The 54964-nt window shown below is 65.5% G+C and carries 55 protein-coding genes and 4 tRNA genes (1 of these 59 running past the window's edge); 28 read left to right on the forward strand and 31 right to left on the reverse strand.

Annotated elements, in window-relative coordinates; translation table 11 throughout:
• Nucleotides 1–26: 26 nt before the first annotated feature.
• The gene (locus tag WKW79_RS13570; RefSeq protein WP_340335695.1) at nucleotides 27–1364 is read right to left on the reverse strand and encodes a DUF1254 domain-containing protein; all 1338 of its coding nucleotides are present in this window, start codon (nucleotides 1362–1364) and stop codon (nucleotides 27–29) included.
• 121 nt (nucleotides 1365–1485) lie between these two features.
• On the opposite strand from WKW79_RS13570, the gene WKW79_RS13575 reads away from it, so the two are divergent.
• From WKW79_RS13575 to WKW79_RS13605, 7 genes are all read left to right on the forward strand, one after another.
• Nucleotides 1486–2283: a Crp/Fnr family transcriptional regulator gene (locus tag WKW79_RS13575; protein ID WP_340335696.1), complete on the forward strand. Its 798-nt coding sequence runs from the start codon at nucleotides 1486–1488 to the stop codon at nucleotides 2281–2283.
• A gap of 38 nt (nucleotides 2284–2321) precedes the next feature.
• On the forward strand, nucleotides 2322–3014 hold the full coding sequence (locus WKW79_RS13580; RefSeq protein WP_340335697.1) for a Crp/Fnr family transcriptional regulator: 693 nt from the start codon (nucleotides 2322–2324) through the stop codon (nucleotides 3012–3014).
• A gap of 191 nt (nucleotides 3015–3205) precedes the next feature.
• Nucleotides 3206–4084: a bile acid:sodium symporter family protein gene (locus tag WKW79_RS13585; RefSeq protein WP_340335698.1), complete on the forward strand. Its 879-nt coding sequence runs from the start codon at nucleotides 3206–3208 to the stop codon at nucleotides 4082–4084.
• A gap of 33 nt (nucleotides 4085–4117) precedes the next feature.
• Nucleotides 4118–5227: an enolase C-terminal domain-like protein gene (locus WKW79_RS13590; RefSeq protein ID WP_340335699.1), complete on the forward strand. Its 1110-nt coding sequence runs from the start codon at nucleotides 4118–4120 to the stop codon at nucleotides 5225–5227.
• A gap of 31 nt (nucleotides 5228–5258) precedes the next feature.
• On the forward strand, nucleotides 5259–6806 hold the full coding sequence (locus WKW79_RS13595; RefSeq protein WP_340336047.1) for an acetolactate synthase large subunit: 1548 nt from the start codon (nucleotides 5259–5261) through the stop codon (nucleotides 6804–6806).
• Between the two features lie 274 nt (nucleotides 6807–7080).
• On the forward strand, nucleotides 7081–8760 hold the full coding sequence (locus WKW79_RS13600; protein ID WP_340335700.1) for a GMC family oxidoreductase: 1680 nt from the start codon (nucleotides 7081–7083) through the stop codon (nucleotides 8758–8760).
• Between the two features lie 86 nt (nucleotides 8761–8846).
• A complete protein-coding gene (locus WKW79_RS13605) occupies nucleotides 8847–9614 on the forward strand; it encodes a class II aldolase/adducin family protein (protein WP_340335701.1) in 768 nt (255 codons plus the stop codon).
• A 176-nt stretch (nucleotides 9615–9790) separates the two neighbouring features.
• On the opposite strand, the gene WKW79_RS13610 is transcribed toward WKW79_RS13605, so the two are convergent.
• The 3 genes from WKW79_RS13610 to WKW79_RS13620 form a co-directional block, all read right to left on the reverse strand.
• Nucleotides 9791–10639 carry a hypothetical protein gene (locus WKW79_RS13610; RefSeq protein ID WP_340335702.1) on the reverse strand — a complete coding sequence of 283 codons (849 nt, stop codon included), beginning with the start codon at nucleotides 10637–10639 and terminating at the stop codon, nucleotides 9791–9793.
• Entirely contained in the window at nucleotides 10612–12099 is a 1488-nt protein-coding gene (locus tag WKW79_RS13615; protein WP_340335703.1) for an arylsulfatase, read from the reverse strand. Before WKW79_RS13615 ends, WKW79_RS13610 begins: the two co-directional genes overlap by 28 nt.
• Nucleotides 12100–12469: 370 nt before the next feature.
• Nucleotides 12470–12802, reverse strand: coding sequence for a PALP domain-containing protein (locus WKW79_RS13620; RefSeq protein ID WP_340336048.1), 333 nt, complete (start codon nucleotides 12800–12802; stop codon nucleotides 12470–12472).
• A gap of 108 nt (nucleotides 12803–12910) precedes the next feature.
• On the opposite strand from WKW79_RS13620, the gene WKW79_RS13625 reads away from it, so the two are divergent.
• Together WKW79_RS13625 and WKW79_RS13630 are read left to right on the forward strand one after the other, a co-directional pair.
• On the forward strand, nucleotides 12911–13657 hold the full coding sequence (locus WKW79_RS13625; protein WP_340335704.1) for an FTR1 family protein: 747 nt from the start codon (nucleotides 12911–12913) through the stop codon (nucleotides 13655–13657).
• A gap of 72 nt (nucleotides 13658–13729) precedes the next feature.
• Nucleotides 13730–14737 carry an ABC transporter substrate-binding protein gene (locus WKW79_RS13630; protein WP_340335705.1) on the forward strand — a complete coding sequence of 336 codons (1008 nt, stop codon included), beginning with the start codon at nucleotides 13730–13732 and terminating at the stop codon, nucleotides 14735–14737.
• Between the two features lie 26 nt (nucleotides 14738–14763).
• Here WKW79_RS13630 and WKW79_RS13635 read toward each other — a convergent pair whose 3' ends face one another.
• The 5 genes from WKW79_RS13635 to WKW79_RS13655 all read right to left on the reverse strand — a co-directional run bounded on the left by WKW79_RS13635 (nucleotide 14764) and on the right by WKW79_RS13655 (nucleotide 19459).
• Nucleotides 14764–15291 (reverse strand): DUF4136 domain-containing protein, encoded by a 528-nt coding sequence (locus WKW79_RS13635; protein ID WP_340335706.1) that lies wholly within the window; start codon nucleotides 15289–15291, stop codon nucleotides 14764–14766.
• 77 nt (nucleotides 15292–15368) lie between these two features.
• Nucleotides 15369–15932, reverse strand: a complete 564-nt coding sequence (locus WKW79_RS13640; protein WP_340335707.1) for a cytochrome b/b6 domain-containing protein — start codon at nucleotides 15930–15932, stop codon at nucleotides 15369–15371.
• A 13-nt stretch (nucleotides 15933–15945) separates the two neighbouring features.
• Entirely contained in the window at nucleotides 15946–16242 is a 297-nt protein-coding gene (locus tag WKW79_RS13645) for a PepSY domain-containing protein (protein ID WP_340335708.1), read from the reverse strand.
• A gap of 34 nt (nucleotides 16243–16276) precedes the next feature.
• Complete coding sequence (locus WKW79_RS13650; protein WP_340335709.1) at nucleotides 16277–16963, reverse strand: Fe2+-dependent dioxygenase; 687 nt, start codon at nucleotides 16961–16963, stop codon at nucleotides 16277–16279.
• Nucleotides 16964–16993: 30 nt separating this feature from the next.
• A complete protein-coding gene (locus WKW79_RS13655) occupies nucleotides 16994–19459 on the reverse strand; it encodes a TonB-dependent receptor (protein WP_340335710.1) in 2466 nt (821 codons plus the stop codon).
• 236 nt (nucleotides 19460–19695) lie between these two features.
• On the opposite strand from WKW79_RS13655, the gene WKW79_RS13660 reads away from it, so the two are divergent.
• Nucleotides 19696–20118 carry a hypothetical protein gene (locus tag WKW79_RS13660; RefSeq protein WP_340335711.1) on the forward strand — a complete coding sequence of 141 codons (423 nt, stop codon included), beginning with the start codon at nucleotides 19696–19698 and terminating at the stop codon, nucleotides 20116–20118.
• A gap of 276 nt (nucleotides 20119–20394) precedes the next feature.
• Nucleotides 20395–20646 (forward strand): hypothetical protein, encoded by a 252-nt coding sequence (locus tag WKW79_RS13665; protein ID WP_340335712.1) that lies wholly within the window; start codon nucleotides 20395–20397, stop codon nucleotides 20644–20646.
• A 363-nt stretch (nucleotides 20647–21009) separates the two neighbouring features.
• Here WKW79_RS13665 and WKW79_RS13670 read toward each other — a convergent pair whose 3' ends face one another.
• The 14 genes from WKW79_RS13670 to WKW79_RS13735 form a co-directional block, all read right to left on the reverse strand.
• Nucleotides 21010–21417: a hypothetical protein gene (locus WKW79_RS13670; RefSeq protein WP_340335713.1), complete on the reverse strand. Its 408-nt coding sequence runs from the start codon at nucleotides 21415–21417 to the stop codon at nucleotides 21010–21012.
• A 59-nt stretch (nucleotides 21418–21476) separates the two neighbouring features.
• The gene (locus WKW79_RS13675; RefSeq protein ID WP_340335714.1) at nucleotides 21477–22142 is read right to left on the reverse strand and encodes a hypothetical protein; all 666 of its coding nucleotides are present in this window, start codon (nucleotides 22140–22142) and stop codon (nucleotides 21477–21479) included.
• A 228-nt stretch (nucleotides 22143–22370) separates the two neighbouring features.
• On the reverse strand, nucleotides 22371–24995 hold the full coding sequence (locus WKW79_RS13680; RefSeq protein WP_340335715.1) for a DUF3987 domain-containing protein: 2625 nt from the start codon (nucleotides 24993–24995) through the stop codon (nucleotides 22371–22373).
• Nucleotides 24992–25438 carry a ProQ/FINO family protein gene (locus tag WKW79_RS13685; RefSeq protein WP_340335716.1) on the reverse strand — a complete coding sequence of 149 codons (447 nt, stop codon included), beginning with the start codon at nucleotides 25436–25438 and terminating at the stop codon, nucleotides 24992–24994. The genes WKW79_RS13680 and WKW79_RS13685 overlap by 4 nt, the downstream gene beginning before the upstream one ends.
• The gene (locus WKW79_RS13690; protein ID WP_340335717.1) at nucleotides 25435–25644 is read right to left on the reverse strand and encodes a hypothetical protein; all 210 of its coding nucleotides are present in this window, start codon (nucleotides 25642–25644) and stop codon (nucleotides 25435–25437) included. The genes WKW79_RS13685 and WKW79_RS13690 overlap by 4 nt, the downstream gene beginning before the upstream one ends.
• Nucleotides 25641–25904, reverse strand: coding sequence for a hypothetical protein (locus WKW79_RS13695; protein ID WP_340335718.1), 264 nt, complete (start codon nucleotides 25902–25904; stop codon nucleotides 25641–25643). Before WKW79_RS13695 ends, WKW79_RS13690 begins: the two co-directional genes overlap by 4 nt.
• A gap of 197 nt (nucleotides 25905–26101) precedes the next feature.
• Nucleotides 26102–27295 (reverse strand): tyrosine-type recombinase/integrase, encoded by a 1194-nt coding sequence (locus WKW79_RS13700; protein ID WP_340335719.1) that lies wholly within the window; start codon nucleotides 27293–27295, stop codon nucleotides 26102–26104.
• A 165-nt stretch (nucleotides 27296–27460) separates the two neighbouring features.
• Nucleotides 27461–27548 (reverse strand) — tRNA-Ser (locus WKW79_RS13705).
• Nucleotides 27549–27601: 53 nt separating this feature from the next.
• Complete coding sequence (locus tag WKW79_RS13710) at nucleotides 27602–28348, reverse strand: TetR/AcrR family transcriptional regulator (protein ID WP_340335720.1); 747 nt, start codon at nucleotides 28346–28348, stop codon at nucleotides 27602–27604.
• Nucleotides 28345–29595, reverse strand: a complete 1251-nt coding sequence (gene hemW / locus WKW79_RS13715; protein WP_340335721.1) for a radical SAM family heme chaperone HemW — start codon at nucleotides 29593–29595, stop codon at nucleotides 28345–28347. Before hemW ends, WKW79_RS13710 begins: the two co-directional genes overlap by 4 nt.
• Nucleotides 29592–30194, reverse strand: a complete 603-nt coding sequence (gene rdgB / locus WKW79_RS13720; RefSeq protein ID WP_340335722.1) for an RdgB/HAM1 family non-canonical purine NTP pyrophosphatase — start codon at nucleotides 30192–30194, stop codon at nucleotides 29592–29594. The genes hemW and rdgB overlap by 4 nt, the downstream gene beginning before the upstream one ends.
• Before the next feature lie 17 nt (nucleotides 30195–30211).
• Nucleotides 30212–30940, reverse strand: a complete 729-nt coding sequence (gene rph, locus WKW79_RS13725) for a ribonuclease PH (RefSeq protein WP_340335723.1) — start codon at nucleotides 30938–30940, stop codon at nucleotides 30212–30214.
• 168 nt (nucleotides 30941–31108) lie between these two features.
• A complete protein-coding gene (locus tag WKW79_RS13730; RefSeq protein WP_340335724.1) occupies nucleotides 31109–32014 on the reverse strand; it encodes a PP2C family protein-serine/threonine phosphatase in 906 nt (301 codons plus the stop codon).
• Nucleotides 32015–32087: 73 nt separating this feature from the next.
• Nucleotides 32088–33095: a serine/threonine protein kinase gene (locus tag WKW79_RS13735; RefSeq protein ID WP_340335725.1), complete on the reverse strand. Its 1008-nt coding sequence runs from the start codon at nucleotides 33093–33095 to the stop codon at nucleotides 32088–32090.
• An 89-nt stretch (nucleotides 33096–33184) separates the two neighbouring features.
• Here WKW79_RS13735 and WKW79_RS13740 point away from each other — a divergent pair, with 89 nt between their 5' ends.
• The 4 genes from WKW79_RS13740 (at nucleotide 33185) to WKW79_RS13755 (ending at nucleotide 37334) form a co-directional block, all read left to right on the forward strand.
• A complete protein-coding gene (locus WKW79_RS13740; protein WP_340335726.1) occupies nucleotides 33185–34099 on the forward strand; it encodes a YicC/YloC family endoribonuclease in 915 nt (304 codons plus the stop codon).
• 5 nt (nucleotides 34100–34104) lie between these two features.
• A complete protein-coding gene (gmk, locus tag WKW79_RS13745; protein WP_340335727.1) occupies nucleotides 34105–34725 on the forward strand; it encodes a guanylate kinase in 621 nt (206 codons plus the stop codon).
• Nucleotides 34726–34747: 22 nt separating this feature from the next.
• On the forward strand, nucleotides 34748–34951 hold the full coding sequence (gene rpoZ, locus WKW79_RS13750) for a DNA-directed RNA polymerase subunit omega (RefSeq protein WP_213955086.1): 204 nt from the start codon (nucleotides 34748–34750) through the stop codon (nucleotides 34949–34951).
• 94 nt (nucleotides 34952–35045) lie between these two features.
• On the forward strand, nucleotides 35046–37334 hold the full coding sequence (locus WKW79_RS13755) for a RelA/SpoT family protein (RefSeq protein ID WP_340335728.1): 2289 nt from the start codon (nucleotides 35046–35048) through the stop codon (nucleotides 37332–37334).
• Here the strand turns inward: WKW79_RS13755 and greB are convergent.
• From greB to hrcA, 4 genes are all read right to left on the reverse strand, one after another.
• Nucleotides 37298–37879: a transcription elongation factor GreB gene (gene greB, locus WKW79_RS13760; protein ID WP_340335729.1), complete on the reverse strand. Its 582-nt coding sequence runs from the start codon at nucleotides 37877–37879 to the stop codon at nucleotides 37298–37300. The two genes, WKW79_RS13755 and greB, sit on opposite strands and share 37 nt — an antisense overlap.
• A 362-nt stretch (nucleotides 37880–38241) precedes the next feature.
• Nucleotides 38242–38318 (reverse strand) — tRNA-Arg (locus WKW79_RS13765).
• 97 nt (nucleotides 38319–38415) lie between these two features.
• Nucleotides 38416–38492, reverse strand: a tRNA-Ile gene (locus WKW79_RS13770).
• A 53-nt stretch (nucleotides 38493–38545) separates the two neighbouring features.
• On the reverse strand, nucleotides 38546–39550 hold the full coding sequence (hrcA, locus tag WKW79_RS13775) for a heat-inducible transcriptional repressor HrcA (protein ID WP_340335730.1): 1005 nt from the start codon (nucleotides 39548–39550) through the stop codon (nucleotides 38546–38548).
• A gap of 28 nt (nucleotides 39551–39578) precedes the next feature.
• Here hrcA and WKW79_RS13780 point away from each other — a divergent pair, with 28 nt between their 5' ends.
• From WKW79_RS13780 to rapZ, 3 genes are read left to right on the forward strand one after another with little or no spacing between them, the layout of a single operon-like run.
• Nucleotides 39579–40475, forward strand: coding sequence for an NAD kinase (locus WKW79_RS13780; protein ID WP_340335731.1), 897 nt, complete (start codon nucleotides 39579–39581; stop codon nucleotides 40473–40475).
• A gap of 27 nt (nucleotides 40476–40502) precedes the next feature.
• Nucleotides 40503–42167, forward strand: coding sequence for a DNA repair protein RecN (gene recN, locus WKW79_RS13785; RefSeq protein WP_340335732.1), 1665 nt, complete (start codon nucleotides 40503–40505; stop codon nucleotides 42165–42167).
• Nucleotides 42168–42207: 40 nt separating this feature from the next.
• Nucleotides 42208–43083, forward strand: coding sequence for an RNase adapter RapZ (gene rapZ, locus WKW79_RS13790; RefSeq protein ID WP_340335733.1), 876 nt, complete (start codon nucleotides 42208–42210; stop codon nucleotides 43081–43083).
• Nucleotides 43084–43176: 93 nt separating this feature from the next.
• On the opposite strand, the gene mutY is transcribed toward rapZ, so the two are convergent.
• The 3 genes from mutY to mutM all read right to left on the reverse strand — a co-directional run bounded on the left by mutY (nucleotide 43177) and on the right by mutM (nucleotide 47124).
• Complete coding sequence (gene mutY, locus WKW79_RS13795) at nucleotides 43177–44238, reverse strand: A/G-specific adenine glycosylase (RefSeq protein ID WP_340335734.1); 1062 nt, start codon at nucleotides 44236–44238, stop codon at nucleotides 43177–43179.
• A gap of 16 nt (nucleotides 44239–44254) precedes the next feature.
• On the reverse strand, nucleotides 44255–46219 hold the full coding sequence (locus tag WKW79_RS13800) for a dynamin family protein (protein WP_340335735.1): 1965 nt from the start codon (nucleotides 46217–46219) through the stop codon (nucleotides 44255–44257).
• An 89-nt stretch (nucleotides 46220–46308) separates the two neighbouring features.
• Entirely contained in the window at nucleotides 46309–47124 is an 816-nt protein-coding gene (gene mutM / locus WKW79_RS13805; RefSeq protein ID WP_340335736.1) for a bifunctional DNA-formamidopyrimidine glycosylase/DNA-(apurinic or apyrimidinic site) lyase, read from the reverse strand.
• An 83-nt stretch (nucleotides 47125–47207) separates the two neighbouring features.
• Between mutM and WKW79_RS13810 the strand changes: the two genes are divergently transcribed.
• The 8 genes from WKW79_RS13810 (at nucleotide 47208) to WKW79_RS13845 (ending at nucleotide 53552) form a co-directional block, all read left to right on the forward strand.
• Nucleotides 47208–49052, forward strand: coding sequence for a tetratricopeptide repeat protein (locus tag WKW79_RS13810; protein ID WP_340335737.1), 1845 nt, complete (start codon nucleotides 47208–47210; stop codon nucleotides 49050–49052).
• Nucleotides 49049–49552 (forward strand): outer membrane lipoprotein LolB, encoded by a 504-nt coding sequence (locus WKW79_RS13815; RefSeq protein ID WP_340335738.1) that lies wholly within the window; start codon nucleotides 49049–49051, stop codon nucleotides 49550–49552. Before WKW79_RS13810 ends, WKW79_RS13815 begins: the two co-directional genes overlap by 4 nt.
• The gene (gene ispE / locus WKW79_RS13820; protein WP_340335739.1) at nucleotides 49549–50418 is read left to right on the forward strand and encodes a 4-(cytidine 5'-diphospho)-2-C-methyl-D-erythritol kinase; all 870 of its coding nucleotides are present in this window, start codon (nucleotides 49549–49551) and stop codon (nucleotides 50416–50418) included. Before WKW79_RS13815 ends, ispE begins: the two co-directional genes overlap by 4 nt.
• A 43-nt stretch (nucleotides 50419–50461) precedes the next feature.
• Nucleotides 50462–50538: transfer RNA gene (locus WKW79_RS13825), tRNA-Gln, on the forward strand.
• A 94-nt stretch (nucleotides 50539–50632) separates the two neighbouring features.
• A complete protein-coding gene (locus WKW79_RS13830; protein WP_340335740.1) occupies nucleotides 50633–51607 on the forward strand; it encodes a ribose-phosphate pyrophosphokinase in 975 nt (324 codons plus the stop codon).
• 80 nt (nucleotides 51608–51687) lie between these two features.
• Nucleotides 51688–52350 carry a 50S ribosomal protein L25/general stress protein Ctc gene (locus tag WKW79_RS13835; protein WP_340335741.1) on the forward strand — a complete coding sequence of 221 codons (663 nt, stop codon included), beginning with the start codon at nucleotides 51688–51690 and terminating at the stop codon, nucleotides 52348–52350.
• 82 nt (nucleotides 52351–52432) lie between these two features.
• Nucleotides 52433–53083 (forward strand): aminoacyl-tRNA hydrolase, encoded by a 651-nt coding sequence (gene pth, locus WKW79_RS13840; protein ID WP_340335742.1) that lies wholly within the window; start codon nucleotides 52433–52435, stop codon nucleotides 53081–53083.
• Nucleotides 53084–53267: 184 nt separating this feature from the next.
• Nucleotides 53268–53552, forward strand: a complete 285-nt coding sequence (locus tag WKW79_RS13845) for a hypothetical protein (protein ID WP_340335743.1) — start codon at nucleotides 53268–53270, stop codon at nucleotides 53550–53552.
• Here the strand turns inward: WKW79_RS13845 and WKW79_RS13850 are convergent.
• Nucleotides 53524–53808 carry a YfhL family 4Fe-4S dicluster ferredoxin gene (locus WKW79_RS13850; RefSeq protein ID WP_340335744.1) on the reverse strand — a complete coding sequence of 95 codons (285 nt, stop codon included), beginning with the start codon at nucleotides 53806–53808 and terminating at the stop codon, nucleotides 53524–53526. The genes WKW79_RS13845 and WKW79_RS13850 overlap by 29 nt on opposite strands.
• A 74-nt stretch (nucleotides 53809–53882) precedes the next feature.
• Here WKW79_RS13850 and WKW79_RS13855 point away from each other — a divergent pair, with 74 nt between their 5' ends.
• Together WKW79_RS13855 and WKW79_RS13860 are read left to right on the forward strand one after the other, a co-directional pair.
• The gene (locus WKW79_RS13855; RefSeq protein ID WP_340335745.1) at nucleotides 53883–54833 is read left to right on the forward strand and encodes an ABC transporter permease; all 951 of its coding nucleotides are present in this window, start codon (nucleotides 53883–53885) and stop codon (nucleotides 54831–54833) included.
• Nucleotides 54834–54915: 82 nt separating this feature from the next.
• Nucleotides 54916–54964: the start of an ABC transporter permease gene (locus tag WKW79_RS13860; protein WP_340335746.1), read on the forward strand. The gene runs 827 nt beyond the window's last position; 49 of the gene's 876 nt are visible here — the first part of the coding sequence; the start codon lies at nucleotides 54916–54918; its stop codon lies beyond the right edge, outside the window.

Here is a 54964-nt window from a genome sequence, read left to right on the forward strand (position 1 = left end):
CTCCGATCTCTTGTGACGCGATGCGATCAGGTCAGTCGCTGGAGCGCGGGCGGCGCATAGCTCTGATCCAGCATGTCCGGCCCCGGCAGGTAGGTGCGCAGGAACAGGTTGAAGCCGGTGCGCGGCGTGGGCAGCCAGTTGGCATGGCCTTCGTCGGTGGGTGCCTCGTTCTGCATCAGGATTTCCAGCGAGCCGTCGGGGCCGTACTTCAGGCCTTCGGTGTTGCTGGCGATGGAGTAGCGGCCAATCGGGTTGTCCACCAGGCAGAAGCGGTCGTCGTACAGCGTGATCGACCAGAAGGCCTTGGCCTTCGGAATCTGGTCGCGCTCGAAGCGCAGCATGTAGCGGTTCTCGCCGTTGAGTTCCTGACCGCTTGCATCCGTGAAGGTGCGCAGCTTGGTCGATTGCTCGATCCAGTGCTCGACGATGCCCGAGAAGGCCTGCGGCGAGGCGCGGCCCACGTAGTCGCCCACATTGGCCATGCGGCCCCAGTTCTTGTCGCCCCAGAACCAGGTGTTGACCACGGGCGTGTCGCCACCGGCCTTGGCCACCTTGGCCAGCAGCGCCGGGCCATCCACGAGTGCGCGGGCCAGGCCGCGCTTGGTGGCGTCGTCGAGGTCGTTGAGCGGCATGCGGGCGAAGGGGCCGAGGCCGATGCGGCCGAACAGGCGCATCAGCACCTCGTGGCTGGCCGGCGGCGGGTTCTCGCACATGGCGGCGTGCATGGTGTGGAAGTCCGCGAGCGGTTGCTGCGGCGCCGTGGGCACGAGCACTTCGCGACGCTCTTCGGCCTTCGTGCCGGCCAGCCAGTTGGACAGCGGCGTCAGCTTGCACTTCGCCTGGATCTCGCGTGCAGCGGCCAGGTCGTCGCCGCCGGGGGTGGACACACGGGCCACGGTGAACACGCCGGGCGTGGTCGAGCGCATGATGGTGTCGATGCCCGCGGGCTTCTCGCCTTGCCAGCCGGGTGGCACGATGAGGCAGGTCTGCGCCTTGCCGTCGTTGACGTTGCCGCCCACATAGCCCAGCAGGTCGGAATAGAACTCTGCCAACTGGATCGTCACATAACGATCGCCGCAGGCCGGTGCCTCGAGCACCACGGGCTCGCGCGACAGGTCGACCCAGGCGATGGAATAGAGGCCGTCGCGGTAGGGCGAGCCGCCGTACTGCAGCGTGTGGTCCGCCAGCACGGGGATGTGGAAGAAGGTGTTGAGCGGCATGTCCACCGAGCCCTGGGGACGCATCACCATGCCGAAGCGCAGCTTGGCATAGTGCATGGCGGGGAAGCCATAGGCATAGGCTTGCATGCCGAGGATGTAGGCGTGGTCTTCGCGCCAGTCGGTGGCGCTGTCGAGCGTGTTCATTGGTTTTGTCTCCTGTTTGGATGGCCTGCGGCGGGGGGTGCCGAACGGCGTTTTGCGTGTCTGAAAAATTGTAGAAATCCCCCTGCCAATGCAGACACATTGCCGATACAGTTCTGTCGGCATGACGACAGTTCGCAAGGGTCTTGACGCTTATTGGCCGCTCGCGCGGTCACTGCTGATGCGCGAGCCGGGTTTCGACCGATGCAGCGTGGAATCCATCGATGCCTTGATGGAAAGCGCGAGGCTGGCCAGCGTCGCGCGGGGCGAAACCGTACATCTCTACGGTGAGCCGCTCCAAGACCTTGTCATGGTCGTCGATGGGGTATTGGAAGCCGGCCGCCGCATCGGCACGGGGCGGCGCCACCTGGTCGCATTCACCTACCCGGGAATGGTCCTCGGCTTCCTTCCCTGCGTGGACGGCGGCCCCATTCCGCACGACACCGTGGCCCATGTGGCCAGCGTCATCCTGCTGATGCCTGTCGACGCGGTGCGCAAGCGCAGGCAAATCGACGCATCGGTTCGCCAAGCCTTCGAGATCCAGTTCGCCGACCGGATCCGGCGCCTGTACGACGGGCTCGCGGAAAGCAACATGCTGCCCTTGCGCCAGCGCTTGGCCAAGCTGTTGCACACCCTCGTCGGCAGCCATGGCCGCAAGACCGGCGTCGAATGGCATATCGAACTGGACGTGCCGCAATCCGACCTGGCGGATCTGCTCGGCGCCGCGCGCCAGAGCGTCAACGAGGAGCTTCGGGAACTGGAACGCGAAGGGGTGGTGCGAATGGCCCGCTCGCGCATCACGGTGATCGATCTGGTCGCCCTGCGCGCCCGCGGGCCGCGAGGTGAGGTGGTGACGGTCGAGCGCGCTGCGGGGGCAGAAGCGACAACGGGTCCGGGGACGCAAGCGCCGGCCAATCCCTGAGCTTGCGAGGCCGCGTTTTCACGAGCACGGTCTGGTACATGAACGTCTTTGCGGAAAACCCATGGTTCCAGAGCCTGCCCCCGGCCGAAGCCACCGCACTGCTGGCCGCGGCCACGACGAGGCAACTGGCCCCCGGCGAATTCCTCTACCACCAGGGCGACATGATCGAGCCCTCCCAGGCGGCCTTCTTCGGCGTGGCCGGCGGCATGCTGAAGCTGTGCATCCTCCATCCCGATGGCAATGAGGCGATCCTCACGATCACCGAGCCAGGCAACTGGGTCGGCGAGGTGGCGCTGCTCGACGGCATGCGACGGGCGCACACGGCGGTCGCGCCGGTGGAGACACGGCTGCTGGCGGTGACCGCCGGCAAGTTCAATGAACTGATGCAGCGCGCGCCCTTCGCCCATGCCGTCGCGAAGCTGGTGGCGGCCCGGCTGCGGATGACCTACGGCCTGATGAGCGACTCGGCCCTGCAAAGCACGCAGGAACGCGTGGCGCGCCGCCTGCTCGTGCTGGCGCGCGGCGACATGACGGAAAGCGCCGACGAGCGAAGCAACATCACCACCTCGCAGGACACGCTGGCCATGATGCTCAGCATCAGCCGGCCTACGCTCAACCGGGAATTGCAGGCATTGGTGAAGCTCGGCGCCATTGCGCTGCGCTACGGGCACATCGAGATACGCGACCTGTCGCTGTTGCAGCACAAGGCAGAGGGTCGCAACGTCAAGTGACTGTGCCCAGGATCAGGCCCAGTCATAAGTAGTTACCCTGATTCGTCAATTTTGGACAGTCCGGCCGGCGCCGGCCTCCTAAAGTCCTGTTCACGCGCGCCGTCGCCCCTGGCTTCCTGCCTGGCTGCCGACGGTCGTCGCACCCCACCCCACCCGAACAAGACGAGCCCCCGCGGCTCGAGGAAAGAGACATGCAAGCTTCCGCGCTCACCACCATCGGCCTGCCACTGGCATTGGCCATCATCATGCTGGGCCTCGGCCTGCACCTTCGCATCGAGGACTTCAAGCGGATCCTCGTGCAACCCAAGGCGATCCTGATCGGCCTCATGTGCCAGGCCGTGCTGCTGCCCGCCCTGTGCTATTTCCTTTGCAAGGCGCTGGGCCTGCCCGCCGAACTGGCCGTAGGCATGATGCTGCTGGCCGCTTCGCCCGGCGGCATCACGGCCAACCTGTATTCGCACCTCTTCAAGGGTGACGTAGCGCTGAACATCTCGCTCACCGCCATCAACAGCGTGCTGTCCATCGTCAGCATCCCGGTCATCGTGAACTTCGCGCTGGAAAGCTTCATGGGCAGCCAGGCCTACATCCCGCTGCAATTCCAGAAGACGCTCGAAGTCATCGTGATGGTGCTGACGCCGGTCGCGATCGGCATGTTCATCCATGCGAAGTTCCCGCGCTTCTCCGCGAAGATGGACAAGCCGGTGAAGATCGCCTCGTCGGTGATCCTCACGCTGCTGATCGTGCTGGTCGTGATCAGCCAGTGGAAGGTGCTCATGGACAACATCCAGGTCGTCGGCACCGCCACGCTGATCTTCAACGTCGCCAGCATGCTGGTCGGCTATTTCGCCGGCAAGATCACCCGCCTGACCGAAGGCCAGAACCGCGCCATCGCCTTCGAGATCGGCCTGCACAACAGCACCCTGGCCATCTACCTCGCGCTGGTCGTGCTCAAGGACGGCGCCATGTCCATCGCACCCGCCATCTACGGCCTGGTCATGTTCTTCACCGCCGCTGCCTTCGGCTGGTGGGTGAGCCGTGGACCGGCACCCGTGCCCGCGCTCGCGAAGTAACACCCAACAACAAGACCCAAGGAGAGAACCCACATGACGGCAACCAGGCCCGCGACCCTGACCTTCAATCGCATCGAGGCACGCCCGGTCGTGATCAAGCTCAAGCGCCCTATCCAGGCGCGCATCGGCAGCGTCACCGACTTCCCGGTGATCCTCATCGACTTGCACACCAACGAGGGCATCGTCGGCAAGAGCTACCTCGAGCCCTACGTGGTCAGCTCGATGAAGTACCTGATCGCCATGCTGAACGACCTCAGCGTGGCGCTCAAGGGCCGTCAGGTGGCACCGACAGAGGTCTACAACGTCGCGCGCAAGTCGCTGCATCTGGTGGGCTATCAGGGTCTGTCGACCATTGCCGTCGCAGGGCTGGACATGGCGGCGTGGGATGCGCTGGCCAAGGCCGCGGACATGCCGCTGTGCACCTTCCTCGGCGGCTCGGTGGGCCCGGTCAATGCCTACAACAGCAACGGACTGTGGCTCGTGCCACCGGAGTCGGCCGAGCAAGAGGCAATCGAGTTGCGCGACGAAGGCAACTTCACCGCCCTCAAGATGCGCATGGGCCGCGAACACCTGCGCGACGACCTGCGCACGCTGGAAGCGGTGCGCAAGGGCGTGGGCGAGGACATGCGCCTGATGGTCGACTTCAACCAGTCGCTGCACATCGCCGATGCAATGCTGCGCCTGCGCGTGGTCGACGACCTGGGCTTCGAATGGATCGAGGAGCCGCTGCTCTACGACAACTTCGACGGCTATGCCAAGCTGGCCAGCGACCTGCGCACGCCGCTGCAGATGGGTGAGAACTTCTACGGCCCGCTGGACCTGCACCGCGCGCTCCAGATGAAAGCCTGCGACCTGGTGATGCCGGATTTCATGCGCATCGGCGGCGTGACCGGCTGGATGCGCGCCGCAGGCATCGCGGGCACGGCCGGTGTTCCGATGTCCACGCACTTCTACCCCGAGGTCGGCGCGCATGTCATGCGCGTGACCGAATCCGCACACTGGCTGGAATGGATCGACTGGGTGAACCCGGTGTTGCAGAAGCCGTACGAGGTCAAGAACGGCCAGGTGGTGATTCCGGACGCGCCGGGCCTGGGCATGGAATGGGACGAGGACTTCGTCCGCAGCGCATCGATCGAACTGTAAGAACACGAGGGACAAGAACATGACGACAGAAATGAATGGCGCACAGTCGCTGGTCCAGACACTGGTCAACTGCGGCGTCGAGGTCTGCTTTGCCAACCCCGGCACCTCGGAGATGCACTTCGTCGCCGCGCTCGATTCCATCGAAGGCATCCGGCCGGTGCTGTGCCTGTTCGAAGGCGTGGTCACCGGTGCAGCCGATGGCTATGGCCGCATCGCCGGCAAGCCCGCCGCGACGCTGCTGCACCTTGGCCCGGGCCTGGCCAACGGCCTGGCCAACCTGCACAACGCGCGCCGTGCCAGCACGCCCATCGTCAACGTGGTCGGCGACCATGCGACGTATCACCTGCAATACGACGCCCTGCTCACTTCGGACATCGTCGGCTTCGCGCGCCCGGTGTCCTCGTTAATCCACGAATCGAAGCGCGCCCAGTCGGTGGCCACCGATGCGGCACGCGCCGTGCAGGCCGCACGCGCCGCGCCCGGCGGCATTGCCACGCTGATCCTGCCGGCCGACACCGCCTGGAACACGGCCGAACGCGCCGCTTCGCCGTTGCCCGACATCGCGCCGGCCCCGGTCAGCACCCAGGCCGTCGACGACGTGGCCAAGCTGCTCTCCAATGGCAAGAAGACCGCCTTCATCCTGCGTGGTGCGGCGTTGCACGGCGCCGGCCTGGAAGCGGCCGGACGCATCCAGGCCAAGACCGGCGCACGCCTGTTCTGCGACACCTTCGCGCCGATGGTCGAGATGGGCGCCGGCCGTGTGCCGGTCGAACGCATCCCCTATTTCGCCGAGCAGATCGTCGCCTTCCTCACGGGCATCGAACAGATCATCCTGGTCGGCAGCAAGCCGCCGGTGTCCTTCTTCGCCTATCCGGGCAAGCCGAGCTGGTGCGCGCCCGAGAGCTGCCAGTTCAGCACGCTGGCCCATCCGCACGAGGATGGCGCGGGCGCCCTGGCTGCGGTGGCGGACAGCCTCGGCGCGCCCGCGAGTTCGTCGATCCGCGTGCCGCTGCAACTGCCCGCGATGCCCACCAGCGGCGCATTGAACGCCGAGAACGTCGCGCAGATCATTGCCGCCTTGACGCCGGACCATGCCATCTACGCGGACGAATCGGCCACTTCCTGCTTCCCGCTGCTGGCCAACCTGGGCCGCGCGCGTCCGCACGTCCACCTGCCGCTGACCGGCGGCTCCATCGGCCAGGGGCTGCCCCTGGCGGTCGGCGCGGCCATGGCGGCGCCGGATCGCAAGGTGATCTGCCCGCACGGCGATGGCGGCGCGGCGTACACCCTGCAGGCCCTGTGGACCATGGCACGCGAGAGCCTCGACATCACGACGGTGATCTATGCCAACCGCTCCTACGCGATCCTCAACATCGAGCTGCAGCGCGTCGGCGCGGTGAACGTCGGGCCCAAGGCGTTGTCCATGCTGGACCTGCACAACCCGGAAATGAACTGGACAAAGATCGCGCAAGGCCTCGGCGTCGAAGCCAGCCGGGCCACCACTTGCGAGGAGTTCGCCGACCAGTACGCCTCTGCGATGAAGCAACGCGGGCCGCGACTGATCGAAGTGATGATCTGATCAAAGGGGCGGTGGCGCCCTCCATGGGGAAGGTCGAGCGCCAGCACGCTGGCGGATCGACCGCGCCCCGGCGAGGCTCCGTGAACAAGTATTTCCCGCTGCTCATGGTTTACCCCGTTTTGTCGCCAAAAGACAAAATGTCGTCGCATGCAGCCAACCAGAACTTGGCTCTGACCCGCATCATTGCGGAATAGGTTCGGGACTCGTCCGGCCCCCATGCGGGGCGCTGGATGGCCTGGGCAAGTCAGCAAGAAACCAAGGTGAGGAGACAAGCATGGACACAAGAGAATTCGACTACGTGATCGTGGGGGCCGGTTCGGCGGGTTGCGTATTGGCCGGGCGACTGTCAGAGGATCCAAACGTCACCGTCTGCCTGCTGGAAGCAGGCCCCAAGGACACCAGCGTGCTGATCCACGCACCCATGGGCCTGGCCGCCGGCATCCCGCTGGGCAAGAACATCTACAAGTTCGAAACCGTGCCGCAGCCGGGCCTCAATGGTCGCAAGGGCTTCCAGCCTCGCGGCAAGACGCTGGGCGGCAGCAGTTCGGTCAACGCCATGGTCTACTGCCGCGGCCATCGCTGGGACTACGACCACTGGGCGTCGCTCGGCAACCCGGGCTGGGACTATGCGAGCGTGCTGCCCTACTTCAAGCGCGCGGAGAACAGCGAATGCATCGGAGGCAATGAATACCGCGGCGTCGGCGGCCCGCTCAACGTTGCCTATCTGCGCAGCCCCAGCCCCCTCAACGATGCCTTCCTCGCAGCCTGCGAGCAAACAGGCGTGCCGCGCAATCCAGACTACAACGGCGCAGAGCAGGAAGGCTGCTGGCCCTCGCAAGTCACGCAGAAGAACGGCGAGCGCTGCAGCGCTGCCAAGGCCTACGTCACGCCCAACCTGGGACGCCCCAACCTCACCGTCATCACCGATGCGATGGTCAGCCGCATCGGATTCGAGGGCAAGCGCGCCGTCAGCGTGCAGTTCCTGCAAGGCAAGGGCAACCAGGCCGTGGCCGCCGCCGTGCGCGTACGCCGGGAAGTGCTGCTGAGTTCGGGCGCCTATGGTTCGCCGCAAGTGCTGATGCTGTCTGGCGTCGGTCCCGCGGCCGAACTGCGCAAGCACGGCATCCCGGTCGTGCATGACCTGCCGGGGGTGGGCCAGAACCTGCAGGACCACATCACGGCCAACCTGGTGTGGCGCACGCATGACGCCAATGCCACCTTCGGCGTCTCCGCGCGCGGCGGCATGAACATCATCAAGGGCATCATGGAATGGCGCAAGAAGCGCACGGGGCTCATCACGAGCAACGTGGCCGAGTCGGGTGCCTTCTACCGAACCCGTGATGACCAGGAGGTTCCCGCCTTCGAACTGGAGTTGGTGGTCGGCATCGTCGATGACCACAACCGCAAGACGCACCTGGGCCACGGCTACAGCCTGCACGTGACGCTGGCGCGCCCCAAGAGCCGCGGACAGGTCTCGCTGGCCAGCACCGACCCTGCCGTGCCGATGCAAATCGACCCCAAGTACTTCAGCCATCCGGAAGACATGCCGCTGATGGTCGAAGGCACGCGCAAGGCGTTGAACATCATGGATGCGCCGGCGCTCGCGCCCTACCGCGGCGCGATGCTGTTCCCGATCGACAAGAACAGCGACGCCGACATCGAACGCGAGCTGCGCCGTTCGGCCGACACCGAGTACCACCCCGCCGGCACCTGCCGCATGGGCCCGGCCTCCGACCCGATGTCGGTCGTCGATTCGGAATTGCGCGTGCATGGCCTGACCGGCATCCGCGTGGTCGATGCCTCCATCATGCCGACGCTGATCGGCGGCAACACGAATGCGCCGACCATCATGATCGGCGAGCGCGCCTCCGACTTCATTCGCAATCCGCCGGCGCCCTCCGCAGTCCGTCCCACCACGACAACTCAAGAACCCGCGCTGGAAGCGCAAGCTTGAGTGCGGCCGCGGCAGTCCCTGCACGGGGCGCCGCGGCAAAGGCGCAAACTGCAGAGTCCCGATCACTCAACCCACGACACAGCACAATGCACACACTGGAAATCCCATCGATGAAGGACAAGGTCAGCGCCGAGGAATGGCAACTTCGCTGCGACCTCGCCGCGGCCTACCGCCTGGTTGCGCTCTACGGCTGGAGCGACCTGGTCTTCACCCACATCAGCGCGCGTGTGTCGGGCCCGGACCATCACTTCCTGATCAACCCCTACGGGATGATGTTCGACGAGATCACGGCCTCCAGCCTGATCAAGGTGGACCAGGCCTGCAACAAGCTGTCGGACTCGGCGTTCCCAGTCAACCCGGCCGGCTTCACGATCCACAGCTGCATCCACCAGGTGCGCGAAGATGCGGGCTGCGTGCTGCACACCCACAGCCGCGCCGGCGTGGGCGTGAGCGCGCAAAAGAAAGGCATCCTGCCGATCAGCCAGCAGTCCACCTTCGTACTGGCCTCGCTGGCCTACCACGACTATGAAGGCGTGGCGCTGCGCGACGACGAACAGCCGCGCCTGCAGGCCGACCTCGGCACCAATAACTTCCTGATGCTGCGCAACCACGGCCTGCTGACCGTCGGCAAGACCGTGCAGGATGCCTTCCTCAACATGTACATCTTCGAGGCCGTCTGCCGCATCCAGATCGATGCGCTGGCCGGCGGCGGCGAACTGACCTACGTGGATCCGCGCATCCTCGAAGGCATCGCGCAAGTGATGAAGACCGTGACAGGCGGCCAGGGCGCGAACATCGCATGGCCCGCGCTGCTGCGCAAGCTCGAGCGGCTCGATCCCAGCTATCGGACTTGACCCACCCCCGAATGCGCCTTCGGCGCTCCCCCTCAAGGGGGCGCACCCAGCGGCCCGGCAAAGCCGGTTCCGCGGGCGCCCACGAACAGGCGCTGCTCGCCTCCTTTCATGCGTCGCGGGTCACGCGATTGCGTGGTAGACCAAGGCAGGCTGCCGCGTGATCGCGCGGCGGTCCTTCAGTTCGCCAACGCCAGGGCCTTAGCACCGTCGCGCTTGGCCCGTTGGACCTCACTCACCTTTGCAGCCGGCACCGGCAGCAAGTCGATCACGACCTTTTCAAGCTTGCCGGAATAGGCATACGGCATCTTGTCGTTGTAGTCCATCATCACCGGCGTGCCCGTGTCCTCGCCCACGTCCATCGTCTCGTCGAAGGAGAAGCGGTTGCGCACCGTCTGCTTGATCTTGCCTTCGCCGACCTTCTTGTCGTTGATGTAGAGCGTGCCGGTTCCGCCCTTGCCGACACCGCCGCCGTCGTAGGCGAATTCGAAGCGGATCGTGGCCTTGCCGTTCGGCAGCTTCTCGCTCGACTTGATCGAGGTGAACTCTTCCTTCATCCAGTTGTAGACGAACTCCGGCGTGCCGTCGACCACGCGCAGTGCGTAGCCTGAGAACAGGCCGCCTTGCGTGAGAAGGATGCCGCTGGTGGGGCCGTTGGTGTCGACGCTGGCCGTGATCTTGTACGAGCGGTTCTTCAGGTCCGGCGCGCTGCCTTCGGGCAGGCGCACCATGCCCGGATAGAAGGTCACCTGGTTGATGCCGTCGAGCGCGCCGGTGGGCCGACCTGTGAGCGCAGTGCTGAAGCGCTCCACCGCACGATCGTCCAGCGGCAGCACGTTGTACTTCTTCGCCTCGACCATGAAGGCGGCCTGCATCTCCTTGAGCTTCTGCGGGTTCTTCGCCGCGAGGTCGTCATGCTCGGTGAAGTCGTTGGCCAGGTCGTAGAGCTCCCAGGTGTCCTTGTCGAAGTTGCCCTTGGATTCGGCGTCCTGCCACGGAATCATGCCGTGCGTGGTGGGGCGACCCAACCGTCCTTGTAGATGGCGCGGGCGCCGGCCATTTCGAAATACTGGGCACGCCTCTGGCTGGGCGCCTTGGCGTTGGCGGCGTTGAAGGTGTACATCATGCTGATGCCCGACATTGGCTTCTGCTTCACGCCGTTGACCACTTGCGGCTGCGGGATGTGGGCTGCTTCCAGGATGGTCGGCACGAGGTCCGCCACATGATGGAACTGCGTGCGCATGCCGCCCACGTCCTTGATGCCCTTGGGCCACGAGATGGCCAGCGCATTGCGCGTGCCGCCGAAGTGCGACGCCTCGCGCTTGGCGAACTTGAAGGGTGAATTGGTGGCCAGCGCCCAGCCCACGGGGTAGTGGTTGTAGGTGGTCGGCCCGCCGATGGCGTCGAGATCCTTGAGGGCCTCGGGCACCGCGTCGGGGCGGTAGCTGTTGAGGTCGGCCGCGATCTCGTTCAGCGTGCCGGAGAAGCCGCCTTCGGCGCTGGCGCCGTTGTCACCGACCGCATAGATGACCAGCGTGTTGTCGGTGATGCCAAGGTCATCCAAGGTCGTGAGCAGGCGCCCGACTTCCGCATCGGCATAGGCGAGGAAGCCCGCGTAGACCTCCATCATCCGCGCATAGACCTTCTTCTGGTCGGCGGTGAGCTTGTCCCATTCGCCCACTTCGCCAGGGATCGGGTTGTACTTGGCATTGGCCGGGATGATGCCCTGCTGCTTCATGCGGTTGAAGGTCTCTTCACTGACCTTGTTCCAGCCCTGGTCGAACTGGCCCTTGAACTTGTCGGCCCACTCCTTGGGTGCATGGTGCGGCGCGTGCGTGGCGCCCGGCGCGAAGTACGCGAAGAAGGGCTTCTTCGGCGCCATGGTCTTCTGGTTGCGAATCCAGGTGATGGCCTTGTCCGTCATGTCCGTCATGAAGTGATAGTTCTTGACGCCGGCGGGCTTCTCGATGGCCTTGGTGTTCTCGATGATGGCGGGGTTCCACTGGTTGGTGTCGCCGCCGTTGAAGCCGTAGAAGTATTCGAAGCCCATGCCGATGGGCCACTGCGTGAAGGGGCCGGTGGCGCTGATCTCGGAGTCGGGCGTGTTGTGGTTCTTGCCGAACCACGAGGTGTTGTAGCCATTGCCCTTGAGGATCTCGCCGATGGTGGCGGCGCTGTCCGGCATGATCGCGTCGTATCCGGGGAAACCGGTCGACATCTCGGCCACCACGCCGAAGCCGGCTTCATGGTGATTGCGGCCGGTGAGCAATGCCGCGCGCGTGGGCGAGCACAGCGAGGTGGTGTGCCACTGGTTGTAGCGCAGGCCGGCCTTGGCCACGCGGTCCAGCGTGGGCGTGGGGATCGGGCCGCCGAAGGTGGAGCTTGCACCGAAGCCCACATCGTCCAGCAGGATCAGCAGCACGTTGGGCGCACCCGCCGGTGCCTGGCGGTTCTTCGGAAAGAAAGGCGTCGAATCGGCGAAGCTCATGCCGATCTTTGTCTTGTGTTCGCCGGGCCGTCGATCAGGAAGAACGACGCCGGGCTTGGCAGAGGCATCTTGCGAGGACTTCGAAGGGGTCTGCGCATCGGCCCCGAGGGCGCATGCACCGAACATCGCAGCCCCCAATGTGAGCCTTCCCAGGACCCGGGCCAGACGCACCGATGGTCGTACGTTCAGTTGCTCATTCATGGCATCTCCCCGAAGATGTTGAAGACGAAAGGCACCCCGTGCTGGGCAGGCGTGGATGCTAGTTCAATCGTCCTGGCATTGCCAGCCATCTACGACCTTCGGGCATGGCCAAATAAAAGTGCCGCGATAGGCAACTATGCGCATTGAAACGCGATGAGGGTTTCCCGACTCAGCGCGGCGGCGTGTCGGCCTTGCCGCTGCGCACGCCGGACAGTTGCCCGCGCACCGCCTTCCAGAAGTTCTGCGTGCCGTCGACGAGGCGCCAGGCATTGCTGCGATGCGCCAGCACGCCCACTTCCGGCAGCGCCTCGCGCAGGTGCTTGAGCCCGAGTATCTTCAGGTACTTGCGCACGGTGGCGGGGCTGTGCACCAGCAGGATCACGCGCCAGCCGTACTGCCGGCCGATCAGCAGCATGCCGATGGCGCTTTCGAGCTCGACCAGTTCGCCGCGGAACTCGTCGGTGGCACGGTCCACCAGCGACAGGATCTGGTCGTCGGTCATCGGCACGGCGAGATGTCCTCTGGCCGCGGGAGGCAGTTCAGTCGAAGGCAGAATCGGGCGGCCCCTGGCCACGCATCGGTCCCGCCGCCAACACAGTCATTCGTCATCATGTTCCAGGCATTTGTCATCGTCGGCCGGGAGGGGTGCGAACTCCTCCTGGTCATTCTTGCCTTGCAGGCATGGGCCCGCAGAGAAGCGCGGCCCGAGCTTATCCGATGGGTGCTCTGGGGCGTGGTCGCCGGGTTTGCCGCAGCCGCGTCGGCGATAGTGGCATTGCCGCCGTCGGGCATGGACGAATGGTTCGACATCGCGCTGACTTTCGTCTTCGGACTCTCGCTGGCGCTGGTGTCCAGCGGCACCATGGCCTCCGTTGCCGGCGTCGGCAAGCATGCGACGCACTTTGTCAGCCACTGGCTGGCGCATCGTGCCTCCGGCGTCGCGGTGCTCGCCATCACGGCGTTCAGCACCTTGCGCGAGGTGCTGGAAGCCGTCCTGCTGCTGCGCTTCGTGGCGGCGCGGCAGACCACCGAGGAACTGGCCTGGGGCGTGGCGCTGGGCTTGCTCGCCTGTGCCTTGCTGGCCGTGGCCTGGAGGGCCTTGCGGGAGCGGCGCGGTGCGCACTGGGCCTTCCGGCTTTCGGCCGTGGTGCTGTTCGTGCTCGGCATGCAGATGCTGATCGATTCAGTGGCCGAGGTGCTGTTGCGCGGCGTCGGCGGCGAGCGGCCGGCACGCTGGGCCTATGCGCTCACGCCCTACCTGGAGAACGGCGATCGGTACTGGGTGCTGTGCGTCGTGCTCGCGACCATTCCGCTGATGCTGTGGACTCGCGACTGGTGGCGGCGTACCGGGGATTAGGCCTATCCTCTCGAGTCCGGGCGCCGCAAGGCCGTCACGCGGCCCTCTGCTCCGCTGAGAAGGGACATCGCCATGATTTCCTCCGGCTCGCGAATACAAGGCTCGAAGTGGGCCAGGCGAACCTTCGTCGCGGCGATCGGCTGCGCATGCGTCACGCTGCCCTCCAGCGCCTGGCCGCAGGCCCGGATCTACCGCGTCGGCTACCTGCACCCGAACGACGCACACGACGCCGCCTACACCTCGTTCATGAAAGCCTTGAAGGAGCGCGGCTACGTGGTCGGCAAGAACGTGCTCGTGGAAGAGCGTTTCGCGAACGACAAGCCAGACCGGCTTCCCGGCCTGGCCGAGGAACTGGTCGCCGCCCGTGTGGACGTCATCGTCGCCGTCGGGCCCGGGGCCATCCGCGCCGCACGCGGCGCAACGCGCACGGTGCCGATCGTCATGGCCTTCAGCGGCGAGGACCCGGTCAAGAGCGGCTTTGCCGAGTCGCTCTCCCGTCCCGGCGGCAACACCACGGGCCTGACCGCGATGTCGCTCGACATCGCGCCGAAGAAGCTCGAGTTTCTGCGCGACATGGTGCCGGGCCTCGCGCGCACGGCGGTCCTGCGCTCTCGCACGATCGCGGAGCACACGGCCCAGGTGAAGGCGATCGAAGACGCGGCGCAGCGCTTCGGGATTCGCTTGCAGGTCGAACTGGCAGGCGATGCCGGCCAGTACCCCGAAACATTCGCGCGCATCGCGAGCGCGGGCAACCAGGCCGTGCTGGTGCTCTCCGGCCCCGAGTTCACGCACAACCGGCAAATCCTCGTGTCGCTGGCAGCCCAGTACCGCTTGCCGTCGATGTTTTCCTTCGCCGACATCGTGGAAGCCGGCGGCCTCGCGTCCTACGGTCCGGGCCACACCGATCTCTCGTCGCGTGCCGTCGACTACGTGGACAGGATCCTGCACGGCGCCAATCCGGCCGACATGCCGATCCAGCAACCGACCACCTTCGAGCTGGTGATCAACAGGAAGACCGCGAAGGAGCTCGGCCTCACGATTCCGCCGGCGCTGCTGGTGCAGGCGACGGTGATCGGGTGAGTCGCGGTGACGCGCCGTAGCGCGTCCTACTTGGCCGGCGCCGAGCCCGGCGGAAAGTCCGCAAACATCTTGTCGAGCGAGGTCTGCAAGAGCGCGGGCATCTTGTCGCTGTTGTCGGGCAGCGTGCCGGTCGCGTTGCCGCGCCAGATGGCCCGCTTGGTCTTCGCGTCGAACATGTCGACCACCAGCGTCCCGACTTCATAGGTGTAGGAGCTGGTCGTGGCCATGCCCGGCCCGAAGCCGCCCCAGCCCATGCCGTAGCCTGCCCCGCTGTAGTAGGTCGTGTAGTCGCGCCGCTCCTGCGTCGTCACGTTCGCGCCGACCCGCACGTCGCCATCGGTAGCGAGTGTCCAGCCCTTGGAACGCAGCTTGGCGTCGATGCCATCGACGATGCGTTGCTGATTGAGCGGGTCCCCGCCGGTGGGCTTGCCAATCCAGGTGTAGGTGCGATAGCTCGCGAATTTCGCGGCTGGATCGAAATCCGTCTTGACGGTGGGCGTGCTGCAAGCCGCCAACAGGCTTGCGAGCGCCAGGATGCTGAACCGTTGAACCATTGGAACTCCTTGATGCATCAAAGGACGAAATGGCTGGCGACACCTTCGCGATGGAAGGTCTGGCTGGCTGACGAATTCTAGGGTCGCATCGCCCTTTCGCGGCGCGCCACGCTGCTGCGCTTGCGCCCCGTCACCATCGACGCGGCGAGGTTCTCGCGATGGCGCCAACTCATCCACACGACCGCCGTCACATGGATGCAAGCGAGCCCCAGCACGGCCCAGGCCGCGCCGCGGTGAAGCAGATCGAGCCAGGCCATGCCCCAGAACGCATCCAGCGTGTAGAGCCAGCCGCTGATGCACGCGACCAGCGTGCAGGCCAGCAGCGCCAGCACCATCCAGCCGCCGAGCGGGTTGTGGCCGAGATAGCGATGCTCGCGGCCACGCAGCAGCTCTCCGGCGTAGCGCAGGACGGCCGATGGCGCGCGAACGAAGCTGGCAAAGCGCGCATTGCCGCCGCCGACGATGCCGAGCAGCACGCGCACGGACACGGCCGCGAGCGCCACATAGCCTGCGGCATCGTGCAGCGACTGGCGCTCCTCGCCAATGCACCACGCACCCACGATGCCGCCCACCAGCCCCCAATGCAGCACACGCTGCAACACGCTCCAGGTGCGGACCCATTCGCCTTCGGGGTGGCTCATCGGGGCCGCGCGCTCAGGACGGCTGCGCGATCTCGCCGACCTTCTCGAAGGTCTTCGGGTCGAAGAACATCTCGACGCGCTTGCCGCTCGGGTCGAAGCCATAGACCTCGTAGCAGCCGTTGAAGTTCTTGATCTGCCGCACCTTCCAGCCTTCGCTGGTGAGCTTGCGCTGCAGTTCCATCTGCGGCTTCATTTCCTCCTTGGGCACCGGCGCGCAGCGCACGGCGTTGTGGTCCACGATCTGGGCGGAAGCGGCCGTGGCGAAAGAGGCAACGGCGATCGACAACAGGGACGAGCGAAAAAGGTTCATGGTCGGAATCGGATGGTGACTGCGATGCGGCGAATCAGGTGTCGAGCCACATGCGCAGGAGGTTGTGATACGTGCTGGTGAGCCCGATCACACCCGGATCGGTCTCGCCATAGCGGCTGCGCAGGTGGCGCAGGTGGTTGTCCATGTCGTAGAGCAGGCGGCGCTGCTCGTCGCTGCGCACCATGCTCTGGATCCAGAAGTAGCTCGCGAGCCGATGGCCCCGCGTCACCGGCAGCACGCGGTGCACGCTGGTGCCGGGGTACAGCACCATGTCGCCGCAGGCCAGCTTCACACGCTGTTCGCCGAAGGTGTCTTCGACGACCAGTTCACCGCCGTCGTAGTCGGCCGGGTCGGCCAGGAACACGGTGCACGAGATGTCGGTGCGCACGCGACCCGCGCCGTTGCGCAGGAAGCGCACCGCGCTGTCGACATGGTTGCCGAAGCTGTTCGACGCACCGCCGTAGCGGTTGAACAAGGGCGGCGAGATGTGCTTGGGCAAGGCGGCCGAGAAGAACACCTGGTGCCGCTCGAGCCCGCGCAGCAGCAGGCCCTGCAACTCGCGCGTCTCGTCGCAGTCCTCGCGCAGCTGTTCGTTGTTCTTGGCCTGGGCGGACTGCTCGCCCGCGGTCAGGCGGCCGTCCTCCCAGGGCGCGCGGGCCAGGATGGCGGCGGCCTGCCTGGCCTCGTCGGGCGTCAGTACTTCCTTGATGTGCAGCAGCATGGCCCGACGATACCTTCAGTCAACCCAAACTCAGAAGCGAGCGCCCAGGGTCAGCAACACCGACCGCTGCGCACCTGAGATCACGAAGCCCGGATAGAGCTGGTCGCCGTACAGGCGGTTGGTGAAGTTGTTGACGTTGAGCTGGGCATAGACGTCCGGCGTGAACTTGTACTCGGCCATCGCGTCGCCGACCATGTAGCCCGGCGTGCTCGCGGTACGGCTGGCCGCACCGGTCACGCCTTGCAGCGGACGGTTTTCCGAGGCGCCGTGCATGCCAAGGCCGAAGCGCAGCTTGGCCGTGGCCTGGTAGCTGACCCACACCGCGCCGCTGTGCCGCGGCGTCAGGCCGACGTCGGAGCCCACGGTGCCCGGGACGACGGTGCTGCCGACCTTGTCGATCTTCGCCTCGGGGATGAATGCGTACGAGGCATACACCTCCCACTGCGGCGTGATGCGGCCGACCACTTCGAGTTCGAAGCCCTGCGAATGCCGCTTGCCCGACAGCAGGTAGGAGCTGCCGGCGAAGTCGGAGTCGGTAGTGCGCTCGTTGGTCTTCTCGGTGTAGAACAGCGCGCCGCGCGTCGACAGCTTGCCGTCGAGCCAGTCCAGCTTGGCACCGATCTCGATGTTGCGGCTCTTCTCCGGCGGCGTGTTGGCCTGCTGCGGCGTCACGTACTGGTACGTGTCGGCCGAGGAGTTGAACGAGGTGCTGTACGAGACGTGGTACGACTGCGTCGGCGTCGGCTGGAACAGCACGCCGGCGCGATAGCTCCAGGCGCCTTGCGACAGCTCGGTCGTCGTCGTCACCGGGAACGGGCTGCCCGGGCGATAGAGCTGCACGCCACCGGTGCAATTGTTGGTCGGGGTGGTGATGGTGGCGCCGGTGTTGCGGTTCACGCAAGACGGGTTGGTGTACGTGTACTGGTTGAAGTCGCCGGACAGCTTGTCGTAGCGGATGCCGCCGAGGATCTTCCACATCGGCGCCACCTGCACCAGGTCCTGCAGGTACACGCCCCACTGGTTGGCCTTGTAGCCGCTGGAGTCGCGGTAGATCGGGGTCAGGCCGCTGCCCGTCAGTCCCGCGCCGTTGTCCGGCGTGCCCACCAGCGTGTTCGGCCGCGTGCCCAGCACCAGGCCGCGCCCGCTGTTGTTGAAGATGTAGCCGTTGTTCTGGTAGCGGCTGGTGTCTTCCCAGGAGGCATCGATGCCGCCGATCAGGCTGTGCTTCGTGCTGCCCCAGTCGAACTCCTTGCTGTAGTCGCTCTGCAGATAGGTGCCCTTGTACTCGTCCTTGCGTGGCGTCAGCGCGTTGCGCGTCAGGATCGTGGCGTTGGAGAGGTTGGCATACGTCGTCGGCTGGCCGAAGGTGGTGCCGAAGCCGGCCGAGGTCGACTCCTGCTGGCGGTCGAAGGTGCCGGTGCGGATCTGCGTGCGCACCGAGCTGCCATCGTCGAAGAAGTGGTTCCACGCCGCGTTCGCATACTCGGCCTTGCCCTTCAACACGTCGGCCGTGGTGCCGTAGAAGTTGCCCGGCGGAACCTTCGCGATCGAGCTCAGCGCGCCGATGGTCGGCACGCCGGCGGCGGTGTAGCCGGTGATGCCGTACTTGTTGTTGGGCAGCCAGCGGATGCTCGACAGCGGGATGTTGTCGACGTCGAGGTAGAACGCGCCGACGGTGAACTCGTCACGCGTGCCGAGGCCCCAGCTGTACGAGGGCGCGATGCCCTTCTTGTCGACATTGGCTCCGCCGTTGTCGGCCTTGTTCCACATCGCGTTGATGCGCAGCGCAGAGTCTTCGCCGATGCGCTTGTTGAAGTCGGCGGTGGCGCGGTAGTAGCCCTCGGTGCCGACGGTGCCGACGACGTCGGTCTGGTCGGCCAGCAGCGGCTTCTTGGTCACCTGGTTGATGACGCCGCCTGTCGACCCACGGCCGAAGATCATCGAGGCCGAGCCGCGCATGACTTCGATGCGGTCGAGGTTGAAGGTATCGCGGTCGTACTGCGAAGGGTCGCGCATGCCGTCGATCAGCAAATCACCCGTGGTCGCCACCGGGAAGCCGCGCAGGCGGATGTCCTGGTCGGTGCCGTTCTCCGTGGCCGCGAAGGTGATGCCTGCGGAGTAGTGCAGCGCGTCCTTCAGCGTGTCCATCTTGACGTCGTCGATCAGCTTCTCGGTGATGACGTTGATCGACTGCGGAATGTCGCGGATGTCCTGCGTGCCCTTGCCGATGTTGGTCTTCTTGGTCTGGACGTCGTTCTTGTTGTCGGCATCGACCTCGCCGACCACATTGATGGCGGGCAGCACGCCGGGCTTCGCGTCGGGCGCGTCGGCGGGCGCAGGTGCCTGCGCCCAGCTGCTGACGGATGCGGCCAGCATCAGCGCGCCCAGCGGGAATGCGGAGGCCTCGCGGACGACCGCGCGAGCGGTGGACGCGGCGGGCGCGACGGGTGAAGTAACGGAGCGCGCAGGAGCGCGCGGACGACGAGAACGAGCCATGAGGCCTCCAGGGGAGCCGCTGTGTTGCGACGACAGGTGGAAGGCTGGCTGGCACACGCGAAGTGGCTCTGGCTCGCCGAATGAGAATCGTTATCGAGTATATGGAGGACTTACATCTGTAGCACTTCCAAAGGACCACTGCCTGACAATTTCCTGAACGACTGTTGTTTCAAAAAGACGATCGAACGTAGTACGCTCATGTGCTACTTTTCCGGCTGGCACGAGACAGGCACCCGATGCGACGCAACTTTTCCCCGGTCACTTCCCGCACGGCGGCACCGTTGCACCACCTGCGCACGTTCGGGCCCAGCGCCAACGATGGCGCGCAAGGTGAAGCGGGCGAAGCGCGGGCCAAGGACGTCCGGGAGGCCGCCTTGCTGCAGTTCATGTGCGAAGGCGTTCATGCCAAGCTCCGGTCGCACTACGCCGACACGGTGCTGGCCGTGTGGACGCTGGGCCAGGCTGGCAAGGTCGCGGATGTGAACGCGATCTACAAGGCCTTGATGGACCAGGGCGCAGCGACCGGCATGACCAGGCTGTATCGGACCCTTCGGAGCCTGGTCGAAGGCGGCTACCTGGTGACGAGTGTCTACGAGGCGGAAGGACGGGCTCGGCGCGTGTATGCGCTGGCCCGGTCGGGAGAGCCTTGGGGGTCATGAGGCGACCCGGCGGGCACGACGCCACTCGTGCCGCAGGAGCCGATGAGGGGCACTGCACGCAGGATGTGTCGAGAAATCGAAAGGGCCGGGCTTCGATGGAACATCGGCACCTGGCGGAGAGTGTGGGACGTGAACAACACCGTCTCTTCATTGGGAGCCATGGACCACCGGCGCCATGGAACCACACCGCAAACCATACCGCTATCGTTCGTGATGCCCAGACAGGGGACAGTTCGACTAGGATCGCCACGCATTCAACACCATAGGAGGATGGACGTGGAAGATGAAGTGGTTCAAAGCCTGTTTGACTACAGCAACGCAATTGCGGCCAGGCTCAGCGCGCTGGAGGTGCTGACGGATGCCCTGATCGGCACCATCGGCAAGTCGCTGCCGCCATTGCTGCCGGTATTGCAGGAGAACCTGCAAATGCTGGCGATGGCAAGGGAAGGCGATATGCACGAGGGGGTGCTCAACGGCTTCCGCGCACACATCGAGGAAGCTGACAGGAAGATCGAAGCCGTGAAATAGTGTCCAGACAGGGGACACACATTTCGATGGGTTAAGGAGTCAGTCTGTGCGTCCGAGCGGCCTTGAGGTGGGGGGCCACTGCCGTAAGCATGCTTTCCCGGCCACGCGCATCAAGCATGCTTTGATGCGCGTGGCTGAGTTCGAATTCAAACTCAACTTCGAACCAATCACGGATGCGTTCGCGCAGCTTGGCTCTTCGTGCTCATGCGCACCAGCTGGCCGGCTGCCTGCCGGCCAGCTGCCTGCCGGAATCACCCTGCTCAGACCGGCCTGGTGGTCTGGTGGTGTGGTTTGTCACCGCCGCAAGGGGTTCGTTCCCTCTGTAGATGCTGAGTTGTTCGAGTCTCAGCATAGGAGTTGAACTCAATCCGAGTCGTCGTACTCATCGCGGATCGTGCCGCCGAATGGGTTGGCACAGTACTCGCTCCACTGCACGTCCGGCCCATGCTTGGCGAACTCGCGGGCCTGCCACTGGCGTGCCAGGTCGAACAGGTGCGCATGCTCGGCCTCGGTGGCCTGGTGGCGGTGGAAGCGCGTCACCACCTCCAGATCGGCACCAGGCGGCACACCGGCCGGGTGCCACACCGGCGGAAAGTCCTTCGGACTGCCGCCGGCCGCTTCGAAGGCTTCGCGCTCGGCCATGGCCTTCTGACGGATCAACGCCAGGGCGCGGGCGTGCGGGTCTTTCGATGCGGCCTGCATCGCGGCGTAGTCGGACTGTGGCTCCGTCAAGAAGGCGATCGGGCGCGGTGGTGGCTCAGGCGAACTCATGTCCCACGCCTGCATCCACCACATGCCAACCCGATCCAGGCGGGCGCGCTCTTCGTCACTCAGGTAGCGCACGGCTTCGCCTCCACGTCCTGCACCAGCAATTCACCAGGCGCGTTTTCGATCTTCGGTGAGGTGTCGGCCACCCCTGGCAGCTGCGGCGCTTCGCTGACGTGCCCATGGGCCTCCAGGCGCTCCAGCAGGCCCGCGATGTAGGTGGCGTGCGGATCATCCGGCGGATTGTTGATGTCCACTGCCTCCACCAATGGCGCATCGGTGCTGCGGCCAGTGAACTCCACCAGGCCGAATGCGACGGACTCACCTCTTTGCCGCAGCACCAGCGTCTCGGCATGCCGCTTCGCGCGGGCGGAAGCCACTGCATTGCCGGCCAACACTTCCGGCGGATAGAGGTCGCGGTGCTGGCGCCAGTCTTCCCGGTGCTGGCGGACCACGGCCACCCGGGTCGCCACAGTGAGGTCCAGCGCAGCATCGGCCGCATCCAGTAGCTCCGTCCGGCCGGCGACATGCGCGATGGTGTCCACCACGGCCTGGGCGAGCTCTTCACGTGCCACCGGCGTGCTCGCGCGGCGCCAGTTGTGCTTCGCTGCGTGCTGCGTCACGGCCGGCCTGGACACGCCCAGCATGTCGGCCACATCGGCCAGGCTCATGCCGTCATCGCGTTCCCACTGCTGCCTGGCCTGCTGCCATTGGTCTTTGTCGAGTGCCATGGATCGTGGTGTTAACTGAGTTAATTAACAGTTAAGCACCTTTGGCGCGGCCATGGAAGGCCCTGCTTTCCATGGACCACCAGGCCCCAACAAATGTTGGGCAAGTTCGCGTTACGCGCGCGGGTGTGTATGTGTGCGTATTCCGAAGGAGAGAGAGAGAAAACGACTAATCTATATCCATGCAGGCGAGGCGAACTTGCCCAACATTTGGGCCTCGTGGTCCATGGTCTAGCTCTTTCCCTCTGTAGCCGCCCTGATCGCGGCCTGAATCTTCGCTACCTCACGGCGGTGGGCCTCGCCAACGGCGCCGAACAAACTCCAGATCGCCGGGTTCGCCAGGAAGCGCGACGGCTCGCCGGCATAGTTGCGCGCGACCTTCGCCGGCCTGATCCAGCCCATGTCCACCAGGTAGGCCAGTGCCGCGCGGCGCTCCGGCATCTCCGCATGGCGGAAGGCCCGGCAGTCAGCCATATCCGAGCGGCGCACGATGTCCCGGGGCTTGCCGGCCAGCATCCACCGCGCGACGGCGCGCGCGAGCTCCACGCCGTGGGCCTTGCCCAGCATCTGGTCGTAGACCACCAGGCTGTGCTTGTGCAGTTGCGCCAGCAGGCGCACGCTGCGCTCCATCGTCTCTTGCGAAAGCTTCTTCGTGATTCCCGCCTTGCCATGCTCGGCCAGGTGGCCCGTGATCGCCAGGTTCGCCAGGTGGGCGCGCAGCTTGCCCACATGCGCGCCGAACGCACCGCTCATGGTGTAGGCGGCCTCCTTGGTGGCGCGCTCGGTCTTGAGCCATTCATTGAAGACCTGGCGTGCACCGTCCGACATGTGCACATGGACCACGTCCGCCTGGTTGTCCTTCAGCAACTCCTGCAAGCGTTCGAAGTACGCATCACGCTGCGGCTTGATCTTCTCCTTGGTGATCGTGGCATCCGGGTCCTTGTCGGCGCTCGGCACCACCAAAAGGAACCGCGCGAACAGGCCGTCTTCGTCCAGCTTGGGCGCCAGCTTCTTCAGCCTGGCTTCGGTGGTGGCCGTGAGGATCGAACCGCCCCAGTTCTCCACCCAGCGCCCTCCCGGCATGGTGGCGCGGCCGATCTGGCGCCCTCCACCGTCACGGAAGGCCAGCCAATCGCCACGGTCGGCACTCGACCCACGGGCCTTGTAGACATCGAACGAACCCAGCCAGGTGTCGATCTCCGGCGGCTTGAGGAACCCGCCCCGGCGGGTGTGCACCAGGTATTCGCGCATGCCCTCCTTGGTGGCGTCATCGAAGAAGGCCATGCGCGGCACCGGCTTGGGCGGCATCACCTTGGCTTCCAGGCTGTTGACCTTGCGCCGGGTTGTGGGCTTCGCGTCCTCGTACAGCTTCTCGGCCTGGGCGTACTCCAGCTGCCACTGGCGGTGGATCGGCACCATGGGCTCGCAGGCCGCGTCCATGGCCGGGGTCTTGGCATAGCTGGCCAGGGCGATGAGGGCCGCCCAAAGCCGCGGGCTCTCGTAGTAGTCCGAAGCCTCCATCACCACCAGCTTGATCTGTTCATCGGCCGCGCCGGCAATCGCCGTCATCATCGCCATGGCATAGGCGCCGGGATCGTGGCCGGCAGCTTCCGCGCGCGGCCACGCATAGTCCGCGATGACTGGCGGGAACAGGTCGCGCGTGAGCGCCGGTGCCGTGGTGGTCGTGAGGAAGTCCACCGGCACCACGTCCGGATCGCCATCGGGATCGCCGTCCGGCCCCAGCTTCGGGTCGTAGCTGCTGCCCTGGTCGCCCTGGCCCTCGTGGTCCATGGCCTGCTGCTCGAATTCGGCCGGCCACCGCTTCACCTCGTCGCGATCTTCATCCGCGAGCTCGCGCCAGTAGTCGGAAGTCCAGCCCGGGCGAACATGGTCCACCGCGCCATACAAGGTGCGCTCGCTCACCTCGCCTTCGCGGATTGAGTTCCACCGCTTGGTCACTTCGTCCGGGCCGGGGTAGCCACCACCTTGCGCACACCAGGCGTCGAACTCTTCCAGCGGCACGCCCGCATCCTCGGCCGCGCATGCGACCGTGAAGATCGCGTCATAGCGGCAGCTGGCGCCAAGGTATTCAAGCGGCAGATCGTCCGGGTCCAGCACGTTCAGTGCCGCCACGGCGCGGCTCACCACGGACAGCGGCGCAGCCAGGCGCGGTGGCCTGGCCGGCCGGGGCGGCGGTGCTGCCGGTGCATTTGCCAGCAGCGCCTGCACGTGCAGGGGATCGCCTTGGCCGACATGGACCACCACGCCCGGCGGCGGCAGATAGACCGGCTGTTCCGGCCGGTAGGTGCAGGGGTCGAACTTGAGTGAAGGCGCACCGGCGGCGAGGAACGCGGCCAGGCCGGCGCCGGCTTTCTTCTGTTCATCCCGGGTGCAGTTGCGATCGAGCTCCACCACGATGCGAAGGCGGTGCTCCTCTTCGAGCTCGCTTTCCGGCCGGTGGCTGTGCGTGTGCCACCAGCGGCAGCTGGCGAACGTGGGCAGCTGCGCCAGCACGTGGTCCATGTCCTGACTGCTGGCCGCGTCGATGTCCAGCGCCAGCCAGGCGCGATCCTCGGCACTGGCCTTGCCACGCTTGCCATCCGCGAAGGCGCCGCAAATGAAGCCCAGCCCCTTGGCCGGCGTGCGGGTCTTGTCGATCAGCTGCGCCAGGTCCTGGAAGCTGACGAGCTCATGGCGTGCCGGCCGGTTGTCGAACTTCGAGCGGCCGATGCTGGCGTGGAAGCTGCGGGTGTGCGCGCCCGAGGCCGATCCGGCCTCGGGAAGGGTGGCAGTACCATCGCAGGCGCCGCGCGCATCCTGAGCGCGCTGGCGGGGCTTGGGATTGGCTTTCTTCATGCGAGGGCTCCCTGGTTCGTGATCTTTGGCTTCAGTTTCAGGATCGGCCGCTTGGGTGCTGGTGGTGCAGCAGGCGCGGCCACTGGTGGTGCAGGTGGTGCGGCTGGCGCCGGCCGCACTTGCCGCCGCCTTCGCTTGAGCTCATCGGCCGCCGCCTGGCGGTGCAGCTGGCTCACTTCGAATTCCTGGCCCTCCAGGCCCACCCGCACGGCGCCGGGTGCGGTGAGCTCGTGCAGGTAGCGCGTGCCGCTGACGCGGTAGCGAAGCGCGCGGCGCACGGCCATCTCGTCAGCACGATCGAGCGGCGCCAGCTGGGCGAGAAGCTGCTTGTGAATCCCGAGTGCCATGGGCCTCGGGGGCCAGCCGAAGGGGCCGAGCGGGAAGAGCTCGTGCAGCTGTGCCAGCACGTCACGCGGGTGGCCGTGGAACATGGCGGCGCTCATGAGCTCACCGCCTGGCGCCGGCCGCGCCGGTATGCCCGAAGTGCCGGAAGCGCGCCGCGCACCACTGCCGCGTCCCACAGCAGGTTATTGCCGAGCCTGGCTGATGGCTTCGGAATCGGTGCGCCCTGGCTGCGCAGTTCGAGGAACCGGCGGGTGGTGATGCCCAGTGCCGCCGCGAACTCGCCGGTGGTCCACTGCCGCTTCATGGCGCCACCTTCGGCCACTTGCCGCCCTTGGCAATGCGTTCGAGATAGCTCACCACCGCGTCACGCGGCCAGACGGCCAGGGCGCCGGCCTGGCCTCCAAGGATCGGCGCCGGCGCGCCAGGTGCATTCATGAGCTCACGCACCCGGACCTCGGACAGCACGCCTTGCAGCTGCGGGCCGTCCGCGATCAGCGGGATCGTGAGGAACAGGGGTTGAATGCCGGCATGTGCCGGCGCGGGTTTCTTGAGCGGTGCGGACATGCGCAGCCCCTCCTTTTCAGGAAGGGCTCGCGCACTGAGCCAGGATCACACCCGTTCGCGGGATGCGTCGCCGGAGAAGGTTTTTTAGAGATGGGCGGTCCCGACGCCATCTTCACGGCAACAACGCTCGGTGGAGTGGCCCTCCTAACGTTGCCGCTGTCTCGGTCCCGCCCTCGGGTCCGAAAAAACATACTAGCCTACTTGGCCCCTAGAAGCTCGTTGGACCACCACTGCAAGACCTGGCCGGCGCCGGCCGCGTGGGCGCCACGGTTGTAGGCGTCTTCGACTGCATTCCCGGAAAGATGGTCCAGAAGACTTTCAACCCAATCACCGTTGAAGAGCGGCCGGCCATCCTTATCCACGGCGCGGCGCGCCAGCGTGCTCAAGCTGGACCTCCAGCCGTGAGGAACATGCTCGTTGTGCAGTCCGAGCGTGATACGCAGTGCCTTACTCACGGCTTCGCTCGTGATGGTGTCGGCCTGCATGCGGCCGGGAAAAAGGAACTCGCCTTCACGCGGCAAGTCCTTAAGCCACTGCACGCACTGGGTGCTCAGGTTCAAGACGTGATCGCCCCGGCGCGGATCGTCGGAAATTTTCATCGCCGCACGCGGAATGGTCCACGTGCCGGCGTCCAGATCGAACTGGCTCCACTGCGCCTGGATCACTTCGCCGGTGCGCTGCGCCGTGAGGCATTGCAGGAAGGCGGCATTGCGCACTGAGGCTTCGCCAGTGAGGTTGCGAATCTTCTTCACCACTTCGCGAAGGCGATCGAGGTCCATGATCGCGTGGTGGTGCTTGGTGGGCGCTGCCTTGCTGGAGTTGGCGAGCTTCTTCACCACCGTGGGCATCGGGCTTGCGCCGATGTGGTCCGAGTGGTGGATGAAGATGCCATTCAGCAGGCCAATCAACTTGCGGCACTGCGCCGGCGTGTCCTTGCGAACCGGCAGGAGCTGCGCATAGAGGTCCGCCACCGTGACGGATGCGAGCGGCCGGCGCCACATGGGCCACGTGGACAGATGCGCATTGACGCGGTCCACGTTGGACTTCCGGTTGCGCGTGGACCACTTGCCGCCCTGGTCGATGGAAGCCAGCCAGTCATCCCACACCTGATTCATCGTGCTGGACGCGGTGAGCGTGCCGGTGGTCGGTGTGGCTGGCGCGGTGGTCTTGCGCGCCACCTCGGCAGCAGCGAAGGCTGCGCTGATCGCGGCCTTCGTGATGGTGTCTTCCCTGGCTACCTTCACGTCCTTGGCGGCGCCGTCCACCTTCTTGCGAAGGATGAAGCTGAAGCTTTCGTCCAGGTTGCGCTTGCAGTACAGGCTGCGTCCGAGGGACACGCGTTCGCCAGGGGTGAGCTTGCTCAGTGCGCTCACAGTTGCCAAACCACTCATTGGGATTCTCCTTCGCCGAAACTTTCAGACCACACCACCCAGACCACACTCTGGAGGTTGGAGAAGGATTATGGCAGCTTGGAGAAGGATTCGAACAACTAGGCGTTTCCTATTGGGGGAACGCCTAGTTTTCGAGGGGTGGTTTGCCTAGTGAAGAAGGCATCCTGGCGGAGAGTGTGAGATTCGAACTCACGGACGGTTGCCCGTCGGCAGTTTTCAAGACTGCTGGTTTAAACCACTCACCCAACTCTCCAGTGAAGACACGCACTGCCCGCCCCGGTGGAGCGGCAGGCGAGAGGCGGGATTCTAGACGGTGCTGTCTTCCGACTGCGACGCGCTGCTGGCCGCATCGGACTGTGGCTGTTGCGTCTTGCGCGGCGCCAGACCGCCCAGCACCAGGTCCAGCACGCCCTGCGCCCATTCGCGGCGCTCGACAGGTCCGGCAAGCGGCCTGGAGATGAAGAAGCGCACGCCGCCAAAGGCGAGGTTCGAAATCTGCACGGCCGTGAGCTCCGGGTTGGGCACGTGCAACTGGCCGGTGCGATGCGCCTCTTCGAGATACGCCACGACCGGGCCGAGCACCCAGCTGTTTTCCGTGTAGACCAGCTTCGCAAGTTCAGGGAAGCGCGTGGCTTCGGCAATCACCAGGCGCAACAGGCCCAGCGTGCGCGGTTCGGTCGCGCCCAGGTACATGCCTTCGATCAGCTCGAGCAGGCGTTCCTCGGTGTTGGTCTTGTCGCACTTCAGCGCCGCGTGCATGTCGGTACGCGCCTTCTCGACCGCCCGATGGATCACCTCGTGGAACAACGCCTGCTTGTTCTCGAACTGCCGATAGATCGTGATCTTGGCAACGCCCGCGTCGCGCGCCACCGCCTCGATGCTGGTGCCCGCATAGCCCTTCTCCAGGAACGATTGCGTCGCGGCATCCAGGAAGGCCTCGCGCAGTTCGGCGGCCTGCACGACGCTGGGACGCCCGCGTGCGCGACGCTTCGGTTCAACAGCTTCCCCGGTAGCGGGAAGGTCGGTGATGGGGTCGAGCAGTGTGATGGTCATGACTCTGGTAGGAACAATGTCTGGAGGTCGCTCAGGAAATCGAGCCCCCTGTCTGTAGGCCAAACGCGTCGAAGATCGCGAGAAAGTAACCCATTTTGCTCCCCTTGCGCCAGTCCGCGTTGAATTGCGGTCATTGAAAGACCAGTCCGTTCGCCATATTGCGACAGAGTGAACCCTTCCTTCAGTCGCAAGACGTTCAGCATGTATTCGAAGGGCAACTCTGACAAAGCCACGTCATCGCTCTGTGATACCGCTAACCCCGCCAGCGCCTGATCCATGTAGCGCTGCGGCTCCCGGAAGCGCACCTGGCGCACGATTCGATGCGCGAAACTCAGCTTGCTGTGCGCCCCGGCACCAATGCCGAGGTAGTCGCCGAACTCCCAATAGTTCAGGTTGTGCTGGCATTGGTGGCCTTCGCGCGCAAAGGCCGAGATTTCATAGCGGGACAATCCCACTTCCGCTGTGCGCTCGATGATGCGATCGAGCATGGCGTAGGCCTCGTCGTCTTCCGGCACCTTGGGCGGGAATTTGGCGAAGTAGGTATTGGGTTCGATGGTGAGGTGGTACACCGACAGGTGCGGCGGCGAGAGCGCCAAGGCCTGAGCCAGGTCGGCCTCCAGTTGCGCCGACGACTGCCCTGGTAGCGCATACATCAGGTCGAGGTTGAAGGTGTCGAAGGCACTCGCCGCCTCCTCGACCGCGGCAACCGCCTGCGCCCGGTCGTGCACGCGCCCCAGCGCCCTCAGGTGCTCGTCGTTGAAGCTCTGCACCCCGACCGACAGGCGCGTCACGCCCGCGCGCCGATAGGCCCTGAATCGATCGCGCTCGAAAGTGCCGGGGTTCGCCTCCAGCGTGATCTCGCAATCCGGCGCCAGCTTGACACGCGCACGAACGTCGCTGATGAGGCGGTCGATCGCCTCGGGCGAGAACAGGCTGGGCGTCCCGCCGCCGATGAAGACGGTGTGGATGGTGCGGCCCCAGATCAGCGGCAGCGCCGCATCGAGGTCGGCCACCAGTGCATCGAGGTAGCGCTGCTCGGGCAAGGCCCCGCTCTTGTCATCGGACCATTCATGCGAGTTGAAGTCGCAGTACGGACACTTGCGCAGGCACCAGGGCAGATGCACGTACAGCGACAGCGGCGGCAGCGCGGCCAGTTGCAAGGGCCCAGCGCGCATCATGTGCAGCGCATCGTTGGCGCCGGGCGCGCCGGCCTGAATGGCGGGCGCAATGGGCACGATGGTGCTCATGGAAACCATCGCTCGCGCATCAGCGCCAGCATCGCACGCGCGGCCTGGCCGCGATGGCTGTTGGCGTTCTTCACCTCTGGCGGGAGCTGGGCGAAGGTCTTGCCGAAGGCCGGCAGGAACATCACCGGGTCGAAGCCGAAACCGTTCTCGCCCACGGGCTCGCGCGTGATCTGGCCCGGGGCACGCCCGACCGCGATCAGCGGCTCCGGATCTTCAGCGCTGCGCAAGGCCACCAGCGTGCTGACCAGCGCGGCCCGACGGTCCTCGATGCCGGCCATCTGTTCGAGAAGCGCCCGCACGTTGTTCGAGTCGCCCTTCTCGTAGCCAAATTGGGTCGCGTAGTAGGCCGTGTCCACGCCCGGCAGCCCGCCGAAGGCCTCGACGCAAAGCCCCGCGTCATCGGCAATGGCCGGCAGGCCAGTGACCGCGGCCGCATGCCGTGCCTTGGCCAGCGCGTTCTCCACGAAGGTGCGAAACGGCTCCTCGGCCTCGCCCACGCCCAGCTCCGATTGGCGCACGAGCGTCACGTCCAGCGGCGCGAACAACTGTTGCAACTCGGCCAGCTTGCCGGCGTTGTTGGAAGCGAGAACCAGTTTCATGGGCGGTGATCGTGGTGTTACTTGGCAAGCGCCTGCTGTTGCAGCACGACCAGCTCCTGGATGCCCTTGTCAGCCAGGCCCAGCAACAGGTCCATCTCGGCGCGCGTGAAGGCTGCGCCTTCGGCCGTGCCCTGCACTTCGACGAAGTGGCCGGCACCGGTCATGACAACATTCATGTCCGTGTCGCAGGCCGAGTCCTCGGTGTACTCGAGGTCCAGCAGCGGCGTGCCTTGCACGATGCCGACGGAGATCGCCGCCACCGGGCCGAGGATCGGCGACGCGGGAATGGTGCCCGCGGCCAGCAGCTTGTTCACGGCATCCTGCGCCGCGACGAACGCGCCCGTGATGGCCGCGGTGCGCGTGCCACCATCGGCCTGCAACACATCGCAGTCCAGGTGAATGGTGCGCTCCCCCAGGGCCTTCAGGTCGAACACGGCGCGCATCGAGCGCCCGATCAGCCGCTGGATCTCCTGCGTGCGCCCGCTCTGCTTGCCGCGCGCGGCCTCGCGGTCGCTGCGCGTGTGGGTGGCGCGCGGCAGCATGCCGTACTCCGCCGTGACCCAGCCTTCGCCGCTGCCCCGTTTGTGCGGCGGCACCTTCTCCTCGACCGAGGCCGTGCACAGCACACGCGTGTCGCCGAACTCGATCAGCACCGAGCCTTCTGCATGGATGGTGAAACCGCGCGTGATGCGCACCGCTCGCAATTGGTCGGCAGCGCGGCCGTTGTTTCGTGTGAAGGTCGTCATGGATTGAATTGCAAGATTGAATTGATAAAGCCGCCCCTCAGGGCGCGCCCTGAGGGTAGGAGATTTCGTAGCGAGCGCTCCGAGGTCGGGTCGAGCAGCGGAACCGTACTCCAGTACGGTGAGCAGCGCAGGCCCGAGATCGGTGCGCGCAGTAGAAAGATCCTGCCCTCAGGAGGGTTTGCGGGAGGCGGAGCGGCGGATGGCTTCGTTGATTTCGGCGATCGACCTTTCGATCGCGTCCTCATCCAGATCGTCCGCCTCGCCATCCGACGGCATGCCCGCCTGAATCGTCGAAGCGAACACGCCTTCGCTGATGGCATCGGTCGACACGCCACGCTCATTGCCCGGCACGTCGGGCGTTTCCCATTCGAGCGCAATCAGTGTCACGTTGTCGCTGTGCGCACCGCCGTTGCGCAATGCCGCTTCGGCCAACTCAGGAGCCGCATCGGACACCGGCCGGTTGGACAGTGTCCGCACGATTTGCTCGTCGTCCAGCACGCCCCACACGCCATCGGAGCACAGCATGATGCGGTCGCCCTGCTGCAAGGTCAGCGGCGCCGAGACATCCAGCGTCGGCGTCGATGGCGAGCCAAGACACGTCAGCAGCAAATTCCGATTGACGGGTTCATTGCCCCCGTCGAGCCGCGGCCGCTCGGCATGCGAATGGTCGCGCGTGCGCATCAGCAGCTGCCCGTGGCGCACCACGTACAGCCGCGAGTCGCCGCAATGCACCCAGGTCGCCGTCGTGCCTTGCAGCACCGCCGCCACCAGCGTCGTGCGGGGCGTGTCCAGCATCGCCTTGTTGCCCGCATAGCGCATGATCTGCTGATGCGCCGACAGCGCGGACGACGTGAGGAAGGCGCGCACATCCTTCACCACCGGCCGCGCTTCGCGCTGGTAGAGCGCGGCAATGGTCTGCAGCGCCATCTGCGCCGCAACCTCGCCCTCGGGGTGCCCACCCATGCCATCGGCGAGAACGAACAAGCCGGACTCCCGCGTGTAGCAGTAGCCCATGCGGTCTTCGTTCTTGACGCGGCCGCCTTTGCGGCTGACCTGGAATACGGAAAATTTCATGAGCGCTCGCACGGCAGCCCGAAGGGCGCGAAAGCCCGCACAAGGGGCAGCGGTTGGTGGAGAGCTTGCAAATTCATGCCGGCCGGGTCGTGGGAGCCGCCGCCTTGGGCAACCCCTTCTTTTCAGATGAGCGCATGTTGTCGATCGACAAGCGCACCTTCTCGCTGACGCTGAGCTTCGTGTAGCGGCGTTCGCCCTCGCGGCTCAGTTCCTTCTGCAACGCGAACACCGACTGCGGACGCGACAGCGGATCGAGCGACATGCACCACTCGACCACCTCGATCAAGTTGTCCGAATAGATGCCGCGCAGCCGCGACAGCGACAGGCTCAGCCGGTCCTTCTCGATGCGCTGCGGAGCGTCGTTGGGCGGATAGCCCTGCATGCAGGCATAGATGCAGGCGCCGATCGCATAGATGTCGGTCCACGGGCCCATCGACGAATCGCGCCGGTACATCTCGGGCGCGGCAAAGCCCGGCGTGTACATCGGCCGGATGAAGTTGCCTTCCTTCGACAGCACCTCGCGCGCCGCGCCAAAGTCGATCATCACGGCGCGATCGTCATCGGTCACGAAGATATTGGCCGGCTTGATGTCCAGGTGCAGCATCTTGTGCTGGTGCACGATGCGCAGGCCGCGCAGGATCTCGTCGAAGAGGGAGCGGATGGTCGACTCCCTGAATACTTTCTGCTTCTTCAAGTCGCGTGCGGTGACGATGAAGTCCTGGAGCGTGGCGCCTTCCAGGTTGTTCATCACCATGTAGACCGTCTCGTTCTCGCGGAAGAAGTTCAGCACGCTCACCACCGAGGCGTGCGAGATCTGCGCAAGCGAGCGCCCTTCCTCGAAGAAGCTCTTGAGCCCCAGCCGATACAGCGACAGCTTCTCCGGCGCGACCTGCGGCGCCAGTTCGCCGACGCCGCGCGTGGCCAACGAAGACGGCAGGTATTCCTTGATCGCTACCTGCTGGCCGGAAGGGTCGACTGCAAGATAGACGACGCCGAATCCGCCTGCGGATATCCGCCGGATCACGCGGTATCCGCCGATCACTGTATCGGGCAGCAGGGGCGACGGTTTGACCTTTGACATAATCCGGGAGTTTCACCCGAAGGCGAGTGTGCGGCAAGCGAACGCTGTGCCGGAGCCACGGTGTGAACAACAATTCACAGTGAGGCGCAATGCCAGTTTACAGCATGACCGGCTACGCCAGTGGCCAGAACACCCCCGGTGGAGGCCACGCTGACGCGGACTCGCGCCCCGCGGCTGCAGGCCGCCTGGGTGTCGAAATCCGCTCGGTCAACAGCCGATTCCTCGACCTGACCTTCAAGCTGCCGGAGGAGCTTCGGCAGCACGAACCCGCCTTGCGCGAACTGCTCACGCGCAGCCTCAAACGCGGCAAGGTGGAGCTGCGGGCCAACTTCGAGAACAGCGCCGCATCGGGCGTGGTGGAACCTTCCACCCGACTGCTCCAACGCCTGAATGGCGTGCAGGATGGCATCCGGGCCTGGCTGCCCACCGCACGCGAACTCAGCGTGGCCGACGTGCTGCGCCTGGCCAGCGGCGACGGCAGCCAGCGCGGCGACTGGGGCCCGGACCTTCTGGAGGTCAGCACCAAGGCACTCGCCGCCATGATGGAAGCCCGTGCCCGCGAAGGCGCCCGCCTCGCCACCATGCTCAGCGACAACCTCGGCGAATTGCGCAAGCTCGCCGAACAGGCCGGCCCGCTGGTGCCGCAACTGGTCGAGCAGCAACGCAACCGCTTCCTCGAACGCTGGCAGGACGCCATGGGCCTGGTCGGCGGCACCCTGCCCGAGGCCGCGCAGGACCGCGCACTGACCGAGGCAACCGCCTTCGCCATCCGCATCGACGTGGCCGAGGAACTCACCCGTCTCAGCTCCCACTTGGACGAGATCGAGCGCCTCATCGCCAAGGGCGGCGAGATCGGCAAGCGCCTCGACTTCCTCATTCAGGAACTGCACCGCGAAGCCAACACGCTGGGCTCCAAGTCCGCGGCGCTCGAACTCACGCGCATCGGCGTCGACATGAAAGTGCTGATCGAGCAGATGCGCGAGCAAGTGCAGAACATCGAATAAGAAAAATGGATTACCCCGGAAACATCTTCGTGGTGGCAGCGCCCAGCGGCGCCGGCAAGTCGAGCCTGGTGAAGGCGCTGATGGAACTCGATTCGGCCGTGCAGCCCTCGGTCTCGCACACCACGCGCGCCCCGCGCGGCCAGGAAAAGCATGGCCGCGAATACTTCTTCACCTCCGACGGCGAGTTCGATGCCATGGTCTCGGCCGACGGCTTCGTCGAATGGGCCCACGTGCACGGATGCCGCTACGGCACGTCGAAGAAAGCCATCGAGGAGCGCGTGGCGCAGGGCGCCGACGTGGTGCTGGAAATCGACTTCCAGGGCGCCATCCAGATCCGCAAGACCTTTGCCAACGCGGTGCTCATCTTCATCCTGCCGCCGAGTTGGGAAGAGCTGCGCTCCCGGCTGGAACGCCGCGGCGAAGACCGGCCCGACGTGATCGAGTTGCGCCTGCGCAATGCGGCCACCGAGATGGCCCGGGCGGGGGAATTCGATTTCGTTATAATCAACGAGTTATTCGAGCGTGCGCTTTTCGACCTGAAAGCCATTGTTCACGCCCAGCGGCTGCGTTATTCCGCCCAGCGCCGCGCGCGGGCCGACACCTTCGCCGCACTGAACATCCCCTGACACCGACCACCGAAAGTTCATCATGGCCCGCATTACCGTCGAAGATTGCCTGCTTCAGATTCCGAACCGCTTCCAACTCGTGCTGGCCGCAACGTACCGCGCCCGCATGCTGAGCCAGGGCCATGCGCCCAAGATCGAGAGCAAGAACAAGCCCGGCGTGACCGCGCTGCGCGAGATCGCCGAAGGCAAGATCGGCCTGGAAATGCTCAAGAAGGTGCCGGGCTGATCATTCGTCCGCGCTTTCGTATAGAGGCACCGCTTGCGGTGCCTTTTTTGTGGGCAAACCCCAGCTCCCGAATGGCACGCTAAAGTCGAGGGCTATGAGCGCAGTCGCCAAACCCGAGCCCAATGCCCCGCGGGGTGCTGCTCGGCCGAGCCCTGCCGCCCTCAACGCCGCCGCGGCCAGCTTCGCCGCCCTCACCGCCCGCCTCGACTACCTCAGCGCCGAAGACACCGAACTGGTCCGCCGCGCCTACCGCTTCGCCGACGAGGCCCACCTGGGCCAATTGCGCAACAGCGGCGAGCCCTACATCACCCATCCGATCGCGGTCGCGGCCCAGTGCGCCGAGTGGAAGCTTGATGCGCAAGCGCTCATGGCGGCGCTGCTGCATGACGCGATCGAGGACTGCGGCGTCACCAAGCCCGAGTTGATCGAGCGCTTCGGCGCACCGGTCGCCGAACTGGTCGACGGCCTCACCAAGCTCGACAAGCTCCAGTTCAACACCCGCGAAGAGAACCAGGCCGAGTCCTTCCGCAAGATGCTGCTGGCGATGGCCCGCGACGTGCGCGTGATCCTCATCAAGCTGGCCGACCGCACCCACAACATGCGCACGCTGGACGATGCGCCGCGCGAGAAGTGGGGTCGCATTGCAGGGGAGACGCTGGAGATCTATGCGCCCATCGCACACCGCCTGGGCCTGAACCAGACCTATCGCGAGTTGCAGGAACTCTCGTTCCGGCACCTGAAGCCGTGGCGCTATGCGATCCTGTCGAAGGCCGTCAACAAGGCCCGCAGCCGCCGGCGGGACCTGATCCAGAAGGTGCAGCGAGAGCTCGAAACCGCCTTCGCCGCCGCGGGCATCAGCGTGCGCATCGCAGGCCGCGAGAAGACGCTCTATTCGATCTATCGCAAGATGGACGAGAAGCACCTCAGCTTCGCGCAGGTCACCGACATCTACGGCTTCCGGCTGATCGTGCCGAACGTCATCGCCTGCTACACCGGCCTCGGCATCCTGCACCAGATGTACAAGCCGCTGCCCGGCAAGTTCAAGGACCACATCGCGATTGCCAAGCTCAACGGCTACCAGTCGCTGCACACCACGCTGGTGGGGCCATCGGGCGTCAACGTCGAGTTCCAACTGCGCACCGAGGCCATGCACGTAGTGGCCGAATCCGGCGTCGCGGCGCACTGGCTCTACAAGGCGACGGACAACGCCTCGCCCTCGCGCGAGCGGCTCGGCGCGAAGTGGTTGCAATCCCTGCTCGATATCCAGGACGAGACGCGCGATGCCGCGGAATTCTGGGACCACGTCAAGGTGGACCTGTTCCCCGACGCGGTCTATGTATTCACGCCCAAGAGCCAGATCCTCGCCTTGCCGCGCGGCGCCACGGTGATCGACTTCGCCTACGCCATCCACAGCAACATCGGCGACCACACCTCGGCCGCGCGCATCAACGGCGACCAGGTGCCGCTGCGCACCGAGCTGAAGAACGGCGATGTGGTGGAAGTCATCACCGCGCCGGTCTCGACACCGAACCCGGCATGGCTGGGCTTCGTGCGCACCGGCCGCGCGCGGTCGAAGATTCGCCACTACCTCAAAACCCTGGCCCATGCCGAATCCGAAGGCCTCGGCGAGAAGCTGCTGGCCCAGGCGCTGCGCGCCGAAGGCCGCAACAAGGTGCCGCCGGACGACGGCGAATACCAGGCCATCTGGGAAAAGCTGTTGCGCTTCACCGCCAATCGCTCGCGCTCAGAGTTGATGACCGACATCGGGCTTGGCCGGCGCATTGCGAGCATCGTGGCCAAGCGCCTCATGTTCCTGCTGGCCGAGCGCGGAGAGAAGCCCGATGCCCTGCTGCTGACGCGCGAGCGCTTCACCGCGCACGAGACCGTCTCGCAAGGCGGTGTCACGCTGGATGGGAGCGAGAACTCGTCGGTGCGCTTCGCACTCTGCTGCCGGCCCATTCCAGGCGATCACATCGTCGGCTACCTGGGCCACGGCGAAGGGCTGGTCGTGCACACCAACGAATGCGGCGTCGGCCAACGCCTGCGGCACCGCGACAGCGAACGATTCTTCGCGGTCGAATGGGCCGAGGAACCGGTGCGCACCTTCGAGACCGGTGTGGTCGTGACGGTGCGCAACGACAAGGGCGTGTTGGCGCGCGTCGCAGCCACGCTGGCCGAAGCCGAGGCCGACATCACGCACGTCGAGATGGCCGATGAGACACCGCAGGATTCGACCGACCTGCGCTTCGTGATCGCGGTGCGCGACCGCGCGCATCTGGACCTGGTGCTGCGCGCCGTGAAGCGAACCCCTTCGGTGCTGGTGGCGAATCGCGTGGTGCCCGCGCCCTACTCGGCCGACCCGACGACACCCGGCGCCGGGTAACGCACCGATAGCACCTCGATCTCCTGTGCGCCACGCGGCGTGACGAGCTTCACCACATCGCCTTCGCGCGCCTTTAGTAAGGCCCGCGCGATCGGCGAGATCCAGCTCACCTGCGCATGCTGGCTCTGGGCTTCATCGATGCCGAGGATGGTGACGCTGTGCTCCTCGCCCGCCGGGTCCGCGTATTCCACCGTCGCGCCGAAGAAGACCTGGTCGTTGCCGTGATGCACTGACGGATCGGTGACCTCGGCCACTTCGAGCCGCATGGTCAGGAAGCGGATGCGCCGGTCAATTTCCCGCAGCCGCTTCTTGCCGTAGAGGTAGTCGCCGTTCTCGGAACGATCGCCGTTCTTCGCGGCCCAGTGCACCGCCTCGACCACCTTCGGCCGCTCCTCGTCCATGAGGTTGAGCAGTTCATCGCGCAGGCGTGCGTAGCCTTGCGGCGTCATGTAGTTCTTGCTGCCCGCCGGCAGCGGCGGCAATCCGCCGTCCGCGCCATCGTCGTCCTCGTCGGCGTCCGACTCTTTGGTGAATGCTTTGCTCATCTGCCAATGCTAAGGAAAAGCTGTGTCCCTCGGCGTGTTGTGAACATCCGCATCATGGATTTGGAGGCCGCCCGGCATCGGGCTCACGTAGCGCCGGCGGCGCCGGATCAAGGCTGCCCTGGTCAAGTGGGGCAAGGTCGTGAAGAGGGCACGAATCCAGCAGGACTGGGCGCCAGACGGTACGCAAATAGGTGCGACAGGCAACTGTTGCTACGGGCACACGCATGCCGATGCGCGTGACGACGGTCTCATTTGTGGCTGTCACGGCGCAGGTGCCCTTGCGAGGTCAGTCGGCTTACAAGAATGCCGTGCAAAAGCAGAAAAGCCCCGGATCCTTCGAAAGGATCCGGGGCTTACTGACTTGGTGCGGCTGGCAGGAATTGAACCCACGACCCCTTGGTTCGTAGCCAAGTACTCTATCCAACTGAGCTACAGCCGCGAAGCTTTGAATTATAGCATGTACTTTTCATGACTTTCCCGGGTCGGGTGAAATGAATTTGTAAATGCCTTTCCAACGCAGTCCCGCAAGGCAGGACTGGTAGGCCGTGTTGGACTTGAACCAACGACCAAAGGATTATGAGTCCTCTGCTCTAACCAACTGAGCTAACGGCCCGCGCGGCGGGGATTCTAGTCGGCGCCCCGATGTGCTCTTGATCGGAATCGCCTTTACTTGCGCCCACTCAACGCATTGCTTACCAGCCGCGACGTGATGTCGACGATCTGGATCATGCGTTCATAGGGCATGCGCGTCGGCCCGATCACGCCGAGCGTACCGACCACCTGCCCATCGACTTCATAGTTCGCGCTGACCACCGAAAGCTCCTCGACAGGCACGAGCTGGCTCTCGCCGCCGATGAAGATGCGCACCCCTTCGGCCTTGCTCGACACGTCCAGCAGCCGCATCAATTGCGCCTTCTGCTCGAACATGTCGAAGGCCCGGCGCAACTGCCCCATGTCGCTGGAGAAATCGCTGACCGACAGCAGGTTGCGCTCGCCCGACACGACCACCTCATCCTGCGCCTCGTTCAGCACCTCGCTGCTCACGACCACGGCCGCCTGCATCAGCGATGCGATCTCGCCGCGAAGCTTTTCCATTTCCGATTGCAGCCGGTCGCGCACCTGCTCGATCGACAGGCCTGCGAAGTGGGTGTTGATGTAGTTGGACGCCTCGACCAGTTGCGAGGGCGTGTAGTCGGTCTCCGGAAAGATCACGCGGTTCTGCACGTCCCCATCGGGCGAGACGATGATCACCAACAGGCGACGATCCGACAGCCGCATGAACTCGATGTGCCGAAACACCGATGGCCGCCGCGGCGCCATCACCACGCCCACGAAATGCGACAGGTTCGACAGCATCGCAGCCGCGTTGGCAATCACCTTTTGCGGCTGGTCCGGCGACAGCGGCGGTGTCGTGAAAGGTTCACGCCGGCTGGTCAACATGGTGTCGACGAAGAGACGATAGCCGCGTGCCGTGGGGATGCGTCCGGCCGAGGTGTGCGGGCTGGCGATCAGCCCCAGTTCCTCGAGGTCGGACATCACGTTGCGGATGGTCGCCGGCGAAAGCTCCAGGCCCGCCGTCCGCGACAGCGTGCGCGATCCCACGGGTTGACCGTCAGCGATGTAACGTTCAACGAGGGTCTTGAGAAGCAGCTTGGCGCGGTCGTCCAACATCTGGCAATTTTAATGTTGTAATTTGGACATGACCTCTCGCTTCCGGCACGTCGCCCTCATTGGCAAATACCAGGCGTCCGGCGTCCGCGCGCAGGTCGATGCGCCCGACAGCGTGACCTCAGAGATCGCGACTTTCCTCGAAAGCCAGGGCTGCGAAGTGATCGTCGAGGAGTCGGCCAACGCAGCACCCGGCTCGGGCCGCTACCGTGCCCTCACGCTGGACCAGATTGGCGAGCAATGCGACCTCGGCCTCGTGGTGGGGGGCGACGGCACCATGCTGGGCGTCGGGCGCCAACTGGCACGCCACGGCTTGCCGCTGATCGGGATCAACCGCGGCCGGCTCGGCTTCATCACCGACATTCCGCTCGACAGCTACCAGGCCACGCTCATCCCGATGCTCGCCGGCGAGTTCGAGGAAGACCATCGCAGCCTGATGCATGCCCAGGTGATCCGCAACGAGGAAGTGGTCTTCACCGCGTATGCGATGAACGACGTGGTACTGAACCGCGGCGCCACGTCCGGCATGGTGGAATTGAGCGTGTCGGTGGGCCGGCACTTCGTGGCCAACCAGCGCGCGGATGGCCTGATCATCGCGACGGCCACCGGCTCCACGGCCTATGCCCTCTCGGCAGGCGGCCCGCTGCTTCATCCGGCGATACCGGGCTGGGTGCTGGTGCCGATCGCGCCGCACACCTTGTCGAACCGCCCCATCCTGCTGCCCGACGCGGACGAGGTCACCATCGAACTCGTCGCCGGCCGCGATGCGAGCGCCAATTTCGACATGCAGTCGCTGGCCTCGCTGCAACACGGCGATCGCATCGTGGTGCGCCGCTCCGACTACCGCGTGCGCTTCCTCCACCCCAAGGGCTGGAGCTACTTCGACACGCTGCGCAAGAAACTGCATTGGAACGAAGGCGGATCATGAACCCCCTCGTTTTTCGGGAGACCTGACTTGGCATTGAGACGCATCGCCCTGCGCGATTTCGTGATCGTGCGTGAACTCGAACTCGACCTGTCGAGCGGGTTCACGGTGTTGACCGGCGAGACCGGCGCGGGCAAATCCATCCTCATCGACGCGTTGCAACTGGCGCTGGGCAATCGGGCTGATGCCGGATCGGTGCGCGAAGGTGCCGAGCGGCTCGACGTGTCGGCGGAGTTCGATGCCGATGCCGCGCTGGGCGGCTGGCTCGACGAAGGTGGTTTCGAGGCCGGCGATGCGCTGCTGCTGCGTCGCACGGTCGACCTGCAAGGCCGCAGCCGCGGCTGGATCAACGGCAGCCCGGCCACGGCGACGCAATTGCGCGAACTCGGCGATCGGTTGCTCGACATCCACGGCCAGCATGCATGGCAGAGCCTGACGCGGCCCGAAGCGGTGCGCGGCCTGCTCGATGCCTATGCCGGCGTGAGCACAGAGGCGCTGGATGCGAGCTGGCAGGCTTGGCGGCAGTCGCTGTCGACGCTCGAAACGGCGCGGTCCGCGCAGGATTCGCTGCAGCGCGACCGCGAGCGCCTGCAATGGCAGATCGGCGAAGTCATGAAGCTTGCGCCCGGCGTCGACGAGTGGGAGGAACTGTCGGCCAACCATGCGCGCGCATCGAATGCGCAGACGCTGATCGAGGCGGCCGAAGGCGCGCGCGAGGCGCTCGAGGGCGACGACGGTGGCGCGCTCAGCGCCCTGACCCGCGCCGCGACGCTGCTGCAGAACTGCGAGCACATCGAGCCCGAATTCAAGGCGCTCGGCGAAGTGCTCGCGTCGACCGTCGCACAGGCGGCCGATGCGGTGCACTCGCTGCATGGCTACCTGCGGCACGCCGACACCGATCCACAGACCCTGGCCGAACTCGACGAACGCATGGGCCTCTGGATGTCGCTCGCCAGGCGCTACAAGCGCGGTCCGGCCGACCTGCCAAGCCTGCTCGCCGGCTGGCAGGATGAACTCAAGGCCCTCGACGCGGCCAGCGATCTCGAGGCACTGGAACGCGTCGAACAGGCGGCACAGCAAGCCTTCATGAAGGAAGCCGGCGCGGTCGGCAAGATTCGCAAGCAGGCGGCACCCAAGCTCGCCAAGGCGGTCACGCTGGCCATGCAAGGCCTCGGCATGCAGGGCGGCAGCTTCGAGGTGAAGCTCCAAGCGCTCGCCCAACCCGGCCGCGCGGGCCTGGAGGACATCAGCTTTCTCGTCAGCGGCCATCCCGGCAGCACGCCGCGGTTGATCGGCAAAGTGGCGTCCGGCGGCGAGTTGTCGCGCATCGCGCTCGCCATCGCCGTCACGACCAGCGAACTCGGCGCTGCGCAGACCCTGATCTTCGACGAGGTGGATGCGGGTGTCGGCGGTGCGGTGGCCGAGACGGTCGGTCGCCTGATGAAGCAACTGGGCCGCGACCGACAGGTGCTTGCCGTGACCCATCTGCCGCAGGTTGCCGCGTGCGCCGACCATCACCTGGTCGTGGCCAAGCGCCAGGTCGCCGGCCGCACCGAAAGCGGCGTCACACCGCTCGAAGGCCCGGCGCGCGAGAAGGAAGTGGCGCGCATGCTCGGCGGAGAGAAGGTGTCGCAGACCTCGCTGGCGCATGCGCGCGAGATGCTGGGCAAGACTTCGACGGAGGCGCGAGCATGAGTGCGCCGTACACGAAGTGCCAGGCGTGGGGACTGAAGCCATGAGCCTTGACCTGGTGCTCATCACCGGCATGTCGGGCTCCGGCAAGTCGGTCGCGCTGCATGCGCTGGAAGACGCGGGCTACTACTGCGTCGACAACCTGCCGCCCGAACTGCTGATGCCTTTCATCACGCTGCAGCATGAGCAGCAGGCCGAGCGAGTGGCGATCGCGATGGATGTGCGAAGCGGCGTCTCGCTGCCCCTGGTGCCGCAGCAGCTTGAAACGCTTCGGCGTGATGGTGTCTCCCTGCGCTCGCTCTTCCTCGACTCGACCACCGACGCCCTCGTGCGGCGCTATTCGGAAACGCGCCGCCGCCATCCGCTCTCGCGTCAGGAAAGCCGAAACGACGTGCCCGAGACCCAGCGCGTGCTGATCCAGGCGATCGAACTTGAACGGGAACTGCTGGCCGAATTGCGCGACGGTGCCGACGTCATCGACACCAGCATCATCCGCCCCGCGCAGTTGCAGAGCTACGTGAAGATGCTGATCTCGGCACCCCAAAGCGCATTGACGCTGGTGTTCGAATCCTTCGCCTTCAAGCGCGGCGTGCCGCTCGACGCAGACTACGTGTTCGACGTGCGCATGCTGCCGAACCCGCACTACGTCCCCACGCTGCGCCCCTTGACCGGCCGCGACGAGCCCGTCATCGAATGGCTGCGCCAGCATGACGACGTGGCGCGCATGTACGGCGACATCGAGCAGTTCCTCACCCGCTGGCTCGACGCCCTCGCACGCGACCACCGCAGCTATGTGACGGTGGCCATCGGATGCACGGGCGGCCAGCACCGCTCAGTGTTCCTGGTGGAGCAACTGGCGCGCGGCTTCGGCGAACGCTGGGCTGCGCTCAAGCGGCATCGGGAACTGGACGGGATATAGCGTCTCTTGTCCAGAGGACCCGAATTCGAACATCCGGACGCAGTGGACGCGAAACCTTCGCGTCCCCTCTGCGTCCGGTTCCCGAGCCCGTATTCAGCGCTCGTCTGAAACCAGCAGCTTGCGCACAGGCGCAGGAAGGCCCAGTCCTTCCCATTCATGCGGCGAAAACCACTGGCCTTCACCCGGCATCGCAGCCTTTGCGTCGCTTTCCAGCCCCATCGGATGCAGATGCAGGTCCTTGTGGGTCAGCACATGCAGGAACGGCGCACCTTCGTGCACATTGGCGCGCACCGAGGGGGGCAGCGCCTCAATCAGCGCAGCATGGCTCTCGAACACCGGCAAGCAAAAGAGGCCAGCCCAGATACCCCGCACCGGGCGCTTCTGCAGCCACGTGCGGCCCGCCGCATCGCGTGCCTGCAGCAGCCAGAGCGACTGCGAGCTGCGCTTGAGCTTGCGCGTCTTGACCGGGTAAGCCTCGGGCGCACCCTCTCGCCGCGCCACGCAGATTTCGTTCACCGGGCATAGGAGACAGTTCGGCTTGCGCGGCATGCAGACGGTCGCGCCCAAATCCATCAGCCCCTGCGTGTAGCTTTCAATCGCGCCACTCTCCGAGGCCGCCGGCAGCAGTTCCGTCGCCATGCCCCAAAGCACCCGCTCACTGGCGCTGGAAGAAAGGTCCGAATCAAAACCAAGCACCCGCGTCAGCACGCGCTTGACGTTCCCGTCAAGGATCGCAACACGCTCACCAAAGCAGAACGCCGCGATGGCCGCCGCCGTCGAACGACCGATGCCGGGCAGCGTTTCCAGGTCCTCCGATCGCCGCGGAAACTGGCCGCCAAAGCGCGCCATGACCTCCTGCGCACAGCGATGCATGTTGCGCGCCCGGCTGTAGTAGCCCAGGCCGCTCCACAGCCCGAAGACCTCGTCCTCCCCTGCCGTGGCCAATTCGGCAACGGTCGGAAAACGCGCGAGGAACCGGTCGAAGTAGCCCAGCACGGTCGACACCTGAGTCTGCTGCAACATCACCTCCGACAGCCACACGCGGTACGGGTCGCGCGTGTTCTGCCAGGGCAGTTCGCTGCGCCCATGCGAACGCTGCCAGCGAACCACGCTGGCAGCAAATACGGAAGCAATCAGGGTGGAAGGCGCGGCCACCGGGGCCGCGCGACGCTCACGCGGCACGAAGCTCGTTGTTCTGCGCGGCGGACGTGCTCGGCGGCTCGTTGCTGGTCAGCAGGGACGTCAGTTCGCGCAGCCGACGGTGCAATTCCACCAGGCCAGCTTCCTGTGCGCTCAGTTCGACGAGGCGCTCTTCCAGATTCCCGGCGGCCTGCTGGATGCGATCGACCGCTTCGATGCGCTTGCCGAAATTGCGGCGCCGCTCCTTCAGCTGCGCATCGAGCTGGGCCCCCGCGCCCTTGCTCCAGCGCTCGACTTCGCTCATGGCTGCCTCGTTCACCACGCGCAGCCGGCTGGACAGCGCCCGCACCAGCTTGTCGCAGAACTCGGGTTGCGCCAGCTTGAGGATGTTGCCCACGCCCAGGTACTGCGTGTGGCTCTGCTCGATCATGCTCATCTGCTCCTCGAACTCCTTCAGGTTCGGCTCGGCAGGCGCGAGCAGCGTGAAGCCGTGCTCCGCGTTGAGCTGGCGGAAGGTGGCATGAAGCATCTGCTGGATCTCGGCGCTGGTGGCCTGCACCTCGCGCAGGTTGTTGCGCAGCGCATCGAAGGTCTCGGCGTAGGTCTTGCGCACGTTGAACTTGATGCCGGGCTTCTTGAGTGCGGCCGCCAGCTTGCCCATGTCGGACTTGAGCGCCGTACTTCCCAGCACCGCATACACCTCGCGCAGCAGCTTGCCCTGCACCGAGCGCAACGCCAGGATGCGCGCATTGCTGCCTTCGAATTCGCTCTGTTCCTGCTCGATGCGGCTGCGCATGTGCCGGATGACCGACACGTTCTTGCCGCGCAGGCCCTGCAACTCCAGCGCCTGCTCGGACAGGTCGCGCTGACGTACGTTGAGAATGCGGGCCGCTTCGGTGCGCAATGCGGCAATGCCGTTGTCCACTGCGCCGCGCAGCATCATTTCCCGCTTGCCCAGCAGGCCCTCGCCCAGCACCGATTCCAGAGCCGGCAGGCGGCTGGCCTGCAACAACGGACCGTCGCGGCGGATCTTGGCCTGCAGCCCCTTCTGCGCGGAAACCGGCAGCACCTGGCGCAGCGGCACGCCGAGCAATTCGGCCGCACCCTTGCGCTGGCGGTCGATCTGGGCGTCGATCTGGGCCGGCGTGCTCAGGATGTCCCACATGGTGTCGATCTTGTTCAGCACCACGATGCGCGCCTCGCCGGGGTCGCCTTCGGTGATCAGGTGCTCGCGCCAGATCGAGAGGTCGGACCGCGTCACGCCAGTGTCGGCGCCCAGGATGAAGACCACGGCATGCGCCTGCGGTATCAGGCTCACCGTCAATTCCGGCTCGGCGCCGATGGCGTTCAGACCGGGCGTATCGAGGATGACCAGGCCCTGCTCCAGCAGCGGATGCGGCATGTTCAACACCGCATGGCGCCAGCGCGGGATCTCGACACGGCCGTCGGCATCGGGCACCGGGTTGTCCTCGGTGTTGTCGTCACTCCAGAAGCCCAGCGCGCGCGCTTCGTCCAGCGACACCCAGTTGACCTCGGCCACCTTGTGCATCGTTTCCGCGAGTTCGTCGGCGTTGTTGACGTCGATCGGCAACTCGGTCCAGCGCGCCGTTTCGTCGCGCCAATGCGTCAGCGAATGGGGCTCCAGCCGGGTCTCGATGGGCAGCAGGCGCAGGCTCGGTGGCACGCCGACGTCGTAGCCCAGCTCGGTCGGGCACATCGTCGTGCGGCCCGCGCTCGCCGGCATGATGCGGCGGCCGTAGCCCGCAAAGAAGATCGCATTGATCAACTCGGACTTGCCACGCGAGAACTCGGCGACGAAAGCCACCATGACCTTGCTGGTGCGCATCTGGGATTCCAGGTCGCGCAGGCGTTCGGCCACGGATTGGTCGAGCAGCTCGTTTTCATTGAGCCAGCCGGACAACCACTTGAGCCGGTGCGCGAAGTTGCGCCGCCAGGTACCGTGCTGGTCGAATTGCTGATTGAAAGAGCGGCTCAAGATTAATATGTAAGTGTTGGTTTACAAATACTATCACCGGCATCCTGCCAGATCAGCGCAGGTTGCGCGCGTCCTTTGGGCATTTGCCATCACTTTTGACAACTTGGGCAGAAAAACGTCGAGCGTTGGCCTTGTTTGATCTGCCGGATCGTCGTCGAACATACCCTGCACGGCTCGCCTGCCCGCCCATAGACCGTGGCTTCCAACTGGAAATACCCGCTTTGCCCCTCCGTGTTGGTGAAGTCGCGCAGCGTGCTGCCGCCGCGCTCCACCGCCCGTGCCAGCACGTCGCGCACCGCCGCATGCAGGCGCAGCGCACGCGGTCGACTGATGCGCGAAGCCGCGAGCGTCGGCCGGATGCCGGCCAGGAACAAGGCCTCCGAAGCATAGATGTTGCCCACGCCGACCACGAGTTCGCCCGCCAGCAGCACCTGCTTGATCGGCGCCTGGCGCTTTTTCAGGCCCGCGAGAAATGCGTCGAAGTCGAAGCCGTCGCTCAGCGGCTCGACGCCGAGTTTGCCCAACAACTTGAGGGCCAGCGGCGCACCCTCGTCCTCCGCATAGACCACCGCACCAAAACGACGCGGATCGTTGAGACGCAGCGACCCCTGGTTGGTAACCATGTCGAAATGGTCGTGCGGGCCGGCAGGTGGCAATGGCGCGTCGGTGAATCGAAGGCTTCCCGACATGCCCAGGTGCAGCAGCAGCAAGCCCTCATCCATGTCGATCAGCAAATATTTACCACGTCGCCGCACCGCCTGCACCGTGCGGCCCACCAAAGCCGAAGGCTCGACGGCCAACGCCCAGCGCAACGGCTTGCCCATGCGCACGGCTTCGATGCGGGCGCCCGCGATGCGATCGGCAAAACCGAGACGTGTGACTTCTACTTCGGGGAGTTCGGGCATGGTCGACAATTCATGTCAGATTCCGCTGGAACCTCAAGCCCCTTGCGGCGGTCACACAAAAGCCTTGGATTATTATGGTTGCAATGACCCCTCCGCCCCGCCGACTCCGCCTTGCGGCGGCCGCTTCCGCCGTCTTGCTCGCCCTTGCGGCGCACGCCCAGCAGACCGATGCTCCCCCCGATTCGCCAAGGAATCCCGCCGCACCGATGAGCCCTGCGCCCATCGTCGAGCCGCCGGGCCCGCCCGCTGCGGCAATCAAGCCGCCTCAGGATGAAGACGCGCCGGACGTGCGGCCCTCGGCGCTCACCGGTGAGTTGTTCTTCGACGTGCTCGTCGGCGAGTTGAGTGCCCGCACGGGTTCGCCGGCCGACGGGTCGGCGCTCATGCTCGAAGCCGCGCGCCGCACACGCGATCCGCGGCTGTACCAACGTGCCGTCGAGTTGGCATTGCAGACGCGCTCGGGCGATGCCGCACTGGTCGCTGTCCGCGCTTGGAAACAGGCCCAGCCGGAATCGCGTGACGCACGCCGGTTGGAGTTGCAGATCCTGATCGCGATGAACCGGCTATCCGCCACGGTAGAACCGCTGCGCGCCGAACTCGCCGCCACGCCGGAAGTCGAGCACCCCTTCCTCTTGACGCTGATCGCAAGGACCTACGCCCGCGCGACCGACAAGAAGGTCGCGGCACAGGTGGTGGAGAGCGCGCTGGTCGACGAAATCAAGAAGCCGAGCACGGCCGGCTTGGCGTGGGCCACGATCGGCCGCATGCGCCTGCTGGCAGGTGACGCTCCCGGCGCGATGGATGCTGCGCAGAAGGGCCAGGCCGCAGACCCGAAATCCGATGGTCCCGCCATGCTGGCGCTCGACCTGATCGATCCCGCTCAGCCCCTGGCCGAGCCCATCGTCACGCGCTACCTCGCAACGCCGAATGCCCAACCCGAGATCCGCATGGCCTATGCGCGCGTGCTGGTCGAGGGCCGCCGCTTTGACGAGGCGACTGCCCAGCTCACCAAGCTGACGACCGAGCGCCCCGACCTGCCCGAGCCCTGGATCCTGCTCGGCTCACTGCAAGCCCAGGCCCGGCAGGACACCGCCGCGGAAGCCTCGCTCAAGCGCTATGTCGACCTCGCGAACGGCCAGGCCGACGCAGACGACCGCAAGCGCGGCCTGACCCAGGCGTACCTGCTGCTGGCCCAGTTGTCCGAGCGGCGCAAGAACTACGCAGCCGCCGAGAGCTGGCTCGCCAAGATCGACGGCAGCGAAGACCAGATCGGGGCGCAGGCGCGGCGCGCGTCCCTGCTGGCACGCCAGGGCAAGATGCAGCAGGCCCGCGACCTGGTGCGCTCGCTGCCCGAGACGTCGCCCGACGACAAGAAGCAGAAGTTCCTGGCCGAGGTGCAACTGTTGCGCGACGCCAAGCAATACCAGCAGGCCTACGACATGCTCGCCAAGGCCAGCGCAGCAGCGCCGGACGACGGCGACCTGCTCTACGACCAGGCCATGCTGGCTGAAAAGCTCAATCGCATGGACGACATGGAGCGGCTCCTGCGCCGTCTCATCGAGCTCAAGCCCGACAACCAGAACGCCTACAACGCGCTCGGCTACTCCTTCGCCGATCGCAAGATCCGCCTGCAGGAAGCGCGCGAGTTGATCCGGAAAGCCGTGCAGTTGGCGCCGGACGACCCCTTTATCGCCGACAGCCTGGGCTGGGTGGAATACCGGCTCGGCAACATGGATGAAGCCTCGCGCATCCTCGAGGCCGCCTACAAGAAGCGCCCGGATGCGGAAATCGGCGCCCACCTGGGCGAAGTGCTGTGGGCCATCGGCAATCGCGATCGCGCCGTGGCAATCTGGAAGGAAGCCTCGCTGACCGATGCCGACAACGAGACCTTGCAGGAAACGCTCAAGCGCCTGCGCGTCAAGTTGTGAGACGCCGGGCGGTATGGCTGGCCGGCGCGGCCGGTGCTGCGCTCTTGATGGCGGGGTGCACGACGCCGAAGGTCGCGGCGGTGCGGAATGCCGGACAACCCAGTGGCGCATGGAACGGCCGGCTGGCGCTTCGCGTCGAAGGCGACGAGAAGCAGAGTTTCTCCGCCCTGTTCGACCTGCGCGGCTCTCCCCGCGCCGGAGAACTCGCCCTGACCACGCCCATCGGCAACACGCTGGCGGTCTTGCAATGGTCGCCCGGCGAGGCCTTGCTGAAGAACGGCAACCAGACGCGGCGCTATGACTCGGTCGATGCCTTGATCGAAGCTGCGACGGGCGCGGCGATCCCGGTCGACGCGCTGTTCGGCTGGCTGGCCGGTCGAGACGAGCCGGTGCCGGGCTGGAAGGCGGACCTGTCTCAGTATGGCAACGGGCGCCTTCAGGCGATGCGCTTTTCGCCACAACCGGCCGCCGACCTGCGCATCGTGTTCGAGCGGCAATGAAGGCGCTGTACGACCTGCCGGCGCCGGCCAAGCTCAATCTTTTCCTGCACATCACCGGGCGGCGGGACGACGGCTATCACCTGCTGCAATCGGTCTTCATGCTGATCGACTGGTGCGACACGCTGCACATCGAGCGGCGCGACGACGGGCAACTGTCGCGCGAAGACCTCACGACGCCGCTGCCGGCGGATGACCTGGTGCTGCGTGCGGCCCGTGCGCTGCAAGCCTTTGCGCGGCCGGGCCAGGGCGCGCACATCGGCATCGCCAAGCATGTTCCGGCGCAGGCGGGCATGGGCGGCGGCTCCTCGGACGCGGCCACCTGCCTCCTGGCGCTGAACCGCCTGTGGGGGCTGAACCTGCCGCTTGCCCGGCTCGAACAGATGGGCCTGGCGCTGGGCGCGGACGTGCCCTTCTTCTTGCGCGGACGCAACGCCTGGGTCGAAGGCATCGGTGAGAAAATCACCCCGATCGAGCTGGCGCCGGGGCGCTTCTGCGTGGTCAAGCCACCCGAGGGAATCGATACCCGCGGTATTTTTGCTGCACCGGACCTTGAGCGCCAAACTCCTAGTGCTATAATCGCAGGCTTCGCTGCAAAGCATAGGACAAACGAGAACGACAAGTTCGAATTTGGCCACAACGACTTGCAGCCGGTTGCCCAGAGGCTTTGCCCCGCGGTCACCCAGGCCATCGAATGGCTCGGGTCGCAGGGTTTGAAAGGCAGGATGACCGGCTCAGGAAGTGCCGTGTTCGCAGCGATGCCGCAGGAAACGAAATTGGCAGTAGCCCCCGAGGGCTGGTCGGTACGACAATGCGGCAACATGGATGTTCATCCCCTGGCCGGGTGGGCATCCAGCGACATTTCATAGGTAGGCGGCCCGTCTCCACAAGAGACGAGCCGAAGACCCGTGTAGGGGAGTCGCCAAGCTGGTTAAGGCACTGGATTTTGATTCCAGCATGCGAAGGTTCGAATCCTTCTTCCCCTGCCAAACAACAACTCCCTGCAGCCGACGGGCTGCGGGGACTTCAAGACCCCACGTAGCCCTCTCCCGAGGGCTTTTTTCGAACTGCCGGAACGTTCTCATGCAGGTCCACCATCCTGATTTCATGGTTTTCACCGGCAACGCCAATCCGGGCCTTGCAGCAGAAATCGCGCACAACCTCGGCACGACCGTCGGCGCCGCCCGCGTGGGCCGCTTCTCCGACGGCGAGGTCACGGTAGAAATCAACCAGAACGTCCGGGCCCGCGATGTGTTCGTGGTGCAGTCGACCTGCGCGCCGACCAACGAGAACCTGATGGAACTGCTGATCATGGTCGACGCGCTCAAGCGCGCCTCGGCCGAGCGGATCAGCGCCGTCATCCCGTATTTCGGCTACGCCCGCCAGGACCGTCGCCCTCGCTCGAGCCGGGTGCCGATCTCGGCCAAGGTGGTGGCCAACCTGCTGGAAACCGTGGGCGTGGCCCGCGTGCTGACCATGGACCTGCACGCCGACCAGATCCAGGGCTTCTTCGACATCCCGGTGGACAACATCTATGCGTCGCCGGTGCTGCTGGGCGACCTGCGGCTGAAGAACTACGAAGACCTGATCGTGGTCTCGCCGGACGTCGGCGGCGTGGTTCGCGCCCGCGCGCTGGCCAAGCAGCTGAATTGCGACCTCGCCATCATCGACAAGCGCCGTCCGCGCGCCAACGTGAGCGAGGTCATGCACGTGATCGGCGAGATCGAAGGCCGCAACTGCGTGATCATGGACGACATGATCGACACGGCCGGCACGCTGGTGAAGGCCGCCGAAGTGCTCAAGGAGCGCGGCGCCAAGAAGGTCTACGCCTATTGCACGCACCCGATCTTCTCGGGTCCCGCCATCGAGCGGATCACGCAGGGCTCTGCGTTGGACGAAGTGGTCGTGACCAACACGATCCCCCTGTCCGACGGCGCACTGACCAGCGGAAAAATTCGCCAACTGTCCGTGGCACCGCTGATCGCCGAAACGATCCAGCGCATTGCCAAGGGCGAGTCGGTCATGAGTTTGTTCTCGGACCAGGACAACCTGTTCTGAGCAAAAAGCGGGCTCCCTTCGGGTGAGCCCTTTTCAACCGGAGTCTCACTGGTCGCGGTGGACTCTCACAGGAGTTAGTCATGAAATTCGTCGCTTTTGAGCGCGCCAAGCAGGGCACGGGTGCGAGCCGCCGTCTCCGCATCTCGGGCAAGACGCCCGGTATCGTCTACGGTGGTGGCACCGAGCCCCAACTGATCGAGGTCGACCACAACGCACTGTGGCACGCCCTGAAGAAGGAAGCGTTCCACGCCTCCATCCTCGAAATGGAACTGGGCGGCAACGTCAGCAAGGTCCTGCTGCGCGACGTGCAATACCACCCGTTCCGCCAGCTGGTCCAGCACATCGACTTCCAGCGCGTCGATGCCAAGACCCGCATGACCATGCGCGTGCCGCTTCACTTCAAGGGTGAAGAAGAGTCCGACGCCGTCAAGCTCGAGCACAACCTGGTCAACCACGTGATGACCGAACTCGAAGTGAACTGCCTGCCCGCAGAACTGCCCGAATTCATCGAGGTCGACCTGTCCGGCCTGAAGAACAACGGCACCGTCACGCTGAAGGACATCAAGCTGCCCCGCGGCGTGAAGTGGGTCAGCCACGGCAAGGTGAACGCAGTGCTGGCTTCGGCCACCGCTCCGGTTGCCGAGGAAGAAGAAGCGCCGAAGGCTGAAGAAGCCGCCGCACCGGCCGGCAAGGGTGGCAAGCCTGCCGCCAAGACGCCTGCTGCCAAGACTGCCAAGAAGTAATCCACCTACTCGCTGCTGTCTGCAGATCGACGGCCCGCCTCGTGCGGGCCGTTTTCATTTTGGCAACGGGATAATCGAAACCATGATCAAGTTGTTTGTCGGCCTGGGCAATCCGGGCCCGGAATATGAGGCCACGCGTCACAACGCAGGTTTCTGGTGGGTGGAGGCGCTGGCGCGGGATTGGAAGCTGTCGCTGGTGCCGGAGCGCAGCTACCACGGGCTGGTGGCGCGGGCCAACGTGAATGGACAGAGCGTCTGGCTGCTGGAGCCGCAGACCTTCATGAACCTGTCGGGAAAGTCGGTCGGCGCGCTGGCGCGCTTCTTCAAGATCCAGCCGGACGAGATCCTGGTGGTGCATGACGAGCTCGACGTGACACCGGGGCAAGCCAAGCTGAAGTTCGGCGGCAGCCATGCCGGGCACAACGGGTTGCGCGACATTCATGCGCAACTGGGCACGGGCGACTACTGGCGGCTGCGCCTGGGCATCGGGCATCCGGGCGTCAAGAGCGAAGTGATCAACTGGGTGCTAAAGAAGCCGCTGAAGGAGCAGCGCGAGGCGATCGAGGATGCCATCGCGCGCACGCTGCACGCGGTGCCGGCGCTGGTGGCGGGCGAGATGGAGAAGGCGACGATGCAGATCCACACGAGCAAGCCGCCTCGGCCCAAGCCGCCGCGGCGCGAGCCCGAAGAAGGTGGGGGAAACGCTGGCGGCGCGGCGCCGGCGGCCAGTTAGCATCGGGCCGACAAGACAAAGGACAGGGAGACACGACAAGATGGCACAGCCACTTCTTCGATCCATCGCGATCGTTTCGCTGGCGCTCTGCGCCCCACTCGCAAGCCTTGCGGCGACGCCGCCACACGGCGTCTGGCGGTGCGGCTCGACCTACACCGACCAGCCGTGCAGGGACGGCCAATCGGTGAATGTCGACGACAGCCGCAGCGAGGCGGACCGCCGTGCCGCCGACAACGCCACGCGGCGCAACCAGGCCGAAGCCGAACGGATGGAGCGCACCCGCCTTCGCCGCGACAAGGAAGCGCTCGATCGTGACCGCAAGGCGGCCGCGGAGGCGCGCCGGTTCGCGCTGGCGGAGCGGCGTGCCGCGGCGACCGAACGCGTGCAGCAGGCGCGCATCCGAAAGATGGAACGCGAGCCGCGCAAATCCACGATGAAATTCAAGGGGCCTGAGAACCGGACCCTGTGATGGCGGTCTTGGCTGCCGTCAGGCGCTGGAACTTCTCGAACAGGGTTTCGCGCGTCTCGACATGCGCGGGATTCACCGGGATGCAGGCCACCGGGCAGATCTGCACGCATTGCGGCTCGTCGAAATGGCCCACGCATTCGGTGCACTTGTGCGGATCGATCTCGTAGATCTCGACGCCCATGTAGATCGCGTCGTTCGGGCACTCGGGCTCGCACACGTCGCAATTGATGCATTCGTCGGTGATCATCAGGGCCATGTGGCGATTATCCGTCGCGGGCAAAAGCCCCTGGAACAGTCGTTGCATCCTCGGGTTATGCTGCGCCCCGCCCCATGAGCCTGTTTCTCTTCAAGCGCGTCCTGACCCTGATCGCCACGCTGATCGGGGCTTCGATCATTGTCTTCGGGGTGCTGGAAATCCTGCCGGGCAATGCTGCGCAACTGCTGATGGGCCCGGATGCCGCACCGGAAGCCGTCGCCGCGCTGGCACACAAGCTGGGCATCGACCAGCCCGGCTGGGTGCGGTACTGGCACTGGATCGGCGGGATGCTGCAGGGCGACCTGGGCAACAGCTATGCCTACAGCTCGCCGGTACTGGACCTGATCCTGGAGCGGCTCACGCTGACCGTGCCACTGGCGCTGATGGCGATGGCCTTCACCACCGTGCTGGCCCTGTTGGTGGGCGTGACGGCGGCGGCGCGGCACAACAAGCTGGGCGACGTGGGGCTCATGGGACTGACGCAGGTGGGCATCGCGATTCCGAACTTCTGGTTCGCGATCCTGTTGATCCTGGTGTTTGCGAAGACGCTGCAATGGTTCTCGGCCGGTGGCTTCGACGGGTGGGATGACGGCATCCTGCCCGGGCTCAAGGCCCTGCTGCTGCCGGCGCTCTCGCTGGGCGTGGTGCAGGCGGCGATCCTCGCCCGCATCACGCGCTCGGCCGTGCTCGAGGTGATGCGCGAGGACTTCGTGCGCACGGCACGGGCCAAGGGCGTGTCGCAACGCGCGGTGTTGTGGGGCCATGTGCTGCGCAACGCGATGATTCCGGTCGTGACGGTGATGGGCCTGCAGTTCTCGGAACTGCTGGCCGGCACCATCGTGATCGAGAGCGTGTTCTACCTGCCCGGCCTGGGCCGCCTGATCTTCCAGGCCATCAGCAACCGCGACCTGATCGTGGTGCGCAACTGCGTGATGCTGCTCGCGGCCATGGTGGTCATCGTGAACTTCGTGGTCGACGTGCTGTATGCGGTGATCGATCCGCGGATCAAGGCTTCGGACATATGAGCGCAGCGCTGGGCCGCCCCGAGCAAGCTCGCACCCCCTCGGGGGGCAGCGAGGACACGAAGTGCCGAGCGTGGGGGCTGAAATGAGCGCGGTCATCGTTCCGAGCGCTGCGGCGCTCACTGTGCCCGGGT

Source organism: Variovorax robiniae, assembly GCF_037889955.1.
In the GTDB taxonomy this organism is placed as follows: Bacteria; Pseudomonadota; Gammaproteobacteria; order Burkholderiales; family Burkholderiaceae_C; genus Variovorax; species Variovorax robiniae.

What these genes read in the sequence shown, in the direction of transcription:
- WKW79_RS13755 (WP_340335728.1), top strand. Translation starts at nt 35,046, where the DNA reads ATGAGCGCAGTCGCCAAACCCGAGCCCAATGCCCCGCGGGGTGCTGCT.
- WKW79_RS13675 (WP_340335714.1), bottom strand. Translation starts at nt 22,142, where the DNA reads ATGGCACTCGACAAAGACCAATGGCAGCAGGCCAGGCAGCAGTGGGAA.
- WKW79_RS13680 (WP_340335715.1), bottom strand. Translation starts at nt 24,995, where the DNA reads ATGAAGAAAGCCAATCCCAAGCCCCGCCAGCGCGCTCAGGATGCGCGC.
- rpoZ (WP_213955086.1), top strand. Translation starts at nt 34,748, where the DNA reads ATGGCCCGCATTACCGTCGAAGATTGCCTGCTTCAGATTCCGAACCGC.
- WKW79_RS13645 (WP_340335708.1), bottom strand. Translation starts at nt 16,242, where the DNA reads ATGAACCTTTTTCGCTCGTCCCTGTTGTCGATCGCCGTTGCCTCTTTC.
- mutM (WP_340335736.1), bottom strand. Translation starts at nt 47,124, where the DNA reads ATGCCCGAACTCCCCGAAGTAGAAGTCACACGTCTCGGTTTTGCCGAT.
- rapZ (WP_340335733.1), top strand. Translation starts at nt 42,208, where the DNA reads ATGAGCCTTGACCTGGTGCTCATCACCGGCATGTCGGGCTCCGGCAAG.
- WKW79_RS13635 (WP_340335706.1), bottom strand. Translation starts at nt 15,291, where the DNA reads ATGGTTCAACGGTTCAGCATCCTGGCGCTCGCAAGCCTGTTGGCGGCT.
- WKW79_RS13640 (WP_340335707.1), bottom strand. Translation starts at nt 15,932, where the DNA reads ATGAGCCACCCCGAAGGCGAATGGGTCCGCACCTGGAGCGTGTTGCAG.
- rdgB (WP_340335722.1), bottom strand. Translation starts at nt 30,194, where the DNA reads ATGAAACTGGTTCTCGCTTCCAACAACGCCGGCAAGCTGGCCGAGTTG.
- WKW79_RS13620 (WP_340336048.1), bottom strand. Translation starts at nt 12,802, where the DNA reads ATGACCGACGACCAGATCCTGTCGCTGGTGGACCGTGCCACCGACGAG.
- WKW79_RS13670 (WP_340335713.1), bottom strand. Translation starts at nt 21,417, where the DNA reads ATGAGTTCGCCTGAGCCACCACCGCGCCCGATCGCCTTCTTGACGGAG.
- WKW79_RS13605 (WP_340335701.1), top strand. Translation starts at nt 8,847, where the DNA reads ATGCACACACTGGAAATCCCATCGATGAAGGACAAGGTCAGCGCCGAG.
- hemW (WP_340335721.1), bottom strand. Translation starts at nt 29,595, where the DNA reads ATGAGCACCATCGTGCCCATTGCGCCCGCCATTCAGGCCGGCGCGCCC.
- rph (WP_340335723.1), bottom strand. Translation starts at nt 30,940, where the DNA reads ATGACGACCTTCACACGAAACAACGGCCGCGCTGCCGACCAATTGCGA.
- WKW79_RS13690 (WP_340335717.1), bottom strand. Translation starts at nt 25,644, where the DNA reads ATGAAGCGGCAGTGGACCACCGGCGAGTTCGCGGCGGCACTGGGCATC.
- WKW79_RS13850 (WP_340335744.1), bottom strand. Translation starts at nt 53,808, where the DNA reads ATGGCCCTGATGATCACCGACGAATGCATCAATTGCGACGTGTGCGAG.
- WKW79_RS13730 (WP_340335724.1), bottom strand. Translation starts at nt 32,014, where the DNA reads ATGAAATTTTCCGTATTCCAGGTCAGCCGCAAAGGCGGCCGCGTCAAG.
- WKW79_RS13650 (WP_340335709.1), bottom strand. Translation starts at nt 16,963, where the DNA reads ATGCTGCTGCACATCAAGGAAGTACTGACGCCCGACGAGGCCAGGCAG.
- WKW79_RS13740 (WP_340335726.1), top strand. Translation starts at nt 33,185, where the DNA reads ATGCCAGTTTACAGCATGACCGGCTACGCCAGTGGCCAGAACACCCCC.
- WKW79_RS13580 (WP_340335697.1), top strand. Translation starts at nt 2,322, where the DNA reads ATGAACGTCTTTGCGGAAAACCCATGGTTCCAGAGCCTGCCCCCGGCC.
- WKW79_RS13570 (WP_340335695.1), bottom strand. Translation starts at nt 1,364, where the DNA reads ATGAACACGCTCGACAGCGCCACCGACTGGCGCGAAGACCACGCCTAC.
- WKW79_RS13625 (WP_340335704.1), top strand. Translation starts at nt 12,911, where the DNA reads ATGTTCCAGGCATTTGTCATCGTCGGCCGGGAGGGGTGCGAACTCCTC.
- ispE (WP_340335739.1), top strand. Translation starts at nt 49,549, where the DNA reads ATGAAGGCGCTGTACGACCTGCCGGCGCCGGCCAAGCTCAATCTTTTC.
- WKW79_RS13810 (WP_340335737.1), top strand. Translation starts at nt 47,208, where the DNA reads ATGACCCCTCCGCCCCGCCGACTCCGCCTTGCGGCGGCCGCTTCCGCC.
- WKW79_RS13830 (WP_340335740.1), top strand. Translation starts at nt 50,633, where the DNA reads ATGCAGGTCCACCATCCTGATTTCATGGTTTTCACCGGCAACGCCAAT.
- WKW79_RS13615 (WP_340335703.1), bottom strand. Translation starts at nt 12,099, where the DNA reads ATGAGCTTCGCCGATTCGACGCCTTTCTTTCCGAAGAACCGCCAGGCA.
- WKW79_RS13835 (WP_340335741.1), top strand. Translation starts at nt 51,688, where the DNA reads ATGAAATTCGTCGCTTTTGAGCGCGCCAAGCAGGGCACGGGTGCGAGC.
- WKW79_RS13710 (WP_340335720.1), bottom strand. Translation starts at nt 28,348, where the DNA reads ATGACCATCACACTGCTCGACCCCATCACCGACCTTCCCGCTACCGGG.
- pth (WP_340335742.1), top strand. Translation starts at nt 52,433, where the DNA reads ATGATCAAGTTGTTTGTCGGCCTGGGCAATCCGGGCCCGGAATATGAG.
- WKW79_RS13780 (WP_340335731.1), top strand. Translation starts at nt 39,579, where the DNA reads ATGACCTCTCGCTTCCGGCACGTCGCCCTCATTGGCAAATACCAGGCG.
- WKW79_RS13735 (WP_340335725.1), bottom strand. Translation starts at nt 33,095, where the DNA reads ATGTCAAAGGTCAAACCGTCGCCCCTGCTGCCCGATACAGTGATCGGC.
- gmk (WP_340335727.1), top strand. Translation starts at nt 34,105, where the DNA reads ATGGATTACCCCGGAAACATCTTCGTGGTGGCAGCGCCCAGCGGCGCC.
- WKW79_RS13630 (WP_340335705.1), top strand. Translation starts at nt 13,730, where the DNA reads ATGATTTCCTCCGGCTCGCGAATACAAGGCTCGAAGTGGGCCAGGCGA.
- WKW79_RS13700 (WP_340335719.1), bottom strand. Translation starts at nt 27,295, where the DNA reads ATGAGTGGTTTGGCAACTGTGAGCGCACTGAGCAAGCTCACCCCTGGC.
- WKW79_RS13585 (WP_340335698.1), top strand. Translation starts at nt 3,206, where the DNA reads ATGCAAGCTTCCGCGCTCACCACCATCGGCCTGCCACTGGCATTGGCC.
- WKW79_RS13695 (WP_340335718.1), bottom strand. Translation starts at nt 25,904, where the DNA reads ATGTCCGCACCGCTCAAGAAACCCGCGCCGGCACATGCCGGCATTCAA.
- greB (WP_340335729.1), bottom strand. Translation starts at nt 37,879, where the DNA reads ATGAGCAAAGCATTCACCAAAGAGTCGGACGCCGACGAGGACGACGAT.
- hrcA (WP_340335730.1), bottom strand. Translation starts at nt 39,550, where the DNA reads ATGTTGGACGACCGCGCCAAGCTGCTTCTCAAGACCCTCGTTGAACGT.
- WKW79_RS13685 (WP_340335716.1), bottom strand. Translation starts at nt 25,438, where the DNA reads ATGAGCGCCGCCATGTTCCACGGCCACCCGCGTGACGTGCTGGCACAG.
- WKW79_RS13590 (WP_340335699.1), top strand. Translation starts at nt 4,118, where the DNA reads ATGACGGCAACCAGGCCCGCGACCCTGACCTTCAATCGCATCGAGGCA.
- WKW79_RS13655 (WP_340335710.1), bottom strand. Translation starts at nt 19,459, where the DNA reads ATGGCTCGTTCTCGTCGTCCGCGCGCTCCTGCGCGCTCCGTTACTTCA.
- WKW79_RS13660 (WP_340335711.1), top strand. Translation starts at nt 19,696, where the DNA reads ATGCGACGCAACTTTTCCCCGGTCACTTCCCGCACGGCGGCACCGTTG.
- WKW79_RS13855 (WP_340335745.1), top strand. Translation starts at nt 53,883, where the DNA reads ATGAGCCTGTTTCTCTTCAAGCGCGTCCTGACCCTGATCGCCACGCTG.
- WKW79_RS13575 (WP_340335696.1), top strand. Translation starts at nt 1,486, where the DNA reads ATGACGACAGTTCGCAAGGGTCTTGACGCTTATTGGCCGCTCGCGCGG.
- WKW79_RS13600 (WP_340335700.1), top strand. Translation starts at nt 7,081, where the DNA reads ATGGACACAAGAGAATTCGACTACGTGATCGTGGGGGCCGGTTCGGCG.
- WKW79_RS13595 (WP_340336047.1), top strand. Translation starts at nt 5,259, where the DNA reads ATGAATGGCGCACAGTCGCTGGTCCAGACACTGGTCAACTGCGGCGTC.